The sequence below is a fragment of the Filomicrobium insigne genome (assembly GCF_900104305.1).
Lineage (GTDB): Bacteria > Pseudomonadota > Alphaproteobacteria > Rhizobiales > Hyphomicrobiaceae > Filomicrobium > Filomicrobium insigne.
Genome location: NZ_FNJC01000007.1, coordinates 1 through 45,869, shown reverse-complemented (window position 1 = coordinate 45,869; position 45,869 = coordinate 1). Strand labels below are relative to the sequence as shown.

General features: G+C 57.7%; 53 protein-coding genes, 1 tRNA gene and 2 pseudogenes. 7 read left to right on the top strand and 49 right to left on the bottom strand.

The window, feature by feature from the left end; translation table 11 throughout:
• From BLS30_RS17775 to BLS30_RS17765, 3 genes and pseudogenes are all read right to left on the bottom strand, one after another.
• A pseudogene (locus BLS30_RS17775) lies at window positions 1-316 on the bottom strand (hypothetical protein); the annotation flags it as partial.
• A 612-nt stretch (window positions 317-928) separates the two neighbouring features.
• Window positions 929-1,210, bottom strand: a complete 282-nt coding sequence (locus BLS30_RS18550; protein WP_090230807.1) for a hypothetical protein — start codon at window positions 1,208-1,210, stop codon at window positions 929-931.
• A 409-nt stretch (window positions 1,211-1,619) separates the two neighbouring features.
• Complete coding sequence (locus tag BLS30_RS17765; protein WP_210184063.1) at window positions 1,620-2,462, bottom strand: UvrD-helicase domain-containing protein; 843 nt, start codon at window positions 2,460-2,462, stop codon at window positions 1,620-1,622.
• Between the two features lie 612 nt (window positions 2,463-3,074).
• Here BLS30_RS17765 and BLS30_RS17760 point away from each other — a divergent pair.
• Together BLS30_RS17760 and BLS30_RS17755 are read left to right on the top strand one after the other, a co-directional pair.
• Window positions 3,075-7,496, top strand: coding sequence for an NACHT domain-containing protein (locus BLS30_RS17760; protein WP_090230801.1), 4,422 nt, complete (start codon window positions 3,075-3,077; stop codon window positions 7,494-7,496).
• 575 nt (window positions 7,497-8,071) lie between these two features.
• Entirely contained in the window at window positions 8,072-8,644 is a 573-nt protein-coding gene (locus BLS30_RS17755; RefSeq protein ID WP_090230799.1) for a terminase small subunit, read from the top strand.
• Between the two features lie 134 nt (window positions 8,645-8,778).
• Here the strand turns inward: BLS30_RS17755 and BLS30_RS17750 are convergent, their stop codons facing one another.
• Both BLS30_RS17750 and BLS30_RS17745 read right to left on the bottom strand, forming a co-directional pair.
• A complete protein-coding gene (locus BLS30_RS17750) occupies window positions 8,779-9,345 on the bottom strand; it encodes a hypothetical protein (protein WP_090230796.1) in 567 nt (188 codons plus the stop codon).
• 214 nt (window positions 9,346-9,559) lie between these two features.
• A tRNA-Leu gene (locus BLS30_RS17745) sits at window positions 9,560-9,644 on the bottom strand.
• A gap of 255 nt (window positions 9,645-9,899) precedes the next feature.
• Between BLS30_RS17745 and lipB the strand changes: the two genes are divergently transcribed.
• A complete protein-coding gene (gene lipB, locus BLS30_RS17740) occupies window positions 9,900-10,643 on the top strand; it encodes a lipoyl(octanoyl) transferase LipB (protein ID WP_090230793.1) in 744 nt (247 codons plus the stop codon).
• Window positions 10,644-10,829: 186 nt separating this feature from the next.
• Here lipB and BLS30_RS17735 read toward each other — a convergent pair whose 3' ends face one another.
• Window positions 10,830-11,204 carry a hypothetical protein gene (locus BLS30_RS17735; protein ID WP_090230791.1) on the bottom strand — a complete coding sequence of 125 codons (375 nt, stop codon included), beginning with the start codon at window positions 11,202-11,204 and terminating at the stop codon, window positions 10,830-10,832.
• Window positions 11,205-11,219: 15 nt separating this feature from the next.
• Entirely contained in the window at window positions 11,220-11,507 is a 288-nt protein-coding gene (locus tag BLS30_RS17730) for a hypothetical protein (RefSeq protein WP_046479828.1), read from the bottom strand.
• Window positions 11,508-11,690: 183 nt separating this feature from the next.
• Between BLS30_RS17730 and BLS30_RS17725 the strand changes: the two genes are divergently transcribed.
• Window positions 11,691-12,539, top strand: coding sequence for a LysR family transcriptional regulator (locus tag BLS30_RS17725; protein ID WP_046476276.1), 849 nt, complete (start codon window positions 11,691-11,693; stop codon window positions 12,537-12,539).
• A 23-nt stretch (window positions 12,540-12,562) separates the two neighbouring features.
• Here BLS30_RS17725 and BLS30_RS17720 read toward each other — a convergent pair whose 3' ends face one another.
• The 4 genes from BLS30_RS17720 to BLS30_RS17705 all read right to left on the bottom strand — a co-directional run bounded on the left by BLS30_RS17720 (window position 12,563) and on the right by BLS30_RS17705 (window position 17,869).
• Entirely contained in the window at window positions 12,563-13,072 is a 510-nt protein-coding gene (locus tag BLS30_RS17720; RefSeq protein ID WP_090230788.1) for a gamma-glutamylcyclotransferase family protein, read from the bottom strand.
• Between the two features lie 67 nt (window positions 13,073-13,139).
• Window positions 13,140-15,155, bottom strand: a complete 2,016-nt coding sequence (locus BLS30_RS17715) for an acetyl-CoA carboxylase biotin carboxylase subunit (protein WP_090230786.1) — start codon at window positions 15,153-15,155, stop codon at window positions 13,140-13,142.
• Window positions 15,156-15,275: 120 nt separating this feature from the next.
• The gene (locus BLS30_RS17710; protein ID WP_046476272.1) at window positions 15,276-16,631 is read right to left on the bottom strand and encodes a TAXI family TRAP transporter solute-binding subunit; all 1,356 of its coding nucleotides are present in this window, start codon (window positions 16,629-16,631) and stop codon (window positions 15,276-15,278) included.
• Between the two features lie 236 nt (window positions 16,632-16,867).
• Window positions 16,868-17,869, bottom strand: a complete 1,002-nt coding sequence (locus BLS30_RS17705) for a hypothetical protein (RefSeq protein WP_090230783.1) — start codon at window positions 17,867-17,869, stop codon at window positions 16,868-16,870.
• A gap of 197 nt (window positions 17,870-18,066) precedes the next feature.
• Between BLS30_RS17705 and BLS30_RS17700 the strand changes: the two genes are divergently transcribed.
• A complete protein-coding gene (locus BLS30_RS17700; protein ID WP_046476269.1) occupies window positions 18,067-18,873 on the top strand; it encodes a hypothetical protein in 807 nt (268 codons plus the stop codon).
• Window positions 18,870-19,628, top strand: a complete 759-nt coding sequence (locus BLS30_RS17695; RefSeq protein WP_090230780.1) for a hypothetical protein — start codon at window positions 18,870-18,872, stop codon at window positions 19,626-19,628. Before BLS30_RS17700 ends, BLS30_RS17695 begins: the two co-directional genes overlap by 4 nt.
• 65 nt (window positions 19,629-19,693) lie before the next feature.
• On the opposite strand, the gene BLS30_RS17690 is transcribed toward BLS30_RS17695, so the two are convergent.
• From BLS30_RS17690 to BLS30_RS17655, 8 genes are all read right to left on the bottom strand, one after another.
• Window positions 19,694-20,038 carry a hypothetical protein gene (locus BLS30_RS17690; protein ID WP_046476264.1) on the bottom strand — a complete coding sequence of 115 codons (345 nt, stop codon included), beginning with the start codon at window positions 20,036-20,038 and terminating at the stop codon, window positions 19,694-19,696.
• Window positions 20,039-20,207: 169 nt separating this feature from the next.
• Window positions 20,208-21,740 carry an acyl-CoA carboxylase subunit beta gene (locus BLS30_RS17685; protein ID WP_046476262.1) on the bottom strand — a complete coding sequence of 511 codons (1,533 nt, stop codon included), beginning with the start codon at window positions 21,738-21,740 and terminating at the stop codon, window positions 20,208-20,210.
• A 125-nt stretch (window positions 21,741-21,865) separates the two neighbouring features.
• Window positions 21,866-22,639 (bottom strand): ATP12 family chaperone protein, encoded by a 774-nt coding sequence (locus BLS30_RS17680; RefSeq protein WP_046476259.1) that lies wholly within the window; start codon window positions 22,637-22,639, stop codon window positions 21,866-21,868.
• Window positions 22,636-23,319, bottom strand: a complete 684-nt coding sequence (locus BLS30_RS17675; RefSeq protein WP_046476256.1) for an HAD-IA family hydrolase — start codon at window positions 23,317-23,319, stop codon at window positions 22,636-22,638. The genes BLS30_RS17680 and BLS30_RS17675 overlap by 4 nt, the downstream gene beginning before the upstream one ends.
• Before the next feature lie 65 nt (window positions 23,320-23,384).
• Window positions 23,385-24,371, bottom strand: a complete 987-nt coding sequence (locus BLS30_RS17670; protein WP_046476252.1) for an RluA family pseudouridine synthase — start codon at window positions 24,369-24,371, stop codon at window positions 23,385-23,387.
• Window positions 24,368-24,754 carry a fluoride efflux transporter CrcB gene (gene crcB / locus BLS30_RS17665; RefSeq protein ID WP_046476248.1) on the bottom strand — a complete coding sequence of 129 codons (387 nt, stop codon included), beginning with the start codon at window positions 24,752-24,754 and terminating at the stop codon, window positions 24,368-24,370. The genes BLS30_RS17670 and crcB overlap by 4 nt, the downstream gene beginning before the upstream one ends.
• 112 nt (window positions 24,755-24,866) lie before the next feature.
• On the bottom strand, window positions 24,867-25,103 hold the full coding sequence (locus BLS30_RS17660; RefSeq protein WP_046476242.1) for a hypothetical protein: 237 nt from the start codon (window positions 25,101-25,103) through the stop codon (window positions 24,867-24,869).
• Window positions 25,104-25,157: 54 nt separating this feature from the next.
• Complete coding sequence (locus tag BLS30_RS17655; RefSeq protein WP_052743620.1) at window positions 25,158-25,709, bottom strand: T6SS effector amidase Tae4 family protein; 552 nt, start codon at window positions 25,707-25,709, stop codon at window positions 25,158-25,160.
• Window positions 25,710-25,944: 235 nt separating this feature from the next.
• Between BLS30_RS17655 and BLS30_RS17650 the strand changes: the two genes are divergently transcribed.
• Complete coding sequence (locus BLS30_RS17650) at window positions 25,945-26,334, top strand: hypothetical protein (protein ID WP_090230777.1); 390 nt, start codon at window positions 25,945-25,947, stop codon at window positions 26,332-26,334.
• Window positions 26,335-26,344: 10 nt separating this feature from the next.
• On the opposite strand, the gene BLS30_RS17645 is transcribed toward BLS30_RS17650, so the two are convergent.
• From BLS30_RS17645 to tuf, 30 genes and pseudogenes are all read right to left on the bottom strand, one after another.
• On the bottom strand, window positions 26,345-27,664 hold the full coding sequence (locus BLS30_RS17645) for a replication-associated recombination protein A (RefSeq protein WP_090230775.1): 1,320 nt from the start codon (window positions 27,662-27,664) through the stop codon (window positions 26,345-26,347).
• A 6-nt stretch (window positions 27,665-27,670) separates the two neighbouring features.
• Window positions 27,671-29,137 carry a Do family serine endopeptidase gene (locus BLS30_RS17640; protein ID WP_090230772.1) on the bottom strand — a complete coding sequence of 489 codons (1,467 nt, stop codon included), beginning with the start codon at window positions 29,135-29,137 and terminating at the stop codon, window positions 27,671-27,673.
• Window positions 29,138-29,369: 232 nt separating this feature from the next.
• Window positions 29,370-29,801, bottom strand: coding sequence for a 50S ribosomal protein L17 (gene rplQ, locus BLS30_RS17635; RefSeq protein WP_046476228.1), 432 nt, complete (start codon window positions 29,799-29,801; stop codon window positions 29,370-29,372).
• A gap of 144 nt (window positions 29,802-29,945) precedes the next feature.
• On the bottom strand, window positions 29,946-30,962 hold the full coding sequence (locus tag BLS30_RS17630) for a DNA-directed RNA polymerase subunit alpha (protein WP_046479824.1): 1,017 nt from the start codon (window positions 30,960-30,962) through the stop codon (window positions 29,946-29,948).
• 152 nt (window positions 30,963-31,114) lie between these two features.
• The gene (gene rpsK, locus BLS30_RS17625) at window positions 31,115-31,510 is read right to left on the bottom strand and encodes a 30S ribosomal protein S11 (protein ID WP_046476223.1); all 396 of its coding nucleotides are present in this window, start codon (window positions 31,508-31,510) and stop codon (window positions 31,115-31,117) included.
• A 116-nt stretch (window positions 31,511-31,626) separates the two neighbouring features.
• Window positions 31,627-31,995 carry a 30S ribosomal protein S13 gene (gene rpsM, locus BLS30_RS17620; RefSeq protein ID WP_046476218.1) on the bottom strand — a complete coding sequence of 123 codons (369 nt, stop codon included), beginning with the start codon at window positions 31,993-31,995 and terminating at the stop codon, window positions 31,627-31,629.
• Window positions 31,996-32,217: 222 nt separating this feature from the next.
• On the bottom strand, window positions 32,218-32,862 hold the full coding sequence (locus BLS30_RS17615; protein WP_046476215.1) for an adenylate kinase: 645 nt from the start codon (window positions 32,860-32,862) through the stop codon (window positions 32,218-32,220).
• The gene (gene secY, locus BLS30_RS17610) at window positions 32,859-34,247 is read right to left on the bottom strand and encodes a preprotein translocase subunit SecY (RefSeq protein WP_046476211.1); all 1,389 of its coding nucleotides are present in this window, start codon (window positions 34,245-34,247) and stop codon (window positions 32,859-32,861) included. Before secY ends, BLS30_RS17615 begins: the two co-directional genes overlap by 4 nt.
• A 300-nt stretch (window positions 34,248-34,547) precedes the next feature.
• Window positions 34,548-35,072: a 50S ribosomal protein L15 gene (rplO, locus tag BLS30_RS17605; protein WP_090230770.1), complete on the bottom strand. Its 525-nt coding sequence runs from the start codon at window positions 35,070-35,072 to the stop codon at window positions 34,548-34,550.
• Window positions 35,073-35,114: 42 nt separating this feature from the next.
• Complete coding sequence (gene rpmD, locus BLS30_RS17600) at window positions 35,115-35,309, bottom strand: 50S ribosomal protein L30 (RefSeq protein WP_046476204.1); 195 nt, start codon at window positions 35,307-35,309, stop codon at window positions 35,115-35,117.
• Between the two features lie 108 nt (window positions 35,310-35,417).
• On the bottom strand, window positions 35,418-35,999 hold the full coding sequence (gene rpsE, locus BLS30_RS17595) for a 30S ribosomal protein S5 (protein WP_046476200.1): 582 nt from the start codon (window positions 35,997-35,999) through the stop codon (window positions 35,418-35,420).
• An 18-nt stretch (window positions 36,000-36,017) separates the two neighbouring features.
• Complete coding sequence (rplR, locus tag BLS30_RS17590; protein ID WP_046476196.1) at window positions 36,018-36,380, bottom strand: 50S ribosomal protein L18; 363 nt, start codon at window positions 36,378-36,380, stop codon at window positions 36,018-36,020.
• An 11-nt stretch (window positions 36,381-36,391) separates the two neighbouring features.
• Window positions 36,392-36,931 carry a 50S ribosomal protein L6 gene (rplF, locus tag BLS30_RS17585; protein WP_046476193.1) on the bottom strand — a complete coding sequence of 180 codons (540 nt, stop codon included), beginning with the start codon at window positions 36,929-36,931 and terminating at the stop codon, window positions 36,392-36,394.
• 42 nt (window positions 36,932-36,973) lie between these two features.
• Window positions 36,974-37,372 carry a 30S ribosomal protein S8 gene (rpsH, locus tag BLS30_RS17580; protein ID WP_046476189.1) on the bottom strand — a complete coding sequence of 133 codons (399 nt, stop codon included), beginning with the start codon at window positions 37,370-37,372 and terminating at the stop codon, window positions 36,974-36,976.
• 16 nt (window positions 37,373-37,388) lie between these two features.
• A complete protein-coding gene (gene rpsN, locus BLS30_RS17575; protein ID WP_046476186.1) occupies window positions 37,389-37,694 on the bottom strand; it encodes a 30S ribosomal protein S14 in 306 nt (101 codons plus the stop codon).
• 41 nt (window positions 37,695-37,735) lie between these two features.
• Window positions 37,736-38,308, bottom strand: coding sequence for a 50S ribosomal protein L5 (rplE, locus tag BLS30_RS17570; protein ID WP_046479823.1), 573 nt, complete (start codon window positions 38,306-38,308; stop codon window positions 37,736-37,738).
• 66 nt (window positions 38,309-38,374) lie between these two features.
• Window positions 38,375-38,701: a 50S ribosomal protein L24 gene (gene rplX / locus BLS30_RS17565; protein ID WP_046476182.1), complete on the bottom strand. Its 327-nt coding sequence runs from the start codon at window positions 38,699-38,701 to the stop codon at window positions 38,375-38,377.
• A 1-nt stretch (window position 38,702) separates the two neighbouring features.
• Entirely contained in the window at window positions 38,703-39,071 is a 369-nt protein-coding gene (gene rplN, locus BLS30_RS17560; protein ID WP_046476177.1) for a 50S ribosomal protein L14, read from the bottom strand.
• A 120-nt stretch (window positions 39,072-39,191) separates the two neighbouring features.
• Entirely contained in the window at window positions 39,192-39,428 is a 237-nt protein-coding gene (gene rpsQ, locus BLS30_RS17555) for a 30S ribosomal protein S17 (protein ID WP_046476174.1), read from the bottom strand.
• 11 nt (window positions 39,429-39,439) lie between these two features.
• Complete coding sequence (rpmC, locus tag BLS30_RS17550; protein ID WP_046476170.1) at window positions 39,440-39,649, bottom strand: 50S ribosomal protein L29; 210 nt, start codon at window positions 39,647-39,649, stop codon at window positions 39,440-39,442.
• Between the two features lie 38 nt (window positions 39,650-39,687).
• The gene (gene rplP, locus BLS30_RS17545) at window positions 39,688-40,098 is read right to left on the bottom strand and encodes a 50S ribosomal protein L16 (protein ID WP_046476165.1); all 411 of its coding nucleotides are present in this window, start codon (window positions 40,096-40,098) and stop codon (window positions 39,688-39,690) included.
• A gap of 25 nt (window positions 40,099-40,123) precedes the next feature.
• The gene (gene rpsC, locus BLS30_RS17540) at window positions 40,124-40,852 is read right to left on the bottom strand and encodes a 30S ribosomal protein S3 (RefSeq protein ID WP_046476158.1); all 729 of its coding nucleotides are present in this window, start codon (window positions 40,850-40,852) and stop codon (window positions 40,124-40,126) included.
• Between the two features lie 80 nt (window positions 40,853-40,932).
• Window positions 40,933-41,298 (bottom strand): annotated as a pseudogene (rplV, locus tag BLS30_RS17535) (50S ribosomal protein L22); the annotation flags it as partial.
• Window positions 41,298-41,573, bottom strand: coding sequence for a 30S ribosomal protein S19 (rpsS, locus tag BLS30_RS17530; RefSeq protein WP_046476146.1), 276 nt, complete (start codon window positions 41,571-41,573; stop codon window positions 41,298-41,300). The gene rpsS and the pseudogene rplV, both read right to left, overlap by 1 nt.
• Before the next feature lie 33 nt (window positions 41,574-41,606).
• Window positions 41,607-42,431 carry a 50S ribosomal protein L2 gene (gene rplB, locus BLS30_RS17525; RefSeq protein WP_046476141.1) on the bottom strand — a complete coding sequence of 275 codons (825 nt, stop codon included), beginning with the start codon at window positions 42,429-42,431 and terminating at the stop codon, window positions 41,607-41,609.
• 14 nt (window positions 42,432-42,445) lie between these two features.
• Window positions 42,446-42,739, bottom strand: a complete 294-nt coding sequence (locus BLS30_RS17520) for a 50S ribosomal protein L23 (protein WP_046476138.1) — start codon at window positions 42,737-42,739, stop codon at window positions 42,446-42,448.
• Complete coding sequence (rplD, locus tag BLS30_RS17515) at window positions 42,736-43,380, bottom strand: 50S ribosomal protein L4 (protein ID WP_046476135.1); 645 nt, start codon at window positions 43,378-43,380, stop codon at window positions 42,736-42,738. The genes BLS30_RS17520 and rplD overlap by 4 nt, the downstream gene beginning before the upstream one ends.
• Entirely contained in the window at window positions 43,380-44,093 is a 714-nt protein-coding gene (rplC, locus tag BLS30_RS17510) for a 50S ribosomal protein L3 (RefSeq protein WP_046476132.1), read from the bottom strand. The genes rplD and rplC overlap by 1 nt, the downstream gene beginning before the upstream one ends.
• Window positions 44,094-44,184: 91 nt before the next feature.
• Entirely contained in the window at window positions 44,185-44,493 is a 309-nt protein-coding gene (gene rpsJ / locus BLS30_RS17505) for a 30S ribosomal protein S10 (protein ID WP_046476129.1), read from the bottom strand.
• A 180-nt stretch (window positions 44,494-44,673) separates the two neighbouring features.
• Complete coding sequence (gene tuf / locus BLS30_RS17500) at window positions 44,674-45,864, bottom strand: elongation factor Tu (protein WP_046476126.1); 1,191 nt, start codon at window positions 45,862-45,864, stop codon at window positions 44,674-44,676.
• Window positions 45,865-45,869 lie beyond the last annotated feature (5 nt).

The following is a 45,869-nucleotide window of genomic DNA, read 5'->3' as shown; positions in this document are numbered from 1 at the left end:
CCCCTAACGCGCCCTTCCCCATAAAGAGCGAAACCACTGCGGCGAAAGCGACCAGGAACAACATTGCCGCGACCAAATCCTTGAGCAGGCGCGGATAAGGCCGTCGCTTCGTCGCTGCCCGATCGAGCGCTAGCGCTGTGATCCTGCTGATAAGCCAGGCTGTTGCAAAATAGGCCAACGCGGTGAGGGCAAGCCGCAAGGTTTCACTATCGCCGAAGAGCGCGACAAGTGGCGACGGTGCCAGAACCAGCCCGAGGCTGGCCAATGTCAATATGGCCGGCCAGACAAGCCGACGAACATTCTGCTTCGGGCTCATTATCAGACCTCTCCCACTTAGCCGCACTGCGCAACGCCCGTACAGCAGACAAGGCAGGACGGACAATCATTCGCATGCAACCGGTAGATCGCCGCTGCGTAGCAGCGGTGGCCGCACCGCATGCTCGCAAAATATCGTTTAGTCAACGGCCTACGCTTGAGAAAGGGACTTCGTGACAACAATCTGAGAAACAGATTGCTTACTTTGTGCGGTGGATTGCTGCCACAGTCGGATCGCCGACGTCATTTTATCGGGGAGTTCCCAAGGATTCGATCCGACCATGGCACCAAACCTAGCCATTTGGCGACGCGTGAAATCGCCTAGAAACTTCGGCCATCGCGCCTCGCTCCACGTCAGCTACTTGGTAAGCATACGTGCCAAGACCCAGGCTACACGTCACAGAGGGACACTATCTCTCCGAGAAACTTGCACACTTTAGTCTGCGATTGATACCCGCATCCAGCAAGACCTCATCACCCGGCACTTCTGCCATGACGCAAAGTCTTCATGCCGGATTCGGACACCAGTAGATGGGGCGTCGGTGCGTGGCCCATTGGAATTGACTATTATCGTGTTCCTTTGTTGTTGATCCCATGGACCTGAAACACTGACTTACCGAAGCAGAACTCGACGGACGGTAAGGTCAAGCTCGGCAATGTCGGCAAGCAGGGCGACCGATATCTGCGCAGCCTGTTCACGGTTGGCGCGATAGCCGTGCAGCAAGGAGCGAACGAGATCATACGCTAAGGCGTGCGACGCAACGGTTGGAGAGGGCTGACAGCACGTTATGCAGAACCGGTCGAACCGGTGATCGGGACAACCCAAATGGGCCATCTCGAATGCGAGCTTCTGACCGGGGCCCGATCCGCGGAAGGCATAAGGGCCAGCGGCCATGTGAGAGCCGCACTGAAAGGCTGAACACTTGGCTGCCACGACCAAGCTGCGCGCTCGAATCCCTCGACAACACGGAGCCGTCCACTCATGGTCCGCTGCCACCGTGCCTCGCTCTGTCACTAACATCATAAGCGGACGCCCCTGGGTCGCGTAAGCTCCGACGTCGCCATTTCCGCAAGGGGTCAGGAGCGCGCTAATCCGTCAGCAACTCGGCCGATCTCGAACCGACAGCGGACGTGTCCGACGGAAGCAACTGTTGGCTGATCGCAGCCCGTCCGACTTCCACTTCTGGGACTTTGCGGCGGTGCGCCGTGACAAGGCGGCAGGTACACCGCACGTCTGGAATTGGGATCTCTCGTTTCTTCAGATAAACAGCTCGACCACGCCGTATCGTTGGTCTTGGGCGAGCTCAGTTCTTCATAGCTTCGGACCGTCTCGCCATTGAGCGTTCGCAACTCGTTGGCCCGGACAATCGGTTATATTCGTCCTCGCTTTCGAAATCCCATTCGCTCCTGTAGGGCCGGTAGAACTCCGTGAACCAGCGCAGCAGCAGCTCGCGCGAGCCATCCTTGAGGGCGATGTCATTCAGTAGGATATCGCGCAGCAAGGCATAGAACTGCCGATCATCGCTTGCATGCGCTGCAAGGGCGGGGCCTTGTCCCTCGACAGTGCGGATGATCTCATACCCAAGCGCGTGGAAGGTTCGCGCATCGACGGCGGCGCCGACTCGCCTCTCGATCCGTGTCGCCATTTCCTCAGCGGCATCCCTGCCAAATGCCAGGAGAAGGATCTCACTGGGCTGACGGATTGCGCGCTGAACGAGATAGGCGGCTTTGGCCACGATGACACTGGTCTTGCCGTAGCCGGCCCCCGCGAGGACTAACGTCGCATCTTCATCGACGACGACAGCGCGCCGCTGTTCCAGAGTCAGCGGATGCGTCTCAATGGTGTCAAACAACTCCCTCATCTTCGCAAGTTCGGTGCCGACGAACCTCGCAATTGCTTTGTCCCGCATCTGGTCGAAAGCTTGCGCAAAACAGAAGACAGCCTCGTACATGCGCCTCTGTTCGGCAGAGATGACATCGCCAGGGGGCGGCTCCGGGAGGTGCGATAGGAGCGCTCGGACGCGTTTGACAAAAGGATGCAGCAGACAGGCGGCCGGGTAACGGCGTGCCTGTGCCGGCCCTGCCATTTCGGAAAAGGCAAACGAACGCGATGTGCTGCCAAACAACTCGATACCGTCGCTGGTCAACCTTACGCTTCGAAACCGCCATCCAAGGGCGCTCAGCACTGCGTTTGTCAGTAGACGTCTACGGATCTGGTGAGAAACAGTGCTCATATGTGGAAACGTCCGCCCCAAGAGCCGGTTATAACCTTCTCATACTGTAAGCAGAGACGTTCAACGGGGCTATCCTGCGATCAGGCGTCGTGCTGCCCCTCCGATTAGCCGCACTTCCCTGCTGAGCGGCATCACTTTGCTGCCCCAACCTCGCCGCGAATAGTCCGGCTGAAGGATGGCGAGACATGGCCAGCTGCACTCATCTTGCGGGCAAATGCACAACCGATCCGCTAGATGGAACGCCAGCAGTAGAGAGGGGACAGTCACATCGCTCGCTGGCCCGCTGCCAATCTTCAAAAGCCGTGCTCATCGGCTTTGCCGAGGCACCGGACATCGGACCCCTCGGTGGCTTGTGCACAAGGTGCCCAAGCCCATTATCTAATGGACTCCGGTAAGCAGAAGTGCCGTAGGCACGTCGCTTGTGCACAGTATCGCCTATGAATCCATCGATCTGCCCAGCACTGATCGATTCCGAATCGCTTCTGCGTGTAGTCTCGGGCAGCCAAAAGAGTGGGGAGTGTGCCCGTGGACAATTACATTGACCTCGACCGCCGCTTTGTGGCCTACACCCCCAAGATCCAGGGCGAGCCGGACCAGCACTTTTTCAGGCTGCACGCGCTATTCAATGCAGGAAAGAACTGGGCGCAAGTTCTTGAGCACCCCTGCATCGTCATCATTGCTGAGGCGGGCAACGGCAAGTCGATCGAACTGCGTCACCAAGCAATGCTGCTGCGCAGACGCGGCGAGCACGCCTTTTTCTGCAATCTCGGACTTCTCGCCAAGATGCCGTTGCACCGGGCCCTCGAGGTCGGCTCGGCGCAAGAGCTGGGCTGCTGGCAGCAGGGCACGGCGCAAGGCACCTTCTTCCTCGACGCAGTGGACGAGGCCAAGCTCGCCGATCCGCGTGATTTTCAATCTGCCCTAGCCAACTATTTGGAGGCCACCGAGACGTATGGGCAGCGAGTTACGACCATCCTCTCGACGCGACCTCATTCTTGGCAAGCCTATGCCGATCGCGCGATGCTCGCTGCCCGTCTTGGTCTCCCGACTCCAGGCACCGTCAGCAAGACTAAGGCTGAGATTACACCCGGCGAGGAGCCGATCACATCGCCAACATCAAGCAATGAGCCCGAAGATGCTGACGATGACCAAGACACGACACAGGCAGCCCTCTCTCCTATTGCCGTCATGCAGCTCGAGCCACTTGATGAGGCGCGCATACGCATCTTTAGTCGCGCACGCGGCATCGCTGACGTCGATCTTGATGCCTTCATTACCGCGATTGAACGGGCGGATGCCGATCTGTTTGCGACACGCCCGGCTGATCTTCCCGGTCTTATCCAGATTTGGAAGGAGAAGCACGCGATTGGCAGCTATAGCGAGGTGGTCGCTCGAAACATCGAGCTGAAGCTCGCCGAGCTCAACACGACGCACCAGCGCTTCTCTATTGCATTCGAGCGGGCCATGGCTGGTGCCGAGACACTCGCCGCCGCAGTTACATTCGGCCAGCGCACTGCGATCCTCGTGCCCGATCAGCCGGTCGCCGAGGAGCTCAAAGCGCAGGCACTTAACCCTGCCTCTGTGCTCGCGACATGGATGCCGGCAGAAATCGAGGCTCTGCTCGGGCGCGCCCTTTTCGATGAGGCTCTCTATGGTACGGTACGCTTTCACCATCCCACCGCGCGCGAGTACCTCACTGCCTGCTGGCTCAAGCGCTGCCTCAAAAGCCAAAAGAGCCGGCGCAGGATCGAGAGCCTGCTGTTTGCCAAGCCCTACGGGAATGGCAATCCCGTGGTGATCCCGTCCATGAAGCCGATTGTCGGCTGGCTGGCCGGCTGGGACCAGCGCATCCGAGATGCCACGATGCGCATCGATCCGAAGGTCTTGTTAGAGCACGGTGATGCCAGGGCACTTGATATCCATACCCGGGCCTTTCTGCTCGGCGAATTCGCCCGTCGCTATGAGAACCGGAAGCATACCCCGCTCAGCCTCCATATCCGGGAAGTGCGCCGGCTCGCCGATCAGCGCCTTGTCCGACAACTCTGCGAGTTGCTTGCGCGCTATCGGGGACACGATGACGTCCGCCAGCTCTTGCTGCGCATCATTCGCGAAGGAGCGTTGACCGGCTGCGGCGAAGCGGTGTTGTCATTTGCCGTTGACGATAGCATGGATGCCTACACTCGTTCATGCGCCGTTCAGGCCATTGGCGTCGCTGGAACGGTAGAGGAGAGGCGGACGGTCGCAGGCACAATCGTGGCACGCGCGGCGACGCTCGACCCGCAAATCCTCGGTTCTGCCATTGAGACGCTTTGGCCAGAGACGCTCTCCATCATGGACATCGTCACGATCCTTCAGCGCGCCGAGCCACCTGAGGCCTTCTCATCGACGCGTCTGGATGCTCAGCTGGATCGCCTCGCAGAGCGCATCGAGAGGCGCGAGGACCGGCTCGTGCTTTTGCGCTCGGTGGTGGCGCTACTCAAGCAGCCGCCGCTTCATGACGAGTACCACACGATATCGCAGCGCTACGATTGGCTGCTGCCGCTCGCCAGCAAGCTGGCGCATTCCCTGGCCGAAGTGAAGCCCATCGATCCTGCCGTTCTCTCCGTCCTCGCAATGGCAGCCCGCGCCGGGCATATGCACCGGTATATGGGCGATGCTGATAGGCATGCGCGCGAGCTGATCGCGGCCAACCGCGACATCCGCCAACAGCTATTCTGGCATCTCATCGCGGACGAGCGCCGCAACTCACGCCAGCTGGTCACGGACTGGTGGTTCGCCGCCATGACGCCGGAGGTTACGGATTTCGATGTTGCGGATTTGGATCACTATCTGGGCGAGATCGCAGCCCGGCCCCTCGACGACGACAAGCGCATTGCCCTGTCCGTCGGAGTGACCATCTACGCGCGGCAGGGCCGGCCGCCGGAAATCCTAAGCCGCCTTGAGCGCGCCGTTGCCAGCAATCCCGCCCTGGTGGCTGAGCTGACGAAGCATCTGACGCCGGCTACACCATCGTCCGAATTGCGCGAGTCCGAGCGTAAGCTTGCCGCGATGCAGGAACGCAACAAAACGAAAAAGCAGAAGGACGAGGCGGACCGCACCCGCTGGATCGCTCTGCTGCGCGCTGATCCAAGCAAGATTGGTGACCTGAACATTGCCGCCGACGGCAAGCTGTGGGGCAACACTATCTGGTTGGCCGATGAGATCAGAAAGAAGCGGAGTAGTTCATCGAGCCGGTGGACCATCGACAGGTGGGAGCTACTGGAGGCAGACTTTGGTACTGAGGTAGCGCAAGCGTTTCGTGACTTCTGCGGCGCATTCTGGCGGCGCTACCGTCCCCAACTCCGATCGGAGATTGGCCAGGACACCTCCAGCGTCCCGTGGGCCGTGATCATCGGGCTGAGCGGCATTGCCATGGAGGCCCGCCAAGGTCCAGACTGGGCCGGAAGGCTCAGCCTAGATGAAGCGTCCCTGGCAACGCGCTATGCGCTTTGGGAGATGAATGGGCTCCCGCTCTGGTTCAGCGCCCTACATGAGGCGCATCCCGCGCCGGTCACCGATGTGCTGCTCGGCGAACTGCGATGGGAATTTGCAACGCCGAGGCTGCAGCAGGGCGCAGGGTATGTGCTGGCGCGGTTGCGCTGGAACGCCAAGGAGCTGGGGCAAGCCCTACGGTCAAAACTTATCGACCTAGTCGAGCAGTATGATATCGCCGACATCACGACGCTGGCCGAGGCGCTGACCGTGATCTTGCGCGATGCCAGGCCCCTGCCGGCGGCCTTCACCGCCCTCATGCTTGCTCGTGCCGATGCGACTGGCGAAGAGGCGCGCAAGGCCCTTTGGCTCGCCGCTGGGCTGTGCCTCGACGCAGAGGCAACCCTCACCCGCCTCGAGCCCTGGGTTGATGATGGATCAACGCCGCAGGCGTGCGAGGAACGGATGACGCCCATCCTTGAGCATGTATGGGGCAACCGGTTCGATAGCTTCACCTCCGAGCACAAGCATTATCAGCAGCCGGAGTTCCTTCTTCGCTTGCTCAAGCTGACCCATCGCCATATTCGCGTGGAGGACGACACACACAGGAGTGGCGCCGTTACCTCGCGCCACACGGCCCAGGATGCCCGCCGTCATATGCTGGAGTTACTGGTCGGTATCCCCGGTGAGCCGACCTACCTGGCGCTGCTTGAACTCGCATACTTCCATTCGGCCGAGTACGCACGAAACCGGATGCTCACCCTCGCCGAACAGCATGCCGAGTCGGATGTTGAGCATCACGCCTGGGCCGAGCACGAGGTCGCGCAGTTTGCCAACGAGGCCGAGCGCGATCCTGCAACCGAGGCTGAGCTGTTCCGCTTGGCGCTCTCCCGCTTGGATGACCTGAAGCTTGAGTTGGAGGAGGGCGATGAGAGCGAGGCAAGCCTCCTGCGCAAAGCCAAGGACGAGCCAGAACTGCGCCGGGCGATAGCCCATCGCCTTCGACAGGCCGCCCACTTCAAGTACACCACGGGATCGGAGGAGGAGCTGGCCGATAAGAGCCGCACGGATATCCGCCTCCACAATCCGCGCATCGAGCAGCGAGTGCCGATCGAAATCAAGATCGCCGGCAAATGGAGCGGGGCGCAGCTTAAGGAGCGGCTCGCCAACCAGCTCGGCCAGCAATATCTACGCGCCGCACGGCACGGCGTCTTTCTGGTGGTCAATCGCGGCGGGGAACGCGACCGAAAGAGCTGGAGGTTTGGTCAGCGCGCCGTTGATTTCGACGGCCTAATCGAGGCCCTGGCGGCCGAGGCCACAGCGTTGCTCTCCGCCTCTCCGACCATGAATGGGCTTGAGGTGGTAGGCATAGACTTGTTGCGCCGTGCGAGGCTCAATGTACAAGCTGTAAGCAAGCGCACGGGCGATAAGACCGCCAGTTCGAGGCATGGAAGACAGCGCAGAAAAAAATCTTAGACGCAGACGCTTATGGCGAAGGATGCTTCTATGAAGGCAAGTGCCGCAGCAGCGACGAAGCATGGGTATCAACAAAATATCGATACTACCCGGCCGCTGCGCAACATCCCTACTATTGGCTGCGGTTCGAAATGCGCGGACAAACGAAAAGGGAATCGACGGCGTAAGACCCTTTGCCCGATTACTGTTTTTCAACAGACTCGGTTTGTTGTGTTGGGTCTGAGTTGGATGGATCAGCATCGATGCCGGCTTGGTGGGGCCTCACGACTGAAAAGCGCGTGGGCGCTTCCCGCCAATCAAGGTGGGGGACGTTAATCAAGAAGAAGTCTCCGCCTAAATGTGCCGGCAAGGCAGCGTCCAATCCTGCGGGCAATGCTCAGACGTCGGCCAAGCGATGCCCCGCAGAAGAGGAGCGAGGCGCTGACTTTTTGCACACACTCTCGCGATTATAGCCCGGATCGTATGGTGCGCCGTCTCCCCTCCACGTCGCTACCGTGTTGGTGATTATTGGTATCGGACATCGCCGTAACCGTCTTGATCCTATTGTCGGTGCTGAAAACAGGGATCGACTTGAAATGCGATCATTGACGGAAAAACAAACGCGCTTCGTCGAAGAGTTTTTACGGGATTTGAACGCTACTCAAGCGGCAATCCGCGCAGGCTATTCAGGAAAGACGGCAAATCAGATCGGCCCAAAGCTGCTCGATCGTGAACACGTGCGAGCAGCAATCGATTCTGCAAAAGCCCTTCGCAGTGAGCGCACGAAGATCGATGCCGACTGGGTTTTGCAGCGTCTTGTGGCTGAAGCTGAAGCGGATGTTGCGGACCTATACGGCGACGATGGTGATCTGCGGCCGGTAGAGGAATGGCCTCACATCTGGCGTCAGGGGTTGGTGCAGGGCATCGACGTTCAGGTCGTTGAAGTCGAAGGCGAGCCGGTCGCGACGATCAAGAAACTCCGTCTCTCGGATCGGGTGCGCCGTTTAGAGATGATCGGCAAACACGTGACCGTCAACGCGTTCCAAGAGGTCTTGCAGCACAGGAGCCTTGAAGGGCTTGCCGTTCGTTTGGATCGCGCTCGCAAGCGGGTAGGTCACCTTCAGCACCTGGCTAACGCAGGCGTCGCAGCTGACACGGAGGACGCGTGACAGTGGCGGTTAACCCCGAAATTCCCTGCCCATGCTGCCAGCAGAGGGTGGCCGCGCCATCGCTTGAAATGTTCGTCGATCGCTACGGCATCCCACGCGAAGAGATCGATAGGGCTCTTACTATTCCCGTCGCGTCAGCCTCCATTGATCACTGCGCCAACAAGCTTCGACGCGATACCCGCAATAGCTGGCACAGCCTCGCGGCCAAGTTCTGCTAAGGCCGCACCGCCCAGCGCTGCCAAGACGGTATAAAGCACTTTGTTGCGCTCAGACCACGGTTTACCGGGTGTGCCTGTCCATCCTTCGCGATAGTCTTCCACTTGGCGGCAAAGCCGTTCGCGCGCCTCAGCAAGCGATGGCTCAGCCAGCCTCGGGCCGTCCTTCACTGAGTGCTCTAGTTCACCTTTCAAAGCCTGCTCGGCGTCGGCAATGTGGGTGTCGAGTTCGCGGCAAACGCCCTCGATCATCTGTCGCCAACGGAAGCCCCGGCTCTCGACGCGTCGCCCGATACTCTCCAGCGCCGAGCCGAGTGCCTCTCGCGTCGTGGTTTCGTGCATTCTGACGAATCGTATGACCGTAGCACCGCTGTTCAACTGCCCTTTGCTAGCGTGCTCCCTCATGATCTTCTGAAACCCGCTTGCAGCCTCCGAGCGCGCTTGCTCGAAAAGGGCGCGGGCGCGTTCAGATATATCCTCCCCCATCTCGCTGGCCCTCCACTTTCCCTGTCGGCCTCAACCCCGGCAGAGATGGGCACAATTTTTACTGTGCCACAACGCCTTGTGCATGGATTGTCGATGCCTAACGCGTGGCTCCAAATGAGCAAGCCACCAAGGCAACAGAGGTGGACAGAAGGGTGGACCGAAGCACAACCCATCATCATAATTCGTTGATATTACTAATATTTATAGGAAGAAATGGTGCGGTCGAGAGGACTCGAACCTCCACGGAGTTACCCACTACCACCTCAAGGTAGCGCGTCTACCAATTCCGCCACGACCGCATCAGGATGCCAACAACGCCAAAACTTTGCGTTGTAGCGCACATCCACCGACGGCCCACAAACGTGACCATCGAGGCTGATGCTGCTAACAGATACCCTGCATTAGCGCAAGTCCTTGCGACACAGAGAAGGGCGTTCGACGCCAAAATTGCTGGTGCGGCAGACAGCCGCTCACCACATCTACCGCAAACAAACGCAGTTGTGCCTGATGGAGAGGACACTCCGAAGCCCCACCACTCCCAGAAAGTCTAACGCATGCCCATTACCCAAATCTCCGACAAGGAACCAATCCCAGCTATCGAATGGGCCGTAAGCAGTGCTCCAATCGACTACCCACGCGCGGTCGCTTTCATGGAACAACGCGCAGCAGAGATCCGTGCTGGCACGGCCCGCGAGCTTATCTGGCTCTGCGAGCACCCGCCCCTCTATACCGCAGGCACAAGCGCCCAGCCGCAGGACTTGCTGGAACCTGCGAGGTTTCCCGTCCACACAACAGGCCGTGGCGGCCAGTACACCTATCACGGACCTGGTCAGCGGGTCGTCTATGTCATGCTCGATGTGCGACGGCATTTTGGGGACGTCAGGTCGTTCGTAACCTTCCTTGAGACATGGACCATCGACACTCTCGATAGCTTCGGTGTGAAGGGAGAAACCCGAAAAGATCGCGTCGGTGTGTGGGTCAAACGGCCGGACAAGGGAGACAACGTAGAAGACAAGATCGCCGCGATAGGCGTCCGCCTTCGCCGCTGGGTCAGCTTCCACGGCCTCGCGATCAACGTGAACCCCGACCTCACGCACTTCTCTGGCATCGTCCCCTGTGGCATCCGCGAGCACGGCGTCACGAGCATCTCGGACTTGAACGTTAACGCGAGCATGGCCGACGTGGATGCCGCATTGCGCACGAAATTCCAGGCACGCTTTCACAGCGTGCGCGAAACCGCCGATCCGTTTGCCAATTCAGTATCTAGGGAAACCGGTGCCGCCCTCGCTGCGACTTAAGCTGCAAGCGAAGGCGGTACCAGAATGATATGTTCAGCAAGTAGGCCCGGAGGTCTACTCGGATAACAAATGAGCTGCACGGCGTTCAAATGCAGGGAACGTCGCGCAATACGGACAGAGAACGTCCACCCTAGTGGAGCGAACGAGAGAAGGGCCTGTCCGCCGCAAACCGCCATGACGCATCATCTATCGACGACGAAAGCCTAGCGGATACAAAACGTCATTTGGTTGGGGTTCACTTTCCCCATCTTCATTACGGCGCTTCTCAGCACCGTCGTAAAACAAAACCGAATCTTCAATCGACACGATCTCGGTGCCCTCGACCAGAATGTACTGACCGTCTTCCACACCTTCGAGCCGAAGAATACACCCCTTCAAACAGACCCCATCGATCCGTTCCCCGGGCTTCAGCGAGATTTGGTTTTGTTGGTTGTCCTCGATAATGGTGATCTGGCGATCTTCGGCATCATTGTTTGTAACGCTGGAAGCAAGAGCCCCAACGCTTGGCAAACCAGCCATCATCAATGCGATGGCTCCAGCAAAACGCGCCATCCACACCATAATGCGAGACCCCGTTTACGCTGCCGACTTCTTCGCAGCAGCCTTCTTAGCGGCCGGCTTCTTCGCCGCAGGCTTCTTCGCAGCGGCCTTCTTCTTCACAGCGACCTTCTTCACAGCAACCTTTTTAGCAGCCGGCTTCTTGGCCGCCGTCTTCTTGGCTGCAGGCTTCTTAGCAGCAACGGCCTTCTTAGCAGCAGCGGCCTTCTTCTTAACGGGCACCTTCTTCGCAACTGCCTTCTTGACGGCAGTCTTCTTGGCTGCGGGCTTCTTCGCAGCAGCCTTCTTGACGGTCTTTGTTTTCATCTCTCAGGTTCCTTAGACTTGAGGGGAGCGACTCGAATAGGCTCCAACCACTCCCGTTTTCGCCACAACGGTTTTCACTGTGGTTACAAACGTCCGTACCCTCAAACGGAAAATTCCGGTTGCGGCTATCGGAAATTCCGATAGGTATGCCTGAGGAGAAGTTACTGCGTATCAATATTTACCATGGACGTCACACTCGCACGCACCTTTCTCACCGTCGCTGAGACCGGCAGTTTCATCGATGCTGCGCGCAATATGAACGTCACTCAGTCCACGGTTTCCGCTCGCATCAAAAGCCTGGAAGACCTTCTAGGACAACCACTTTTTTCCCGCTCACATACAGGCGCCGATCTCACAGTCGCTGGAGAACAGTTTCGCAAACACGCGCTCGCGCTCGTTCGAGTTTGGCAACATGCGCAGCTTGAAATCGGCATGTCGTCGCAACATCGAGACCATCTCGCATTCGGCGCGCCAATGAGTTTCTGGGATAGTTTTCTGTTGAAATGGGTATCTTGGTTACGCCAATCGATGCCCGATATTGCGGTTTCAGCAAGCGCTGGACGTGCTCAACTCCTCACGCAGCGACTCGTTGAAGGCACGTTGGACCTCGCGATCATGTATCGTCCGATCCAACCACCCGGCCTTCTGATCGAACATCTGTTCGACGAAGAGATCGTACTTGTGACCTCCACGCCGGTACGTACTCGGCGCAGCTCAAGCGATTATCTCTTCATCGATTGGGGAAGCGATTTCCAACAGGATCATGCAGCGGCATACCCCGAGCTCACCACCGCTGGCCTTCACCTTGACATCGGATCGGCCGGGATCAACTACATCCTCACCAATCCGGCAACCGGCTACTTCCCGCGACGGCTTGTGGCACGGCACCTCTCGAGTGGCCGTCTCAGACAACCGAGCCGCGCACGCAAATTCGTTTACCCTGTCTACATGGTATATCCGGAAGCACGAGATGAGGAAGCTTACGAGCCCATCCTCGCTGGCCTGCGTAAAGCGGCAGCGCGCCTCTCCTAACGTCTTGTAACGTTGGCTTTTGCCTAAGTTTTGCGCAGTCCGCGTCGCCGGATACGTCGGCCGACATAGATGCGACGCGCCGCACCAATGCTCCTTAGGGAGCGCCACGATTCAAGTTCGGCAATCACCTCATCAGGAAATCCGAACGCACGTGCGCCGACAAGAATGGCACTTTCCATGTAGGCTGGCTTCGGGACACCATCTGCTCGGTGTGTGCTGGCGTAGGTGAACGAGGAACGCTCAACCCCGCTGGCGAGCCGCACGCGCACACGCTTGCGGAGGTAGTGTCCGTGCGCAACGCCCTCCCATTGGTCGAGCAAATGGAGATGCCAAGGTTCAACACGCCACAACACGCCGTAAACGCGGTTGTCGTAAGCGGGCATGATGTTCGCCGCCCCACGGGTCGTAATCTGAAACCGCCAGTTATCCAGCGTCGCCATACCGACCGGACGTGCACCAGGGCAACGTCGCGCCATCTGCCGCGGGGACATGTTTGACCCGTAAGCGAAGTAGAGCGGCCCGAGGAGACTCATTTATCCGCCATCGTAATTGTGGCGCAGTCGTAGTCGGGCACCCGCTCTGCCTTTCGAAGCCCTAAGCTCAAGCGAATTCCATGATGACTTCATCGACCGCCAAGCTATCTCCGGGCTGAGCGTTGACCTTCGTCACCGTTCCATCGCGTTCGGCTCGCAAGATATTTTCCATCTTCATGGCCTCAACGATGGCGAGAGCATCACCGGCTTTGACCTCATCGCCAACCGAAACGTTAATCGCTTTCACCAACCCAGGCATTGGGCACAACAACAGCTTTGAGGTGTCAGGAGCAACCTTCTCAGGCATCAACGCCGCGAGTGCCGCCTCGCGGTGCGTGAAGACCTTTACCGGCATACGAATACCGCGATAGGCGAGATCGTAGCCATTAAGGATCGGGCGCACCTGAACGGAAACATCCGCATTCCTGACTACACCGGACCAGACGGCATCACCCGGCCACCACTTGGAGGCCAACTCGAGCGTATCGTTCTGACCGTCCTCACCCGCCATCACAACGGTGACAGGTCCACCCAGCGTCCCCTCCACCAGAAGTTCAACGCTTGTATCCCCCAACACCACAACGCGTTCATTGCTGAACCGCACGGGCGTACCGTCCATCTGATGGGTGATCTCGCGACGACGAACGTTGTTGATGTGATCAATCGCCCCGGCAACAGCAGCCAAAACCTTTAACTCCTCACCCTCAGGCGGCCGCGGCTCAAATCCGTTCGGATACTCTTCTTGGATAAACCCCGTGGAGAGCTCCCCAGAACGCCACCGTGGATGCTGCATAAGAGCACTGAGGAACGGAATGTTGTGCTGAATACCGTCGATATAGAAGGCATCGAGCGCATCAGACTGCGTGTTGATCGCAGCTTCACGCGTGGGCGCGTGGGTCACGAGCTTCGCAATCATCGGGTCGTAGAACATTGAGATTTCGCCGCCCTCGTAGACGCCCGTATCGTTACGGATCGTGAGACCTTCAGCTGAACCCTCGTTGGGCGGACGGTACTTGACGAGGCGACCAATGGACGGAAGGAAGTTGCGGAACGGATCCTCTGCGTAAATGCGGCTCTCGACAGCCCAACCGTTGAGCTTCACATCCGCCTGCTTGCGATCGAGCTTCTCGCCCGCAGCTACACGGATCATCTGTTCAACAAGATCGATCCCCGTAACCAATTCCGTCACGGGGTGCTCAACCTGCAGCCGCGTATTCATCTCAAGGAAATAGAAGCTCTTGTCCTGACCGGCGACAAATTCAACAGTGCCGGCTGAATCATAATTTACAGCCTTGGCGAGTGCGACAGCCTGCGCCCCCATCTCGTTCCGGGTCTTCTCATCAAGCAACGGAGACGGCGCTTCCTCGACCACCTTTTGATTGCGCCGCTGAATGGAGCATTCGCGCTCACCCAGATGGATGACATTGCCGTGCTTATCACCCAGAATCTGAATTTCGATATGCCGCGGGTTCTCGATGAACTTCTCAATGAAGACCCGGTCATCACCAAACGAAGATTTTGCTTCCGAACGCGCCAGCGCAAAACCTTCTTCGCACTCCTTGGCATCCCATGCGATGCGCATACCCTTGCCGCCGCCGCCAGCCGACGCCTTAATCATCACCGGATAGCCGATCTCACCAGCGATCTTCACCGCATCCTTGGCATCGGCAATCTCACCCAGATAACCGGGAACGGTAGAAACCTTTGCCTTTGCAGCCGCCTTCTTCGACTCGATCTTGTCGCCCATCGCCGCAATCGCGTGAGGATTAGGACCGATAAAAACGATGCCATGCTCGGCAAGAGCCTTCGGAAACGCTTCGCGTTCGGATAAGAAGCCGTACCCTGGATGAACGGCCTCGGCGCCTGTTGCTTTACAGGCCTCGATGATCTTCTCCATGATAAGATAAGACTGCGCGGCGGGAGCTGGTCCGATATGAACGGCCTCATCGGCCATCTGTACATGCAGCGCGCTCTGGTCAGCATCCGAATAGACCGCAACCGTCGCGATGCCCATGCGCCGGGCCGTCTTGATAACCCGGCAAGCAATCTCCCCACGATTAGCGATCAGTATTTTTTTAAACATTGGCGGCCTTGTCTCAGATGATCCAGAATTTGGTTAGCCGCGTTTTAGTCGCTGCCCGCCCCGAGGTAAACTACCGTGATAGCGTCATCATTACCCAGGAAAACGGTGGTGTGCGGCGTACTAACGCTGTTTCGCCATATCTGCAGCCGCCACACGACGCGAAACAGGTGTAGCGCCGGGCGCAGAACTACGCTCAAGCATCCTCACGCGTACCAGATCAACAGCACTTCTCAGCTCATAAAGCTTGTCCGAATAGTGCAATGGTACTGGAATATTAGCCACCGCAGTCTCGATCCGCTCGATTTCATCCATAAGCTCGCTCGGAGCGGAAACTTCATTCAGCTTGGTTTCAAGTAACTTGAGTTCGCGATACCAATAAAGAATCCGCCGTCGGATACGCCATTGGTAAAGCCACGGGGCGACCTTGAACAATGGCAGTAAGATTGTCGCAATCGGAACAATCATAACGATCATGCGTTCGATGAAGTTGGCGAGCCAGAATGGCAGATAGCGCTGAAGAAACGGCGCACCACGCTTGTAAAGCCGCTCAGCATCCGCCGCCATCGGGAGTTCGGGGTCATGGGCCTTGGGAAACTCCTCAACCCGCTGGAACATACCGCCGCCGCTATGGACCTCCTGCGCCGCCTGCACCATCAGCCCGATGATCGCCGGGTGGAGATCCTTGTGGGCCACAAGAGCGGCCTGTGCGGCGATCAAAGTCACATCACCGTCGGGGATCTGCCTTGGCAAATCGATAACCCCAGAGGGCAATGTGACGCGAGACAGATAAGGCATGAGACGGGTGTAGGCGTCGGCATTAGCAAAACTCATCAGCCGAATTCCAGGCTCCCGCAGCAACTCGCGCACGAGCTTCGATTCCGCCGCGAGCACCAAAAATACCGCATCGACGTTATCTGATCTCAATGCCTCAGCTGCAGCATCCCCGCTGAGAGACGAAAATGTAGTGTTCTGCTCGTTGAGACCGTTGGCCGTTAGCAGATCGCTCACCAGTGCTCGCGTTCCACTGCCGGGTGCTCCGATGGCGAGCCGTCTTCCGGATAACTGTACGAGGCGGTCGACCTCTACACTCCCCTTATAGAAAACCCAAAGAGGCTCTAAGAAAACGCGCCCCAAAGAGACAAGCTCCGGCGCGTTTTGCTGATCAGCAATGCCACCCTGCATGAGCGCGAGATCGACATCCGATCCTGGCGCCTGAAGGCGTTGAAGATTCTCGATGGATCCTGCCGAACTGAGCACTTCGAGAGATACACCTGAGTCGGCGAGTATCCTTTTGTATTTCTGCGCAAACGCGTAATACCCGCCGCTTTCGCTGCCCGTCGTCATCTTGACGCTCGCAGGAGGCGCCGGTTCCACAAACTGGTAGGCGAACCAAAACGCGAACGCCACGAGCAATATCGCGGGGCCGGCAATCAAAAGGGATTCGCGAAACTGCGAAGTCTGCACCTTGCGTCGCATGCGCAGCAAAACTCCTTGCTTACCGCTCTTGCAAAGAGCGAGGTTTGCCACGGAAAAGCGAAGTACATCAATGCTTGATGCAAATATATATCGGGAGATGCCCCGTTGACGGGATTTTCGGACTTGCAGTTTTTGCTCGGCCGCGATGACGAACAGGTCTACCCACGCAACTAATCGGGTAAATGGGCGATCGGCGCGAAAAGATCAGAAAATTCAGAATATGAAAAAGTAAGCCATCAAGCGGCAGTGTGTACCCGCTCAAGGACCTCTTGCAGCTCGGGCTCGACGGTAACAGGCACCTTTGCGAGATAATCAACCAGGGCAATCTCGTTCATCGTAAGAGCATCACTCCGGCCCAACCATTCAGTTAGCCAACTTGCGTCATCAGACGTGACGTCTTCACCCGTGATGATATTGCGGTATTCCCGCTCCAGCCGGCTCAAAGCTTGCTCCACTGGAGTTTGTACGCGATAGGCTTCAACCACGCCATCTAGACCGCTTTTCACAATCGCATTCACAATCGCTTCGGGGGTCGTTTCGCTGCGTTCATCATGCCACGCCTCCGAACGCAGAGCCTCCTCGCGTGTAGGCACGCCGTAACCCGAAGTAGCCAACATCACGTTAGTGACCGCTTTTACAAAAAGCTCGGTCCAAGCTGTGTTGATGCGTGTCTTGTCGAGCGCAGCATTGATGTCGAAAAGAATTTCAACTTCGCTACGCGTCAAGGCCATACTGCCGTCGCCGCCAAAAGCATAAATCATGCGGCGCATGATCTCGATTTCTTCGTCAAACAATAGGCCCAACGCGCGCGGCTGGCCGGGGCGTAGCGGTCCATCACCGGCAACGACAGCCCGTCGAACTTGGCTAAGGCCGAATGCAATAAGACTGCGAGGTGCCCAGCGCGCGCTCTCAAGCACGTCAATCAGCAGATCAAGTTCCGTGCGCGTCTCTACCCAGCCACTACGGGCAGCCTGATCGATAAGCCACTGTGCATTCTCTTCGGTGAGATAACCCTGTGGTTCAGCCGTATGCACCACATAATCAGACACGATACCAATGAACCAGTCCGACCATCCCGCATCTTTGACTAAGCATTGCACGTGAAGGGCAAACAGCGCCTGCACATCATCAGGGGTGAGTTGGCGAGCGTCGATCGCACTAAGCTTCGCGAGATCCGTTTCTCTGAGGCTACCGCGTGCAAGAATTTCCCCGAACGAAACCGAACCGAAAGCGCCCATGGACCCCTCACCAAGCTTGCCGATGGCATGACGTCCTTGAGTTAAGGATCGGATGCTTACGAATCCCCTAACGCGAAGCTGGGTCGCAGGGCGATCGGGGGGCCTTAGCCATATACATAACTTGCCAAACCCCGCGTTGACGGCGAATGTGCCCCGCGCGGGAACTATAGGGTAATCAGCAGGAAAGCACACCGCATATGCCAACAGCCGGATGGCAGGAGGATTTCGCCAAGGCTCAGGCGGAGCAATTCGTTAACATCGTATGCATGAAATGGGGGGACCGTTACGGCCCGGAATGGGTCAATCGCCTCTACGGCATGGTGTCGCGGTCAACGTCCTGGAAATTCCGTTTTGTCTGTTTCACCGACGATCCCAAAGGCATTCGGCCCGAAGTCGAGTGTCAGCCTCTACCCAGTGTGGATTTTGACAAGAGCCTCGGCAAATATTGGCCCAAACTAGGCCTCATGGCACCGGAGCTCGGTGGCTTGCAAGGAATGACGCTGTTCCTTGATCTCGATATCGTGATTATTGAAAATATCGACGACCTGCTCATCTATCCGGGGCGTTTTTGCATCATCCGCGAATGGAAAGATCCCCACCTCGGATACGGCAACAGCTCGGTTGTGCGCTACTTCATCGGTCGCGAGAGTGCCGTACTTGAGCGTTTCTACGCGACACCAGAGCGGGAAATCGTCGAAACTTACGCTTCTAAGGAGCAGAACTTTCTCACGAAAGCCGTCGACGAGGTCACTTTTTGGCCGCAGGAATGGTGCGTACCTTTTTCGCGCGACTGCCTTCCGCGCAACCGGATCCTGCGCTTCTTTGCGACGCCGAAGAAACCTCAACAGGCCAAAATCCTGGTGTTCTATGGCTCCATCACCCCTGCGAGCGCACTAAGGGGAGAGCATGAGAGCAATAAGCGCGTCGGAACCGGATTTAGTTTCCGCCCCACCCGCAGGAGATTCCTGCCGGCCTCATGGATAGGGGATTATTGGTACGAATGATCCCAATGACTTATCAGCGTAACGCCATCTCAGGCGTTGTACAGACATTCAGTGATCTGCCTAACACCTTGCCAACCGAGGTCACGTCTCTACATGGCGGCCAGCGTTATGTCGTGTGCGCATTTTATACACCAAGCTATCTCGAGAATGTTTTGCGGTTAAAAGCCTCGCTCGAGAGGTTGGGCCTGAACTACCACCTCAAATGCGTTGAATACAAAGGCTCCTGGGAAGCCACCACACGCTTGAAGCCCTCATTCGTGGTAGATTGCCTGAACAAGTTTCCCGATCATGACGTGCTCTACCTCGACGCAGATGCCGTCGTGAACGAAAAACCAGTATTCTTCGACACGGTAACGACGGACGTGGCGCTCTTATTCGCTCCGACGAAGAGAGCACGGAAACCGCTCCTCAGTCTTGCCGCTGGAACGCTCTACATACGCAACACGCTGGGCGGCCGAAAATTCGCTGAGCACTGGCGCAACCAAGAAAGTCGTAGCGGTCTTCTGACGCTTGACGAAGACATGATCTACATGGCTTTCCCGAACTTTGAGGGCATAACCTTCACCGCGCTGCCGCGCGCGTATTCGAAGATTTTCGACAGCGAGGGACCTGACGCAGTCATCGAGCACTTCCAGGCAAGCCGCACGCAATTCAAACTCAGTCGACTCCTGCGCAAAGGAGAACGCGCCGTGGTCATAGCGAGCGCGGTGCTTGTGCTCGCTATCATCGCCATCATCTGGCGACAAGTACTGTAACTAAGACGTGCGTGCCGGCGGGAAGGGGGCAATCCCGCCGGCACCAATCTCCCTCCCAAACGCCTTTAGCGACCAACACGCGGCAGTGAGCTCCAGCGCTTGTGACTGTCCCGTTTCTCAGACTTGATGTTGGTCCGCGCGGTCCGAAGCTTGGAGTTCAGAATACGCCTCTCCGCAGCCGAAAGCCTTCCATCGGCGAGAAAACGACCACGAAGGCGGGCGATCTGGCGCTGTTCGCTGCGCAGTTTGATGCCTTCAGTCCACGTAATCTTACCTGACTTGCGGCCAGCTTCGATTGCAGCAGCTTGACGGTCTAGACGATGGCTCGTCCGGTCAGCGGCGCTCGCACTCGTCGCAAGGCCACCAATCACCCCAGCAGCTACCAAAATTGCAGTCGTAATCTTCAACATCCCATCATCTCCGTTTTATCCCTCGGTCAGTCGGGCCTAAGCTCGCCGCACCGTTCGATGATGGGATGTTGAACCACCTCCTTTGAACCGCCCCTGAACTCGACTGTCAGCGACCGTTCATTTTGCGGTCAGCCGAAAAACCGGCTGATTCTACGGTCAGGCGAGAGCCTTAGAGCGGGATATTATCGTGCTTCTTCCAGGGATTCTCGAGCGTCTTATTTCGCAGCATGTTAAGCGCCCGGCAAATCCGCTGTCGTGTGCTCGAGGGCTTGATCACCTCATCGATATAACCACGCTCGGCAGCCACGAATGGATTTGCAAACCGCTTTTCGTAGTCGGCAATCCGCGCAGCGATCTTCTCCGCATTCCCCAATTCAGAGCGATACAGAATTTCGGCAGCGCCTTTCGCACCCATCACGGCAATCTCGGCCGTTGGCCAAGCATAGTTCACATCACCACGAATGTGCTTCGAGCTCATAACATCGTAAGCGCCGCCGTAGGCCTTGCGCGTGATCACGGTAATCTTCGGAACTGTAGCTTCTGCATAGGCAAACAGAAGCTTCGCGCCGTGTTTGATAAGTCCGCCATACTCCTGAGCGGTACCGGGCAGGAAGCCCGGCACATCGACGAACGTAACAATCGGAATATCGAAGCAATCGCAGAAACGCACAAAGCGCGCAGCCTTGCGAGAAGCATCCGAGTCGAGCACGCCAGCCAGAACCATAGGCTGGTTCGCGACGATGCCAACAGTCCGCCCCTCCATGCGCGCGAAGCCAGTCACGATGTTCTTGGCAAATGCTTCTTGGATCTCAAAGAAATCGCCTTCATCAGCGACCTTCGTGATCAGTTCCTTGATGTCGTAAGGAACATTCGGATTGTCGGGAACAAGCGTATCCAGTGAGGGATCAAGCCGCCCAGCCGGGTCCAATGTCGGCAGCTCGGGAACCCCATCCATGTTGTTAGCTGGCAGGAAGTCCAGCAAACGGCGCATCTGCAGAAGTGCCTCAACATCATTGTCATAGGCTCGATCGGCGATGGAAGACTTCGACGTATGTACTTTCGCGCCACCCAATTCTTCCGCGGTAACCGTCTCATTGGTGACGGTCTTCACCACGTCAGGCCCGGTGACGAACATGTAGCTCGTATCCCGGACCATGAAGATGAAATCAGTCATAGCCGGCGAGTAGACATCGCCCCCCGCACACGGCCCCATGATCACGGAAATCTGCGGGATCACACCAGATGCCAGCACGTTGCGCGTGAACACCTCACCGTAACCACCCAGCGCATCGACGCCTTCTTGAATACGTGCACCACCGGCGTCGAATAACCCAATGATCGGCGCGCGATTCTTCAGCGCCATATCCTGGATCTTGGTGATCTTGCGGGCATGCGTTTCCGATAAAGACCCACCGAAGACAGTGAAATCCTTCGCAAAAACATAAACAACGCGACCATTGATCGTCCCCCAGCCGGTGACAACGCCATCACCCGGGAACTTCGTTGCCTCCATGCCGAAATCGCTACAGCGATGTTCGACGAACATATCAAACTCTTCAAAGGAGCCGTCATCCAGCAGAAGCTCAATGCGCTCACGCGCGGTCAGCTTCCCGCGGCCGTGCTGTGCATCGATACGCTTTTGACCACCACCAAGCCGCGCAACCGCGCGTCGCTTCTCGAGCTCCTCGATGACTGCTTTCATGAACGGACCTTTATTGTAACGATTGTTGTAGTTGCAGAAAATGCACAGAGCATCGGCTCAGATACCATGCACCGCAGCAGACGCAAGCGTAACCAGCATAGGCATCTCGCTCCCCGTCAACGAAATTATCCGCTATCGTTGACAAAACCGACAAGCCTGCTGGCCGCTTGGAACTCAGCCCAACGCCGTGCGCGGCGCGCTGACGCATCGCTATCTGCACCCCATTGAGAGATCTGAAAATCCTCATCCACGTGCGCGGCCGCCCACGCTTCTTCCGCTGTTAACAGGCCTTTAGCGTGCGCCAACGCTATCAACGCCGATCCCGTCAACGTCGTCATCACGTGCAGACCAGCGAGCGAAAGCGGATCATAGTCAGAAATAACAGCCGCCACGGCCTCGAGAGCATCGTTCGGCTGAGCGACTGGCATTACGCCCTCGGCGAGCACAAAGCGCGCACCCAAATCCTGATGCGCCCATGTTAATAGGGGTCCCCAGGCACGTGCCTGTAGTGTCACAAGTTCGTTTGGATGCGCCGCCCGATAACAGATCAAATCCGACCCTGCGAATGCTGCGATATCCGCCGCAACGGCAGCCTCCTGCCCCGTGACAGCATCAAGTGCCGTATTCACGAGTTTTGTCATCGGCATGGTTTCAGGATCTATCAGATCCCCCTGCGTGCGCCACTCGTCCGCCATGGCTTCAGCCAACGGCGCATGCGCAACGGCAAGTGGCGCCCTCTTCGGCGTTTTTACAGGCCGGCCGTCGAGCGCGATCTGATAACCATCGCCGTCGCGGATAACCTCCACGTCCTTATAAAAGCGGCGAGGGAGCTTTGCGCCAAGCGGCTCACGACCCGGCGTCTTATTCTCAGGCGGCTTGTCTGGCCGCTCCTCGGTCATGCTGCTGCCTCGTTATCGCGGAATACACGTTCAATCGCTGTCTCCAAGCCGTGAGCGTGCGCGACCACAAGATCCGCCCCTGATGCGATCAACGCCTCCTTGGGATGATAGCCCCACTCCACGCCGATCGCCCCAACGTTCGCACCGAGCGCCATTTCAATGTCGAACGTCGTGTCTCCGATCATAACGGTTTCATCAGGCCCGCTATCGGCTTCGGACATAGCCTTGAAGATCATGGAAGGATGGGGCTTCGACGGATGATCGTCCGCGGTTTGAATAGTCATGAAGAGATCCGTCAAACCTTCACGCTCAAATAGCGCTGCAACGCCGCGTCGCGATTTGCCGGTCGCGACGCCAAGCACGACATCTTCGCGAACAGCGAGTGTCTCAATGACACCGCGCATCCCATCAAACATAGGCTCGCTGTGATTAGGATCGCGACGCAGCTCTTGAAAGGACGTCTTATAGGTCTCGGCCAAACCAGCAATTTGCTCCACCCCAGCCTCAGGCGGCAGCAGCCGTTGAATGGCTTCGGCAAGCGATAAGCCAACTACGGACAGCACACTCTCGCGATGCGGTGCGACAAGGCCATGGGTGTAGAATGCGCGGCCCATAGCCGAAACGATAGCATGCTGACTGTCGACGATCGTTCCGTCGCAATCGAAGATTACCAATTTCATGCTTCAATCACTTTCGTTGCCAATGATGCCGCTCGGTTGGCATCGTCGAGATGCGTAACAACAAATCACCGCTCGAACTGCCGTACATCGAGTCCAAGGAGTTCCCAGCTCCGCAGCATATGATCCGGCAGAGGCGCGGTGACATCGATCTTGGTCTTCTCAAACGGGTGCGGGAGCACCAGTCTGCGCGCGTGCAAGTGCAGCTTATTCTCGATGTTCTCGGCGGGCAGGTTCTTGTCGCCGTCGTATTTGTTATCGCCAACGATCGGATGACCGATAAGGGCCATGTGTGCACGCAGCTGATGCTGACGGCCTGTGACCGGCTTCAGTGAAACCCAGGCAGCTTTTTGCCCTACCCGATCAATAACGGAATAATGCGTTGTGGCATGCATGGCCACATCCTGTTCGCCAGGCCGTGCCTTGCGCACCTTGTCACCGTCGGGGCCCGAAGCCTTGACCAGCGCTGCTTCAACCTTACCCTGCACGGGCTTGGGAACGCCATTTACGAGCGCCCAGTATGTTTTCGCTGCGGAACGCGTTTGAAAAATGCGACCCAGCTTGGCTGCTGCGTCCCGATGCTTCGCAATCAGCAACACCCCCGTCGTATCGCGGTCGAGACGATGCACCAATCGGGGCCGGTCTCCGAACCGATCCACCATGCCGGCGAGAAGACCATCAATGTGTCGCTTCGTTCCCGTCCCACCCTGGACGGCAAGCCCGAACGGCTTGTTGAGCAAGACCACGTGATCATCCTCGAACAGAATCATCCCCTCAATGAGATCGCGATCAGCCTTTGACAGCCCAGGTGGCGGCTTCACGGATGGCTTGGCGCGCGGAGGTTGACGGACCGCCTTTGGTACCCTGACACGTTCCCCCGCTTCAAGCCGTGCATTCGCCAGAACACGGCGGCTGTCCACGCGCACCTGCCCGGACCGCAACAGCTTCTGAAGGTAGCCGTAGGTCACATCCGGAAAGTGGATCTTGAACCAGCGGTCGAGCCGCAACCCAACTTCGTCCGGGGTCACGGGGATGCTTTCAACGGGGTCGCTCATGTCAAAACCTGGCGGGCAAGTGCGAGCCCAGCATACAAAGCTAAAATCGATAAGCCCACGGAACTGGCAACGTAAACGCCCGCAAGCAAGCTTTCCTTCCGGCTCATCAGCGTTACGAAATCGAGAGAGAACGCGGAAAACGTCGTGAAACCACCGAGGACACCGGTGGCAAACAACGTGCGCAATTCCAGCGATGCCTGAAATTTGAGCGCCAAGGATTCTATGAGCACCCCCATCAGGAATGAACCCACAACGTTGACGCAGAGTGTGGCCCACGGAAACATCGCGTTAATACCGACGAAGCGGGTTACACCCACGCCAACAAGGTATCTGGCCCCTGCGCCAAAGGCTCCGCCGGCGCAGGCATATAACAACAGTTTCATCGCAAATTTCCCAGGCCGGTAACGGCAGAATTACCCACAGGCCTATAGCATTGACCGCCCCGGGATACCCAGGCCTGTCGGCAAAAAGAATAAACCTGGGGTGAGAAGCGCGTTAAGCCGGTTCGTCGCGGCCTTCAATTTTGGCCCCCACGACCCACCCAATCGCAAAGCCGATCAGCAACGCGATGAAGTTGCCCCCCATAAAGAGGGCATCGTGTGCGTTGGATACCTGATCCGGGCTCTCGAAGGCAAATTTACCGACAACCCAGGAAGCAATGGGGGAGCTAATTGTCATGGTTGCCGCAAATGCCGCGGCGCCACCGAAAATAATCGCCAACAGATACCGCATTACAGCCTCCCCTGCATTGTTTTGGCAGAACGGATATCCATCATTGCCGCACCGCTACTTCACTTCCCAGAACCAGATTTGACCTGCATCTGCGTAATTCGAGTAGTAACCGAGCCAGGAAAACCATTCCATCAACCATTTAGCGCTCGAACGATAGCCGTTCCAAACGTCGATATGGTCGCCGGTCGGACGGCCAGGTGCATCCGACGAGCGGTGCCAATAATCCTGGATGAAGATAACGCCAGTACGCCCAAAAAGCGTCGGATAAAACTGCGCAGCATCGGCTCCGACGATCTTCTGGACGGGTGCAAAACCCGGCAGATTCGCGGAATTGATAGCGTGGGCAAGCTGACTGGCGTTGATATAGTGCATCTCTTCGCGCGGGTGCGCATTGCAAGTCGTCACACGTCCAAGTTGGTCCGGTGTAACACCGGCACGCTTCAACGCAACGCTCATGCGGATCGCACATTGATTTGCGTAAACCGGAAAACCCGGAAGAATTGTCTTGCCCTCAAGATTGACGAGCTGCTTATCGGCAATACAGGGCGCCGTAATGCTCTCGTTAAACGGATGCCCGCGCCACAGATTTTTGAACTCGACCGTCAACGCACCACTCCGTTCTCAATCCAAGCTGCCGATAATCTGCACCATGTCACAAAGGACAAAAACGCGCCTGCAGCATGGCAATATTGCAAGCTTTCCGTGAACGTCCAAAGACGAACGCAAAAGCCAATCTGAAAAGCGGCCCCGCAAAACACCCGGATCGGACTATACTGCCCCTTTCGTTCCGACGAAAGCATCTGATCGGCAACGCTTTTCCCACCAGCCAGGGAGTCTCGGAATGGCTCGAACAGGAACGAAGTCTGCGATCGTCTGCCTCACGCTTTTTGTTGGAGCCGCCAACGCCACAGCGGACATGGACATCGTATCCAAAGCTCGGATGGCAGCCGTCGAAGGCGACCACGTAACCTGCGCAAAGCTGGCGGATGAAGCCCGAAAACGCCCCGGCGCCGATGGACGAATTCACCATCTCTACGCCACGTGTCAGGCGTTCGCTGCCGATATCAAACACTCAAAGCTCTCAAAAGAGGAATACGTTGCGGAAATTCAAAAAGCTATCGATGCATATCAGCTTCTGCTGCGCACCCCCGGCCTTCTTCCCCACATCGAAGAGCGCGCATCCGTAGAATTTGTGATTGAGCAATTGCAGAAGCGGATCAACGCGCCGTAGTTAGGAAGCCTCAAGCACTGCCGCCACGTTTCTTCCGAAGACCTTCCCAATAGGAGAGCCGCTTACGCAGATCACGCTCAAACCCACGCTCGGGCGGATCATAAAATTTCGGCCGTTGCCCCATCTCATCGGGAAAGTAATTCTGTCCGGAAAAGCCATCAGGTGCATCGTGGTCGTACTCATAACCTGAGCCGTAACCTTCGTCCTCCATTAGCTTCGTAGGAGCATTGAGGATGACCTTTGGCGGACTGAGCGAACCATGCGCCTTAGCCGCCCGCATCGCCGCCTTGTAGGCCACGTAGGCACCATTGGACTTCGGTGCAGTCGCCAAATAAATCGTCGCCTGCGCCAATGCGAGTTCACCTTCCGGAGAACCAAGAAAATCAAAGGTGTCCTTCGCTGCGATAGCTTGAACCACCGCCTGGGGATCGGCCAATCCAATGTCTTCAACGGCCATACGCACAAGCCGGCGGGCGATGAACAACCGATCCTCGCCGCCATCCAACATCCGGCATAGCCAATAAAGCGCGGCATCAGGGTCGGAGCCGCGAACGGACTTATGCAAAGCCGATATCAGGTTGTAATGACCATCCCGCCCCTTGTCGTAGAGCGGCGCGCGACGCTGCACGAGACGAACGAGCCCCTCGCGATCAACATCTTCTTGCCCCTCGGCGACAGAAGCAAAAACCTCCTCGGCCAGATTGATGATGCTTCGCCCGTCACCATCAGCCATAGCGCGCAGAGCTTCCCGACCCGACTCCGCAAGCGGCAGACGCCGCCCGACCTCAGCCTCCGCCCGCTGTAAAAGCGCCTCCAAAGCCTCATCAGAAAGCCGTTCGAACACCAAAACAACCGCACGTGACAGGACAGCGGCATTCAGTTCGAAGGAAGGGTTTTCCGTCGTGGCACCAACAAGCGTGATTGTCCCATCCTCCATATGTGGGAGGAAAGAGTCCTGCTGTGCCCGGTTGAAACGGTGGATCTCGTCGATGAACAGCAACGTCCCTTGACCGGCTGCCCGCCGCGCCTTCGCGCGATCGAAAGCCTTGCGCAGGTCCTGCACGCCGGAAAAAATCGCTGAAAGCTGCTCGAACTCAAGCTTCGTTTCATTGGCCAGCAAGCGCGCAACCGTAGTCTTCCCACAGCCGGGCGGTCCCCACAGGATCATGCTGGATATACGCCCAGAGCGCAGCATGCGCGTCAGCGTCCCGTCCGGTCCGACGAGTTGATCCTGTCCGATAACTTCATCGAGTTTCTTGGGCCGCAACCGATCGGCAAGCGGACGCGGCGCTCCACTCTCTAGCCCCGCCGCTTCAAAAAGGTTCGTCACGATCCGTTACCCCGGCACCCGAAGCTCAAGTTGTCGTCCGCCACGCTTGATCGACATCTGCCACTCGACGGGTCGCTGCGCCAAAGCTGCATCCAGATCCTTCAGATTATGCACGGGCGTGCCCCCCACATCGAGGATCACATCACCCCGCCGGAACCCCAACCTTGCGGAAATTGACATACGTGCAATCCCAACAACCACCACCCCATCGGCATCGTCGAGATGCAGCTCATCTCCAATCGCTGGACCGATATTCGCGACCCGAGCCCCATCCAACGGATGCTCGCCGGAAAGATTGCGGAAATCACTCGCCTTCGGCTCCGGGATAGAGACCAGATCGACCGAGACGGTCTTAGGCTCGCCCTTTCGCATGACCATCAAGGTGACCGAGTTGCCCACGCCTTTCGTCGTCAGGCGGTAATTGACGCTTCGGGCATCCCCGACCTGAAAACCATCAACGCTGGTGATGACATCACCAGGTTCCAAACCCGCTTGGGCAGCCGGGCCATCGTTATAGATACGCATCACGACCGCACCCGAAATACGGCTCAGATCAAGGGCCGACGCAATCTCACGAGACATATCTTCAAGACGCGCACCGATCCATGGACGTTCGATTTTGCGGCCCTTTACAGCGCTATCGACGTAAAGCCGCACAAGGTTTGAAGGGATAGCAAACCCAATCCCATCAGACCCGCCAGACCGCGTAAAGATCGCGGTGTTGATGCCAACCAAACGGCCGGACATATCGACAAGAGCGCCGCCTGAGTTACCTGGATTAATAGCGGCATCCGTCTGAATGAAGACGGCATCAGAAGCCATCTGCGATCGAGACAAGGCAGACACGATACCGCTGGTCACGGTCTGCCCGATACCGAAGGGGTTGCCGATTGCCAGAACGAGATCACCGACCTCCACCGCATCGGAATCCTCAAACTGCATGTAAGGAAAATCAGTCTCATCGCTTTCGATCTTCAAGACGGTGATATCGGTCTTGTCGTCCTGCATTAGAACCCGCGCATCAAATTCGCGCTGATCGCTCAATGCGACGCGGATTTCTGTCTCACCGCGCGCTTTGACAACATGTGTATTCGTTACGATTACGCCATCCGGACTTACGATGACGCCGGAGCCCAACGAAGACTGCATCCGTTCGCGTGAAGGTCCTGCGTCATCGCCAAAAAACCTCCGGAACAATGGATGCCCCGCGAACGGCGATGAAAACGACCGAACACGCGTCGAAACATAGACGTTGACCACGGCAGGCGTCGCTGTCTTCACGATTGGCGCGTAGGAATACTTCACGGCTTCCCGAGACGGTGGAACCACGCGCTCCTGCGGCTCGGACTGCACCACGGAACGATTCTGAGCCCCAAGCGGTGTAGAACCTGGCCGCCAATCAAAAGCGCCGGCAACCGCCAGAAGCCCTCCAAGGAGGGCTACGCTCACAAATAGGATTGCAAATCGTCTCATAGCGTTTTGCCTGTCGGTCTCGCGATCATCCGTTAAAAGACACAAACCATCATCGCTGTTTGCACCATAGATAGGCTACCAAGTCATCCACCGGAAGCATCGCGGCATTCTGCCCGGTAGCGTCAGTTTCCAATCGCTAAACACAAACGCCCCGAGCTGTGAGCTCGGGGCGTTCGCAATATCGAGGCTGGAAGGAATCTGCGGCACTCTCGACGGTGTCGCCCCACCAGTTTTAAGCGTTCGCTTCAGCCTGCTCTTCGAGCATTGCCTCGTGGCGTTCGCGATCTTCGCGGCCTTTGACCGACTCATCGCGATCGACGAGTTCAATCACGGCCCGCGGCGCGCTGTCCCCGTAACGGAACCCAGCCTTAAGAACGCGCGTATAGCCACCATTACGGTCCTTGTAACGGTCTGCCAGGACATCGAACAGCTTCTTGACCATATCGTCGTCACGCAGACGCGACGCGGCGATGCGGCGCGAGTTTAAATCACCGCGCTTAGCGAGCGTGATGTACTTGTCCATCACCCGCTTCAGGTCTTTAGCCTTCGGCAGCGTCGTGATGATCTGCTCGTGCTTGATGAGAGCTGCGGCCATGTTGGAGAACATTGCCTGACGATGACCGCTATCGCGCGAAAAACGGCGGCCAAGCTTCTTGTGTCGCATCGTGTATTTTCCCTTACGTTGGTTGCGTCGAGAACGGGTTGATCCCGTCGTGACTTGGGAGGTTCTGCGGCCTCGCCTTGTTGGAGTATTTGTCGGTGGGTGACCCGCGTCAGCGACACGGATCACCCCCCACAAAGCAGTGACTTAGTATTGATCCTCGAAGCGCTTTGCCAGCTCGTCGATGTTATCCGGCGGCCAGTTCGGCACTTCCATACCGAGATGCAGGCCCATGGAGGCCAGCACTTCTTTGATCTCGTTGAGCGACTTGCGGCCGAAGTTCGGCGTGCGCAGCATTTCCGCTTCAGTCTTCTGAATGAGATCGCCGATGTAGACGATGTTGTCGTTCTTCAAGCAGTTGGCAGAACGCACGCTGAGCTCCAGCTCGTCCACCTTCTTGAGAAGCGCCGCATTGAACGACAGCTCCGGATGACGCTGCTCTTCCTGTGGCTTCTTCGGCTCTTCGAAGTTGATGAAGACAGCCAACTGATCCTGCAGGATGCGCGCGGCAAGTGCGACCGCATCTTCTGGAGAAATCGAGCCATCGGTCTCAACCGTCATCGTCAACTTATCGTAGTCGAGGATCTGGCCTTCGCGGGTATGCTCGACTTTGTACGAGACCTTCTTCACCGGGCTGTAGAGGCTGTCGACCGGGATCAGACCGATCGGCGCGTCTTCCGGCCGATTGCGCTCAGCCGCGACGTAGCCCTTGCCGATGTCAGCCGTTAGCTCCATGCGCACCGAAGCGCCTTGGTCAAGGTGGCAGATAATATGTTCGGGGTTGAGGATCTCGACCTCAGAGCTGACCTCGATATCACCAGCGCGTGCCGGGCCTGGGCCGTCCTTCTTCAAGACCATCCGCTTTGGACCCTCAGAGTGGACCTTCAGCGAGATTTCCTTGATGTTCAGAATGATATTCGTCACGTCCTCACGAACGCCGGGGATCGACGAGAACTCGTGCAGCACGCCGTCGATCTGCACAGTCCGGATGGCTGCACCCTGCAGCGAGGACAACAGCACGCGCCGTAGCGCGTTGCCGAGCGTCATGCCGAAGCCGCGCTCCAAAGGTTCGGCAACGATCGTCGCAACACGCGTGCGATCACGTCCGGCGACAACATCGAGCTTTGCGGGCTTGATTAAGTTTTGCCAATTCTTCTGCAACAATTGGGTGGTCACGATCAGCCTCGTTCGGTTAGTTCGGAAGATCGCCTGGCGACGGGCAGCTTCCGGTATCAAAATCATTTATCCGGCCGCGCACGCGACCCGCGAGCCGCGCCGCACCCAGATGAAAAAAGGCTGGCACGCTCCAAGGCGCGTTAAACGCGGCGACGCTTCCGCGGCCGGCAGCCGTTGTGCGGAATTGGTGTCACGTCACGGATCGCCGTGATCTGGAAACCAACCGACTGCAACGCACGCAGCGCCGATTCACGACCCGAACCCGGACCGCAAACTTCAACCTCAAGCGTCTTCATTCCATGATCCTGAGCCTTGCGGCCAGCATCTTCAGCAGCCATCTGGGCGGCAAACGGCGTAGATTTACGCGAGCCTTTGAAACCCATCATGCCCGAAGACGACCAGGAAATCGTGTTGCCCTGAGCGTCCGTGATGGTGATCATCGTATTGTTGAACGATGCGTTGACGTGTGCCACGCCCGACGAGATGTTCTTTTTCTCGCGGCGGCGCACTTTGCCGCGCTGCTGCTCTTTCGCCATTTGGTTTTAAGTCTCCGTTCCCGCGCGCGGCGGTCCTATGCGATGCGTAGTCTGAGGCACAAGAAGACACCGGATAAAGCATGGCCCAAAGGCCGCGTCCGGCATCTTAAAGCGCGTTACTTCTTCTTGCCTGCGATCGGCTTGGCCGGCCCCTTACGGGTGCGCGCGTTGGTGTGCGTCCGCTGGCCGTTCACGGGTAGACCGCGACGGTGGCGCAGACCGCGATAGCAACCGAGATCCATCAGGCGCTTGATATTCATTGCGACTTCACGACGCAGATCACCTTCGACGATGAAGTCGCGGTCAATCGTCTCGCGGATCTGAAGTACTTCCGCGTCAGTCAGCTGATTCACCCGCCGTTCGGCCGGGATACCAACCTTCGTGCAGATGTCGCTCGCCATCTTCGGGCCGATACCGTGAATATACTGAAGTGCGATAAGCACACGTTTCTGCGTTGGGATATTCACGCCAGCGATACGTGCCACGTCTGTCTCCTAGAACCATCGATGAGCGGAAACCAAGCAAACCAGCCACCAAGGCTGGGCACGATCCCGCTGATTTTGTTATCAAAAAACGCAACCACCTGCCCTGCGGCACCCTCTCCGCCGGACAAGTTACGGCTCGTTGCGTCAGAAAATCGCGTTGTTGTAGCTGAGCATGCCCGGTTCGTCAATATTTGCCCTTGACAAGCCTGGACACCCGCAACGCTACCCCAACACCTCGTCGATCTGCCGAGTGACCTCTTCGATCGGCGCCATTCCATCCACACTGTGAAGCTTACCCTTCGCGAAATAGAAGCCGATAAGCGGCGCCGTCTCACGATAATAAGCCATTAACCGGTTGCGCACGGTTTCAGCGTTGTCGTCCGCACGGCGTGTGAATTCCGTACTTCCACAAACGTCACAAACGCCCTCAACCTTGGGCTTCTTGTTCCGATCATGATATCCAGCGCCGCACTTCGCACAGGTGTAACGCCCGGATACCCGGTCCACCAGCACCTCGTCGTCTACTTTGATCTCGATGACCACGTCGAGAGACTTGCCCTTCTGTGCGAGCAATTCTTCGAGCGCAGCCGCCTGCTTTAACGTACGCGGAAAGCCGTCAAGGATAAAACCGTCCTTGCAATCCGGCTGATCAATCCGCTCAGCAATAATGCCAATCACGATATCGTCGGATACGAGCTGCCCCGCGTCCATAACCGCCTTGGCTTTCTTGCCGATGTCAGTACCTGCCTTCACGGCCGCCCGCAGCATGTCACCCGTCGAAAGCTGAACAAGCCCACGCTTAGAGACTAACTCCTGCGCTTGGGTCCCTTTGCCCGCGCCCGGCGGTCCCAGCAGGATCAGATTCATCGCCGCCCCCCCCTGCGCGTTGTCGGCGACGCACCTTTGAGTTTCGCCTTTTTTATCAAGCCTTCGTATTGGTGCGCCAGCAGATGGCTCTGGATTTGCGCAACCGTGTCCATAGTCACGCTCACCGCAATCAGCAACGACGTACCACCAAGAACCGCAGCGAAGGTCTGCGGAACGGCCGCATACGAAATCATGATCTCAGGCAACAAACAAACGGCAGCGAGGTAAAGGGCACCAACAACCGTAATGCGTGTCAGAACGTAGTCGATATATTCCGCCGTCTTGGCGCCAGGCCGGATGCCGGGAATATAGCCACCGTACTTACGCAGGTTGTCGGCCGTTTCCTGCGGATTGAACACGACCGCAGTGTAGAAGAACGCGAAGAAAATAATGAGCGCGGCATAGATCAACGTATGCAGCGGTTGGCCGTAGCCCAACGCTGACACGATAACGCGCAGCCATTCAGAACCTTCGCCACCCTGACCCGTGGTGAACTGAGCCGCCGTGATCGGCAACAAAAGTAGCGACGAGGCAAAAATCGGCGGAATAACACCGGCAGAGTTTAATTTCAGCGGCAGGTGCGAGGAATTGCCCTGCATCATTTTGTTGCCCACTTGGCGCTTCGGATACTGGATCAAAAGCCGCCGCTGAGCACGCTCAACGAACACGATCGCCAGCACAACAAATGCCATCAACAACAACAGTACAAACAGCATGAAGAGCGAAAGCGAGCCAGTACGCGAAAGCTCAAAAAGCCCCGCCAGCGCCGACGGCATACCCGCGACGATGCCAGCGAAAATGATCAACGAAATACCGTTGCCGATCCCACGTTGCGTAACCTGTTCGCCGAGCCACATCAGGAACATTGTGCCGCCGACAAGCGTAATGACGGTCGTCACCCTGAAGAACCAACCAGGGTCAGTCACCACTGACCCAGCAGCCGATGACGTACCCTCAAGTCCCACAGCAATTCCGTAGGCCTGGAAGGTTGCCAAAATCAGCGTCAGATAACGCGTGTATTGGTTGATCTGCTTACGGCCCTGCTCGCCCTCTTTCTTCAGCGCTTCCAGCTTTGGGTTCACGCTGGTCATCAGCTGCATAATGATCGAGGCGGAGATGTACGGCATAATATTGAGCGCGAAAATCGCCATGCGCTCCACCGCACCACCCGCAAACGTATTGAACAGCCCCAGAATGCCGCCGGAGGCCTGATTGAACGTTTCGGCGAAAGCGACAGGGTTGATACCCGGAATAGGAATGAACGTTCCGAAGCGATAGACGATCAGCGCTCCCAACGTGAACCAGATGCGGTTCTTGAGATCTGTCGCCTTCGAAAAGGCCGAAAGGTTGATGTTGGAGGCAAGCTGCTCCGCAGCGGATACCATAGCTGATGTGTCTCCCGACCCGGGCGCAGCTCCCGATCCTGCGACGAATGCTTCGCCGTGCGAGACTGCACCGCTTTCATTGAGCGTTAGAGCGCGACTCTCCACGGCGACGACGCGGAGACCGGGTCCAAATGTCCCCGGCGAACGGCCCCAAAAGTAGTCGCCTCCTCAACGCAGCTCGCGCCCCGAAGGACGCGCGCTCTATGATCTGGCCATTCCCCAGCTCCATGACAACCTTTTCAAAGTCGCCATATAACGAACAGAGGTGGCATTCCCTCCTTCAGGCAGAGCGCGCTGCAATCAGCCCTTTGCCTTCTTCTTAGCTGCAGACTTTTCGGCCTTCTCGACGTCTGCAGCCAGGATTTTCTTTTCGATCAGCGTAATGCTACCACCAGCCTTCTCGACGGCAGCCTTGGCAGATGCTGTCGCGTGATCGACCGTCAGCTTTACAGCCGCAGTCAGTTCCCCACTGCCGAGCAGACGAACACCGTCTTTAGGACGACGCAGAACGCCGGCTGCAACCAACGCAGAGACGTCAATCGTCTGAGCTTTGTCGAGCTTGCCCGCATCAATAGCGGTCTGCAGCACTCCGAGGCTCACCTCGTTGAAATCCTTACGGCGCCACTTGCTGAAGCCGCGCTTCGGCAAACGCCGGTAAAGCGGCATCTGACCGCCTTCAAAGCCACCGATCGCAACACCCGTACGGGAATGCTGACCCTTGTGGCCGCGTCCACCCATCTTGCCGACGCCGGAACCGATGCCGCGGCCGACGCGCACGCGCGTTTTACGCGCGCCAGGATTATCTTTGATCTCGTTAAGCCGCATGAGTCTACAAAGCCTCTTCGTCAATTCTTTCAGTGGGGCGCCTTAGGCCTTCTCGTCAACGATACGCACCAAGTGGCGTACGCTGTTGATCATGCCACGCACAGACGGCGTATCTTCAAGAGTTCTACGGCGGTGCAGCTTATTGAGGCCAAGCCCCTTGAGCGTCTTCGTCTGCACTTCGGGGCGGCGGATTGCACTGCGCACCTGTTCGACCGTGATCGTTTTCTTCTCAGCCATTTCGTTTCAACCTCAGCGGTCCAACCGGGACGACAGTATGCCCGTTGATTCAACCTAGTGGATGAACGGTAGCGCGAACCGCCAGGCCGCGCCTTCGCTCTAAATAACTTAGCCTTCTACCGCTGCTTCCGAAGCGGACGAACCGTCGCGGCGGCGGGCCACGATATCCGAAACCTTGAGGCCACGACGTGCGGCCACGGTCCGGGGATTTTCCTGATGCTTCAGGGCATCGAAGGTTGCACGAATAACGTTGTAAGGGTTCGTTGAACCCAACGACTTCGCAACAACGTCCTGCACGCCAAGCATTTCGAACACAGCGCGCATTGCACCACCGGCGATGATACCCGTGCCCGGAGGCGCCGAGCGTAGCACAACCTTACCGGAGCCGTGACGGCCTTGGCTGTCGTGGTGCAACGTGCGTGCATCACGCAGCGGGATGCGGACCAACGAGCGCTTCGCCGATTCCGTAGCCTTACGGATGGCTTCAGGCACTTCGCGAGCCTTGCCGTGGCCATAGCCAACGCGACCTTTCACGTCGCCGACAACAACCAGCGCTGCAAAACCGAAACGCTTACCGCCTTTGACAACCTTGGCCACACGGTTGATGTGAACCAGCTTGTCTGAAAATTCGCTGTCGCGCTCTTCGCGATCGCGGTCCCGGCCGCGGCGGCCTTCAGGAGAACGTGCCACAGTCGTGGTCCTTTCGTTTTAGAAGCTCAGGCCGCCATCACGCGCGGCGTCCGCGAGCGCCTTGACGCGCCCATGAAACAGATACCCACCACGGTCGAAGACAACCTCTTTGACACCAGCAGCAACGGCGCGCTCGGCGACGAGCTTGCCGACAGCCGCTGCTGCGTCCTTGTCTGCACCGGTCTTGATGTTCCCTCGGAGCGCATCGTCCAGCGTCGAAGCCGCGGCAAGCGTACGCCCAGCCGCATCGTCGATAATCTGTGCGTAGATGTTCTTCGACGACCGAAAGACCGACAATCGCGGACGACCGGAGGTACGCGCCTTCAGGGTGCGGCGTACACGCGTCCGACGCTTTTCGAATTTCTTGCTCAGCGACGCCATCGTTCCTGTCCTTATTTCTTCTTACCTTCCTTGCGGAAGATGTATTCGCCCCGATAACGCACACCCTTACCTTGATAAGGCTCCGGCGGACGATAGCGACGGATCTCGGCAGCCACCTGCCCGACGAGCTGCTTGTCAATGCCGCTGACCGTCACGATTTCCTGCTTGGCACCTGCCACCGCGACCTGCACGCCGGCTGGGATCTTGTGCACCACTTCGTGGCTGAAGCCGACGTTGAGTTGCAGATCCTTGCCCTTCATGGCTGCACGGTAGCCGACGCCCTGGATTTCCAGAACTTTCTCGTAGCCTTCCGTAACACCCGTCATGAGGCTGGCAATCCGCGTACGCGACATGCCCCACATAGAGCGAGCGCGTTTGCTATTGTCCTTCGGCGTAACGACGAAGCCGGCATCAGTCTTCTCGACCGTAACCTCGTCAGGAACGGTGAACGCCAATTCGCCCTTAGAGCCTTTGACCTTGACCGTCCGCCCGTCGAGCGCTGCGGTCACGCCAGACGGCACAGGAACAGGCTTCTTTCCGATGCGAGACATGGGTTTGACCTTTTCACCCCGGCAACCACCGGGTCTTTCCAATTAGAATACGTTGCAGAGAATTTCGCCGCCGACGTTCTCTTCACGAGCCCGCACGTCCGACATCACACCCTTGGGAGTGGACAGGATCGAGACACCGAGCCCGTTCGCCACCGTCGGGATATCCCTGACTTGTGAGTACACACGACGGCCTGGCTTAGAAACGCGCTTAATAGTGCGAATCGCCGGCTGGCCATTGAAGTACTTCAATTCGATTTCAAATTCGGGCGTTACACCCTTCTGTTCCACCCGCGTATAACCGCGGATAAATCCTTCCGACGCCAATACGTCGAGCACCCAGCCGCGCAGGTTAGAAGCCGGCGTAGAAACAGTCGGGCGCCGCCGCATCTGAGCGTTACGAATACGGGTCAGCATATCGCCTAGCGGATCGTTCATAGACATCCTGTTTCGGCCCTCCTTACCAGCTCGACTTGACCATGCCGGGGATCTGACCCTGGCTCGCCAATTCACGCAGCTGATTACGGCACATCTTGAGCTTGCGGTAATAGGCCCGCGGACGCCCGGTAATCTCACAACGATTCCGAATACGCGTTGGCGACGCATTCCGAGGCAGTTCTGCCAGTTTGAGACGTGCTGCAAACCGCTCTTCAGCGCCAAGCGTCATGTCTTTCGCGGAAGCCTTCAAGCGCTTACGCTTTTCTGCGTACTGCGCAGCCAGCTTGCGGCGCTTTTCGTTGTGTTGGATCTTGCCGGTCTTTGCCATTCATATCCTCCAAAGGCCTTTCGGGGTGCGCCCGAGGTCCTCTAGCTACGGAAAGGGAAATTGAATTCACGCAGAAGCTCGCGAGCTTCCTCGTCGTTCTTCGCGGAAGTACATACGATCACGTCCATGCCCCAGATCTGATCGACCTTATCGTAGTCGATTTCCGGAAACACGATGTGCTCTTTGAGACCGCAGGCATAGTTGCCACGGCCATCGAAGCTCTTCGGATTGAGACCTCTGAAGTCCTTGATCCGCGGCATTGCGATCGTCACAAACCGATCGAGGAACTCGTACATCCGATCGCCACGGAGCGTGACTTTCGTACCGAGAGCCATACCTTCGCGGACCTTAAACGTCGCGATCGACTTGCGAGCGATCGTGGTCACAGGCTTTTGACCAGCGATCATCGCCAAATCGGAAGAGGCGTTTTCCACCTTCTTACGATCAGCAACGGCTTCGCCGATGCCCATGTTCAACACAATCTTCTCGAGCTTCGGAATCATCATCGGGTTCGCGTAGCCAAACTTCTCCTTCAGCTTCGCGCGCACCACTTCTTCATAATGCTTCTTCAGCCGCGGCTTGTAATCAGCCGGGCGCGGGCTAGCCGGCGCCATATTGGCTGCCGGAGCGGCTTTTGCAGCCTTTCGGCCCTTCTTGGCTTTGTCGTTATCGGCCATGACTTACTTCTTCTCCGGAATTACTTCGCCAGAGCGCTTAGCGATACGCACTTTCGTGCCGTCCTCAAGCACCTTGGTTCCAACCCGCGTCGGCTTCCCGTCACGCGGATCTTCCAAAGCGAGATTCGACAGGTGGATCGCCGCTTCCTTGGAGATGATGCCGCCCTCCTCCTGCGCCGTCTGACGCTGGTGACGGCGCACCATGTTCACTCCGCGCACAAGCGCACGATCTTCATTCGGCCGAACCTCGATCACTTCGCCATGCTTGCCCTTATCGCGGCCAGCAAGCACGATCACGTGGTCACCCTTTTTGATCTTCGCCAACGCCATTTCAAATCACCTCCGGCGCGAGCGACACAATCTTCATGTGATTTTTCGCTCTTAATTCACGCGTAACCGGTCCGAAAATACGGGTACCAACAGGCTCACCCTGCTGATTGATCAACACTGCGGCGTTGCGATCAAAACGGATCAAGGAACCGTCGGCGCGACGAACACCCTTAGCGGTGCGCACAACAACAGCCTTCATCACCTGGCCCTTCTTGACGCGACCTTTGGGGATCGCCTCCTTTACGGACACAACGATGATATCGCCGACCGTTGCGTATTTCCGCTTCGAGCCGCCAAGCACCTTGATGCACTGCACCCGGCGCGCGCCCGAATTGTCGGCGACGTCGAGATTCGTCTCCATCTGGATCATCGCACTTGCTCCTTATCCACCCCGCCCGCTCGCGGCCTTAGAAAATCTTCAATGGCGCGGCGCGGCGCGCACTTCCTTCAATCGCTTCCGGGACCCGCGTCAAATGGCGAGCCCCTTCGCCTAACCTTGCTGTACGAGCACCGACCATCTCTTGTTTTTCGAGATCGGTGCTGTCTCTACGATCTGCACGCGATCTCCAATCTTGAATTGATTGGCCTCGTCATGCGCATGGTACTTCTTCGTCCGGCGAACCGTCTTCTTGAACAGCGGGTGCGTATAGCGGCGCTCGACCTCAACAACCACGGTCTTGTCGTTCTTGTCCGACACCACGACGCCGTGCAGGATTCGCTTAGGCATTTCTTATCTCCTCAGGCGTCTTTACCAGCGCCGGCCGCACGCTTCTCGGTCGCGATCGTCATGACACGCGCGATGTCGCGACGCACTTCCTTAAAGCGCGACGTATTCTCGAGCTGTCCCGAAGCCCTCTGAAAGCGCAGGTTGAACTGCTCCTTCTTGAGCTTGACCAATTGGTCGTCGAGCTGATCGAGCGACATATCCCTGAACTCGGCGGCTTTCATCGTTTCGTCCTCAAGTAATCTCTTTCGTCCCGGCGGGCTTAGCCAATCCGCGACACGACACGCGTCTTAATCGGCAGCTTCTGGGCTCCAAGCTCGAGTGCCTCTCGGGCGATATCGTCCGGCACACCATCAAGCTCGAACATGATCCGACCCGGCTTCACGCGAGCCGCCCAATATTCCAGAGAACCCTTACCCGAACCCATTCGGACTTCGGCGGGTTTTGACGTCACCGGCAGATCTGGAAACACACGGATCCAAACGCGGCCAGCACGCTTCATGTGACGCGTAATTGCCCGTCGTGCGGCCTCAATCTGGCGTGCCGTGATCCGCTCCGGCTCCATCGCCTTCAAGCCGTGCGAGCCGAAGTTCAACGTCGTGCCACCTTTGGCAACGCCGTGAATACGTCCCTTGAACTGCTTGCGGTACTTCGTGCGCTTAGGTTGCAGCATGACCAGTCCTCAAAATATCCCGTTCTTAAGCGTCTGCGCCGCGATCACCGCGCTCACGACGCTGACGGCCGCCACCGCCACCTTCCTGCATATCGACCGCGCGACGCTCAGCAGCCATCGGATCGTGCTCAATGATTTCGCCCTTGAACACCCAAACCTTGATACCGATGATGCCATAAGCGGTCTGCGCTTCGCCGTATCCGAAATCGATGTCGGCGCGCAGCGTGTGCAGCGGCACGCGCCCCTCGCGATACCATTCGGTACGTGCGATTTCCGCGCCACCCAGACGGCCGGCGACGTTGATACGGATACCGAGACCGCCCATCCGCAGCGCAGACTGCACCGCCCGCTTCATCGCACGGCGGAACGCCACACGGCGCTCTAGCTGCTGCGCAATGTTCTCAGCAATCAACGTCGCATCGATCTCAGGCTTGCGCACTTCGAGGACGTTGAGATGGACCTCACTGGTGGTCAGGCGCGAAAGCTCACCACGCAGCTTGTCGATGTCAGACCCCTTCTTGCCGATTAGCACACCCGGACGCGCCGTATGCACTGTAACGCGGCACTTCTTGTGTGGGCGTTCGATCACGACCTTAGAGATACCAGCCTGGCGCTGCTGCTTCATGATGTGCTCGCGGATAGCCATATCCTCGTGCAGCAACCTTCCATACTCAGCGCCGCCGGCAAACCAACGGCTGTCCCAGGTGCGATTAATGCCGACGCGCAGGCCGATCGGATTGACCTTCTGACCCATTATTCGGCCTCCTTGGCCTGTACGGCGTCCGCAGCCTTGGACCGCTTACGCCCCTTGGACTTCTTTTCTTCGTCTTCAGCCACTTCGCGCACCACCACGGTGATCTGCGAAAACGGCTTATGCACCATCGATGCGCGACCACGACCGCGGGCATGGAAGCGCTTCATGACAAGGTTCTTGCCAACGTAGGCTTCCGCCACCACGAGCTGATCGATGCTCAGCTGATGGTTGTTTTCAGCGTTAGCAACCGCGCTCATAACGCACTTGCGTACGTCCTGAGCGATGCGCTTGCGAGAGAACTCGAGGTCAGCCAACGCGGCGTCGACCTTCTTGCCACGGATAAGTCCCGCGACGAGGTTAAGCTTCTGCGGCGAAACTCTTAAGTTGCGCGCAACCGCCTTCGCCTCATTCTCTGGCAGGCTGCGCTCTCGGCTAGGCTTACCCATTATCGTCTCGCCTTCTTGTCTCCGCCGTGCCCCGGGAAGTTACGCGTGGGCGCGAACTCGCCGAACTTGTGACCGATCATGTCCTCGGTCACGTTCACGGGAATATGCTTCTGCCCGTTGTAGACGCCGAAGGTCAGGCCGACGAACTGCGGCAGGATCGTCGAACGACGGGTCCAGATCTTGATGATCTCATTGCGCCCCGAGGAGCGCACCTTATCGGCCTTCTTCAGAAGGTATCCGTCAATAAACGGACCTTTCCAGACTGAGCGTGCCACCGCGTCTATCTCCTTCGTGCGCCGCTGCGGCGCTTACTTCTTCTTCAGGTGACGGCTGCGGACAATGAATTTGTCCGTTGCCTTGTTCTTACGCGTCTTCGCACCCTTCGTAGGCTTGCCCCAAGGCGTAGCCCAGTGCTTGCCGCCGTTCGTACGACCGCCGTTCGGGTGATCGATCGGGTTCATGGTGATACCGCGAACCGTTGGGCGCGTGCCCTTCCAGCGCGTGCGGCCCGCTTTACCGTCTACAGTGTTAGCGTGATCCGAGTTCGAAACCGCACCAACGCTCGCCATGCAGTCAGCATGAACGCGGCGTGTTTCGCCCGAGTTGAGCTTTAAGATAGCCCAACCGGAGTCGCGACCGACCAACTGAACGAAAGCGCCAGCCGAACGAGCGATCTGACCGCCATGGCCAGGCTTCAGTTCGACGTTGTGCACGATCGTCCCAATCGGCATGCCCGACAATGGCATCGCATTGCCCGGCTTAACGTCAGCCGTCTCAGCCGCAACAACCGTGTCGCCAGCATTCAGACGCTGCGGCGCCAGGATGTAGCTCAGTTCACCGTCCTCATACTTGATGAGCGCGATAAACGCCGTGCGGTTCGGATCGTACTCCAGCCGCTCGACAACGGCCGGCACGTTGAATTTGCGCCGCTTGAAGTCAATCTTGCGGTAGGTCTGCTTGTGACCGCCGCCGATGTGACGGGTCGTAATACGCCCGTGCGTGTTACGACCGCCAGTCTTCTTCTTGCCCTCGGTCAGCATCTTGACCGGAGCACCCTTCCAAAGGTTGCTGCGGCTTACGATAACGAGCTGACGCAAACCGGGCGAAGTCGGTCGGAATGTCTTAAGTGCCATAGGTCCCGATCTCCTTAAAGCCCGGTCGTCACGTCGATGGACTGGCCGTCCTCAAGCGTAACGATGGCCTTCTTGGTATCGCTGAGAACTCCTGTCCGGCCGCGAAAGACTTTCTTTTTGCCCTTGCGCACGAACGTGTTCACAGCTTTCACTTTTACGCCGAAGAGCGTTTCAACGGCAGCTTTGATGTCAGGCTTGTTCGCGGTCTTAGCGACGTTGAAGACAACCTGATTGGCTTCCGAAAGGAGCGTCGCCTTCTCGGTGATGACCGGCGACAGAATGATGTCGTAGGCCTTGAGCTTCATCATTGGCTCGTCTCCCCGGACGCCTTGCCATTGAAGCGCTCTTCCAGAGCTTCAACGGCGGCCTTGGTCAGGACTAGTTTCTTGCGCCGCAAGATGTCGTAAACGTTGATCCCCTGCACCGGCAGTACGTCGATGTTGGGAATGTTACGTGCAGCACGCGCAAACGCGGCATCGACCACAGCGCCGTCGATGATGAGCGCATTTGCCCAGTCCAACTTCGCCAACTGCGCCTTGAGCACGCCCGTCTTGCCGTCGCTTTGAGCCTTGTCGAGAACTATGATCTCGCCGGCCTTCGCTTTAGCAGACAGCGCATGACGCAGCGCCAGCGCGCGAACCTTCTTCGGCAACGCAATCGCATGACTACGTGGCTTCGGTCCGAACGCCTTACCACCGCCGCGCCACTGCGGGACGGCCTTATCACCGTGACGGGCACCACCGGTACCCTTCTGGCGATACACCTTCTTGCCCGTAACGTTCACTTCCGAACGATCCTGAGCATGATGCGTGCCAGCCATACGCTTCAGCAACTGATAGCGGACCATGCGCTGCAACAGATCCTGACGCGGCTCGAGGCCGTAGATCTGCTCTGCGAGTTCGACGGTACCGGCGCTGGCCGCGTCGAGAGTCGTCACATCGGCTTTCATCACTGATGCTCCTTCCCAGCTGCGGCTTCACCATTGTCGCGCGCCTTGAACGCGCCGGGCTTCGGCGCATCCTTTGGCAGCTGCTTCTTCACGGCATCACGGATCAAAACCCAGCCACCCTTGTGACCAGGAACCGCGCCACGAACCATTACAAGGCCGCGATCGATATCAGTGCGCACGACAACCAAGTTTTGCGTTGTCACACGCTCGGACCCGAGGTGCCCGGCCATCTTCTTGCCCTTGAACACCTTACCAGGATCCTGGCGTTGACCGGTCGAACCATGGCTACGATGCGTGATCGAGACACCGTGCGAAGCCCGGAGGCCGCCGAAGTTCCAGCGCTTCATCGCGCCCTGGAAACCCTTACCGATTGAGGTGCCCGTAATGTCGACGAACTGCCCTGGAACGAAGTGATCAGCGGTGATTTCCGCGCCGACTTCGATGAGGTTGTCAGGAGACACACGAAACTCAGCCATCTTGCGCTTAGGCTCAACCTTAGCGACAGCGAAATTGCCCCGTTCGGCCTTCGTCACGCGCGATGGTTTGCGCGTACCAGCTCCCAGTTGAAGAGCCGTGTATCCATTCTTGTCGTCAGTACGGTGCGCGAGCACTTGGCAGTTTTCGAGCCGCAACACCGTGACAGGGATATGCTCCCCGTTGTCGGTGAAGATGCGGGTCATTCCCACCTTCTGTGCGATCACTCCGGAACGCATGTCAGCATTCCTTCCCTAATTGCTTAACGGTCTTACAAGAGGATTTGTATTGCCCCTGCAGAGGACCACCTCGAACTTCGCGAAAGTCGTCTTACAACTTGATCTCGACGTCGACGCCGGCGGCCAAGTCGAGCTTCATGAGAGCGTCCACCGTCTGTGGCGTCGGATCTACGATATCCAGCAGACGCTTATGCGTACGCATCTCGAACTGCTCCCGGCTCTTCTTATCGATGTGCGGAGACCGGTTCACTGTGAAGCGCTCAATCCGCGTGGGTAACGGGATGGGCCCGCGCACCTCAGCGCCTGTGCGTTTCGCGGTGTTCACGATCTCTCGCGTCGAAGCATCCAATATTCGATGATCGAACGCTTTGAGCCGGATGCGAATATTCTGGCCGTTCATGTTTCTTGCCTATCCACCGATGGCCGGATTTGCCCTTGCCGACAGCGAGAAATCCACTGTCTTGGCTATTGAGACTGGCTTCCGGACGCGATGTCCCTCTCTTCACTAAATCCAAAAACACCCGGCCCACTGGCCCCATTTTGGCGGCCTGTTAAGGGGCCACCAAAACGGATGCGATCATTATTCGACGATCGCGGCAACAACACCCGCGCCGACCGTACGGCCGCCTTCACGGATCGCGAAGCGAAGCTTCTCTTCCATCGCGATCGGAGTGATCAGCTCAACGTCCATCGACACGTTGTCGCCAGGCATAACCATTTCCGTGCCTTCTGGAAGCGTGACGACACCCGTCACGTCCGTCGTACGGAAGTAAAACTGAGGACGATAGTTCGTGAAGAACGGCGTGTGACGGCCGCCTTCTTCCTTCGTCAGGATGTATGCCTCAGCCTTGAACTTCTTGTGTGGCTTGATCGAGCCCGGCTTGCAAAGAACCTGCCCGCGCTCAACGTCCTCACGACCGATACCACGAAGAAGAGCGCCAACGTTGTCGCCAGCCTCGCCCTGATCCAGAAGCTTCCGGAACATTTCAACGCCCGTGACAGTCGTCTTCGTCGTATCACGGATGCCGACGATCTCGACTTCCTCACCGACCTTAACAATGCCACGCTCAATACGGCCCGTAACAACCGTACCGCGGCCAGAAATCGAGAATACGTCTTCGATCGGCATCAGGAACGGCTGATCCTTCGGACGGTCCGGCGTCGGGATGTATTCATCAACCGTCTGCATCAGAGCCAGGATCGCGTCGTGGCCGAGCTTCGCATCACCGTCTTCCAGAGCAACCAGAGCCGAGCCCTTCGTGATCGGGATGTCGTCGCCAGGGAACTCGTAAGACGACAGAAGCTCGCGCACTTCCATCTCAACGAGCTCAAGAAGCTCTTCATCGTCGACCATGTCGCACTTGTTCAGGAACACGACAAGGGCAGGAACGCCGACCTGACGGGCCAGAAGGATGTGCTCGCGCGTCTGTGGCATCGGGCCGTCAGCAGCCGAAACGACCAGAATCGCGCCGTCCATCTGCGCCGCACCCGTGATCATGTTCTTCACGTAGTCCGCGTGACCTGGGCAATCAACGTGCGCGTAGTGACGGTTCGCCGTCTCATACTCAACGTGCGACGTCGAAATCGTGATGCCCCGAGCCTTCTCTTCCGGTGCACGGTCAATCTGGTCGTAAGCTGAAAACGTTGCCCCACCCGTCTCAGCCAATACCTTCGTGATCGCTGCCGTCAGAGACGTCTTTCCGTGGTCAACGTGACCGATCGTGCCGATGTTTACGTGCGGCTTCGTCCGCTCGAATTTCGCCTTGGCCATTGCTC

Bases quoted from the DNA above. Each gene is read 5' to 3' on its own strand.
- BLS30_RS18550 (WP_090230807.1), bottom strand. From the start codon at position 1,210: ATGGCCGCTGGCCCTTATGCCTTCCGCGGATCGGGCCCCGGTCAGAAG.
- BLS30_RS17755 (WP_090230799.1), top strand. From the start codon at position 8,072: ATGCGATCATTGACGGAAAAACAAACGCGCTTCGTCGAAGAGTTTTTA.
- BLS30_RS17750 (WP_090230796.1), bottom strand. From the start codon at position 9,345: ATGGGGGAGGATATATCTGAACGCGCCCGCGCCCTTTTCGAGCAAGCG.
- lipB (WP_090230793.1), top strand. From the start codon at position 9,900: ATGCCCATTACCCAAATCTCCGACAAGGAACCAATCCCAGCTATCGAA.
- BLS30_RS17735 (WP_090230791.1), bottom strand. From the start codon at position 11,204: ATGGTGTGGATGGCGCGTTTTGCTGGAGCCATCGCATTGATGATGGCT.
- BLS30_RS17730 (WP_046479828.1), bottom strand. From the start codon at position 11,507: ATGAAAACAAAGACCGTCAAGAAGGCTGCTGCGAAGAAGCCCGCAGCC.
- BLS30_RS17725 (WP_046476276.1), top strand. From the start codon at position 11,691: ATGGACGTCACACTCGCACGCACCTTTCTCACCGTCGCTGAGACCGGC.
- BLS30_RS17720 (WP_090230788.1), bottom strand. From the start codon at position 13,072: ATGAGTCTCCTCGGGCCGCTCTACTTCGCTTACGGGTCAAACATGTCC.
- BLS30_RS17715 (WP_090230786.1), bottom strand. From the start codon at position 15,155: ATGTTTAAAAAAATACTGATCGCTAATCGTGGGGAGATTGCTTGCCGG.
- BLS30_RS17710 (WP_046476272.1), bottom strand. From the start codon at position 16,631: ATGCGACGCAAGGTGCAGACTTCGCAGTTTCGCGAATCCCTTTTGATT.
- BLS30_RS17705 (WP_090230783.1), bottom strand. From the start codon at position 17,869: ATGGGCGCTTTCGGTTCGGTTTCGTTCGGGGAAATTCTTGCACGCGGT.
- BLS30_RS17700 (WP_046476269.1), top strand. From the start codon at position 18,067: ATGCCAACAGCCGGATGGCAGGAGGATTTCGCCAAGGCTCAGGCGGAG.
- BLS30_RS17695 (WP_090230780.1), top strand. From the start codon at position 18,870: ATGATCCCAATGACTTATCAGCGTAACGCCATCTCAGGCGTTGTACAG.
- BLS30_RS17690 (WP_046476264.1), bottom strand. From the start codon at position 20,038: ATGTTGAAGATTACGACTGCAATTTTGGTAGCTGCTGGGGTGATTGGT.
- BLS30_RS17685 (WP_046476262.1), bottom strand. From the start codon at position 21,740: ATGAAAGCAGTCATCGAGGAGCTCGAGAAGCGACGCGCGGTTGCGCGG.
- BLS30_RS17680 (WP_046476259.1), bottom strand. From the start codon at position 22,639: ATGACCGAGGAGCGGCCAGACAAGCCGCCTGAGAATAAGACGCCGGGT.
- BLS30_RS17675 (WP_046476256.1), bottom strand. From the start codon at position 23,319: ATGAAATTGGTAATCTTCGATTGCGACGGAACGATCGTCGACAGTCAG.
- BLS30_RS17670 (WP_046476252.1), bottom strand. From the start codon at position 24,371: ATGAGCGACCCCGTTGAAAGCATCCCCGTGACCCCGGACGAAGTTGGG.
- crcB (WP_046476248.1), bottom strand. From the start codon at position 24,754: ATGAAACTGTTGTTATATGCCTGCGCCGGCGGAGCCTTTGGCGCAGGG.
- BLS30_RS17660 (WP_046476242.1), bottom strand. From the start codon at position 25,103: ATGCGGTATCTGTTGGCGATTATTTTCGGTGGCGCCGCGGCATTTGCG.
- BLS30_RS17650 (WP_090230777.1), top strand. From the start codon at position 25,945: ATGGCTCGAACAGGAACGAAGTCTGCGATCGTCTGCCTCACGCTTTTT.
- BLS30_RS17640 (WP_090230772.1), bottom strand. From the start codon at position 29,137: ATGAGACGATTTGCAATCCTATTTGTGAGCGTAGCCCTCCTTGGAGGG.
- rplQ (WP_046476228.1), bottom strand. From the start codon at position 29,801: ATGCGACACAAGAAGCTTGGCCGCCGTTTTTCGCGCGATAGCGGTCAT.
- rpsK (WP_046476223.1), bottom strand. From the start codon at position 31,510: ATGGCGAAAGAGCAGCAGCGCGGCAAAGTGCGCCGCCGCGAGAAAAAG.
- BLS30_RS17615 (WP_046476215.1), bottom strand. From the start codon at position 32,862: ATGAATCTGATCCTGCTGGGACCGCCGGGCGCGGGCAAAGGGACCCAA.
- secY (WP_046476211.1), bottom strand. From the start codon at position 34,247: ATGGTATCCGCTGCGGAGCAGCTTGCCTCCAACATCAACCTTTCGGCC.
- rplO (WP_090230770.1), bottom strand. From the start codon at position 35,072: ATGCGGCTTAACGAGATCAAAGATAATCCTGGCGCGCGTAAAACGCGC.
- rpmD (WP_046476204.1), bottom strand. From the start codon at position 35,309: ATGGCTGAGAAGAAAACGATCACGGTCGAACAGGTGCGCAGTGCAATC.
- rplR (WP_046476196.1), bottom strand. From the start codon at position 36,380: ATGGCGTCGCTGAGCAAGAAATTCGAAAAGCGTCGGACGCGTGTACGC.
- rplF (WP_046476193.1), bottom strand. From the start codon at position 36,931: ATGTCTCGCATCGGAAAGAAGCCTGTTCCTGTGCCGTCTGGCGTGACC.
- rpsH (WP_046476189.1), bottom strand. From the start codon at position 37,372: ATGTCTATGAACGATCCGCTAGGCGATATGCTGACCCGTATTCGTAAC.
- rpsN (WP_046476186.1), bottom strand. From the start codon at position 37,694: ATGGCAAAGACCGGCAAGATCCAACACAACGAAAAGCGCCGCAAGCTG.
- rplE (WP_046479823.1), bottom strand. From the start codon at position 38,308: ATGGCGCCGGCTAGCCCGCGCCCGGCTGATTACAAGCCGCGGCTGAAG.
- rplX (WP_046476182.1), bottom strand. From the start codon at position 38,701: ATGGCGTTGGCGAAGATCAAAAAGGGTGACCACGTGATCGTGCTTGCT.
- rplN (WP_046476177.1), bottom strand. From the start codon at position 39,071: ATGATCCAGATGGAGACGAATCTCGACGTCGCCGACAATTCGGGCGCG.
- rpsQ (WP_046476174.1), bottom strand. From the start codon at position 39,428: ATGCCTAAGCGAATCCTGCACGGCGTCGTGGTGTCGGACAAGAACGAC.
- rpmC (WP_046476170.1), bottom strand. From the start codon at position 39,649: ATGAAAGCCGCCGAGTTCAGGGATATGTCGCTCGATCAGCTCGACGAC.
- rplP (WP_046476165.1), bottom strand. From the start codon at position 40,098: ATGCTGCAACCTAAGCGCACGAAGTACCGCAAGCAGTTCAAGGGACGT.
- rpsC (WP_046476158.1), bottom strand. From the start codon at position 40,852: ATGGGTCAGAAGGTCAATCCGATCGGCCTGCGCGTCGGCATTAATCGC.
- rplB (WP_046476141.1), bottom strand. From the start codon at position 42,431: ATGGCACTTAAGACATTCCGACCGACTTCGCCCGGTTTGCGTCAGCTC.
- BLS30_RS17520 (WP_046476138.1), bottom strand. From the start codon at position 42,739: ATGATGAAGCTCAAGGCCTACGACATCATTCTGTCGCCGGTCATCACC.
- rplD (WP_046476135.1), bottom strand. From the start codon at position 43,380: ATGAAAGCCGATGTGACGACTCTCGACGCGGCCAGCGCCGGTACCGTC.
- rplC (WP_046476132.1), bottom strand. From the start codon at position 44,093: ATGCGTTCCGGAGTGATCGCACAGAAGGTGGGAATGACCCGCATCTTC.
- rpsJ (WP_046476129.1), bottom strand. From the start codon at position 44,493: ATGAACGGCCAGAATATTCGCATCCGGCTCAAAGCGTTCGATCATCGA.
- tuf (WP_046476126.1), bottom strand. From the start codon at position 45,864: ATGGCCAAGGCGAAATTCGAGCGGACGAAGCCGCACGTAAACATCGGC.